The organism is Saccharomonospora sp., assembly GCF_027317685.1.
GTDB lineage: Bacteria > Actinomycetota > Actinomycetes > Mycobacteriales > Pseudonocardiaceae > Saccharomonospora.
This window is the reverse complement of sequence record NZ_DAHVQP010000101.1, coordinates 1-43,685: the sequence shown is the minus strand read 5'-3', so window position 1 is coordinate 43,685 and position 43,685 is coordinate 1. Positions and strand designations below refer to the sequence as shown.

The window sequence follows — 43,685 nt, the reverse complement described above, 5'->3', positions numbered from 1 at the left end:
CGGCGAAGGTCGCGGGTTCGAGTCCCGTCAGGGTCGCAACGGCGTTCCGGTGGTGGACCGGCGTCCTGGCCAGGTAGCTCAGTTGGTAGAGCGTCCGCCTGAAAAGCGGAAGGTCGCCGGTTCGACCCCGGCCCTGGCCACGGTCATAAAGTTTCAAAAAGACCTGCCCTTTCTGGGCAGGTCTTTTTCGTATGCCTGGGGGCGGTCGCGGGTTTCGTCGGACGAAACCGTAGTAGCCCTCCGGCCGTCGGGTCTCCGGTTGCTGTCGTCGGTCATTCGTTCGTGGTGATCGCTGCTGTCCTGGCAGCACTGGGTATGCGTGCTCAATCCGCGGCAGATCTGGCCGGTGGTGCGCGGACTGCTGGATGAGGCGGCCGCGTTCGCCGTCCGCAAGTACGACAACGCGAGGAGGCGGCGAATCCACTGATGAAGGCATGTCCGCGGACGTGACAGCACGTTCGCGAAAAGATCATCGGGTACGCGCCTTCGAGGTGTTGTCGACACGCGTCGAAAGCAAGGCCGAACCGGATGGATCGCGGCGGCCGAGACGGGTTCGTCGGTATCGCGGCCCCCGGAAACAGGTCACCTTCGTACGCAGCGCACGATCGAGGAGAAGAGAAGGTAGCGCCCGGCCATGCCGGGGGTCGCGGTCACTCCGAACTCGGTGCGGTCGACACGTGCCGCGGCGCGGACGGTGAAGGAATCGCCGTCCAGGGCGGTGCTCTCCATGAGGAGCGTGACGGGCTTGGTCACGCCGCGCACCGTCAACGCGCCCGTGATCGTCCCGCCGTCCCACCGCTGCGAAGTGAAGGTGATCGTCGGGTGCCGGTCGGTGTCGAGGTACATCGGCGAGCGCACGACCTTGTCCCGCATGGCGACCGGGGTGCGGAAGCTGGTCGCGTCGATCTCGACCCGGATGTCGGACTCGCCGACCGGCTCGGCGATGTCGACGGTCCCGCTGGAGATGGTGAAAGTCCCGCGTACCGGGAGCAGTCCGAACAGGTGTGTCGTGTTGAACGTGACTGTGGAGTGCGCGGTGTCGATCTCGTAGCGTCCGGGTCGGGGAGTCGTCGTGGTGATGTCCGCCTGGTCCGTTGTCATGATCACATTCAATCGCAGTTCGTGTGTTAAGCAACACATTCGACCACAACGAATCGGTCCGCGACTTCGCCGAAGATGACCTTTTGCGCTGTAGGCTGCGCGGATGGATATCGGTGCCCGGCTCGTCGCCGCCGCGACCGAGCTGCTCGACGACCGGTTTCCCGGGGAGTCCGAAGCCGGAGCCGCCGCGATGGTGCTGGACGACGGCACGGTCCTCACCAGCACCGCTCCACCGGCGTTGAACCCGGCCGTCGAACTGTGCCACGAGGTCGGTGCCCTGTGCGAGGCGTATCGGCTCGGCCGGACGGTCGTGGCCTCGGCCTGTGTCGTTCGCCCGGGCCGGGAAGCCGACGCCTGGGTCCTCACCCCATGCGGTGTGTGCCAGGAACGCCTCCGTGTCCACGGCCCCGAAGTACTGGTCGCCGTGCCCGAACCCGACGACCCGGCGCGGTGGCGAATGGTCCGACTGGGTGAACTCCAGCCGCATTGGTGGCGGGCCGTGTTCGACGAGTCGTGAGCCGACCCGAGCCCGGGTTCTCACACTTGGTCGGAAGGTGATCGCGACATTACGCTCGATGCGTGCTGTCCCAGGCAAGGAGAGAACCGACGCCCCCGTCGGACGACGAGGTGGGGAACCCGTGAGCACACCGCGCGTGGCGCTGTTCGCGACCTGCCTCACCGACACGCTGTACCCCGACACCGCCAAGGCCGTGCTCCGGCTGCTCGAACGGCTCGGCTGCGAGGTCGATTTCCCGCTGGGACAGACGTGCTGCGGGCAGATGCACTACAACACCGGCTACTACGACGAGGCCGAACCGCTCGCCCGCCGCTATGCGGAGGTGTTCGACGGCTACGACTACGTGGTGGCCCCTTCGGGTTCCTGTGCCGGAATGGTCCGAAAGCTCCATCCCGACGTGTGTGGCAACAGCCCCGCCGTCGAACGCACCTACGAACTCAGCGAGTTCATTGTGGATGTCCTCGGGGTCACCGACGTCGGCGCGTACTTCCCGCACCGGGTGACCTACCACCCCACGTGTCACTCGCTGCGCATGCTCGGGGTGGGTGACAAGCCGCTGCGCCTGCTGCGCGAGGTGAAGGGCCTCCAACTGGTCGAGTTGCCGCAGGCGGAACAGTGCTGCGGCTTCGGCGGCACGTTCGCGTTGAAGAACGCGGAGACGTCCACCGCCATGCTGGCCGACAAGATGCGGTGCGTGCAGGACACGGGCGCGCAGGTGCTCACCGCCGGCGACAACTCGTGTCTGATGCACATCGGCGGCGGCCTGTCCCGGCTGCGCACCGGCGTGCGAAGCGTGCACCTGGCGGAAATCCTGGCGAGTACGGAGGAACAGCCGTGGGTCGCAACCCCGTGACGTGGCTCGGCAGCCCGACGTTCCCTCGCGCGGCCCACACCGCGCTCGGTGACACACAACTGCGCACCAACCTGCGCAAGGCGACGACCTCCATCCGGGCCAAGCGTGCCGAGGCTGTCGCGGAGCTGTCCGACTGGGAAGAGCTGCGCAGGGCGGGCGAGGCTATCAAGGACGATGTGCTCGCCCACCTCGACACCTATCTGGTGCGGCTGGAGGAGGCCGTGACCGCTCGCGGCGGCGTGGTGCACTGGGCTCGCGACGCCGAGGAGGCCAACCGCATCGTGCTCGACCTCGTGCGGGCCAAAGACGCCGACGAGGTCGTCAAGGTCAAATCCATGGCCACCGCCGAGATCGGCCTGAACCCCTACCTGGAGGCGGCCGGTGTTCGGCCCGTCGAGACCGATCTCGCCGAGCTGATCGTGCAACTCGGAAACGACCGGCCCTCGCACATCCTCGTACCCGCGATCCACCGCAACCGCGCCGAGATCAAGGACATCTTCGTGCGTGGGATGTCGGAGGTGCCCGCCTCGGACGACCCGCGGGACCTGGCCGAAGCGGCGCGGAAGCACCTGCGACGCAAGTTCCTCTCCGCCAAGGTCGCGATCTCGGGAGCCAACTTCGCCGTCGCGGAGACCGGCTCCATCGCCGTCGTCGAGTCGGAGGGCAACGGGCGCATGTGCCTGACCCTGCCCGAAACACTGATCACCGTGATGGGGATCGAGAAACTCGTCCCGACGTGGCGCGACCTGGAGGTCTTCCTACAGTTGCTGCCGCGTTCGTCGACGGCCGAACGCATGAACCCGTACACGTCCGTCTGGTCAGGCGTGACACCGGGAGACGGTCCGAGCGAGTTCCACCTCGTGCTGTTGGACAACGGTCGCACCACCGCGCTGGCCGACGAGGTGGGCAGACAGGCGTTGCGGTGCATCCGCTGCTCGGCGTGCCTCAACGTGTGTCCCGTCTATGAGCGCACAGGCGGGCAGGCCTATGGCTCGGTGTATCCGGGGCCGATCGGTGCGATCCTCGCGCCGCAGCTCGTCGGGGACATGGACGATGAGCAGGCCGCGTCGTTGCCGTACGCGTCGTCGCTCTGCGGCGCCTGCTACGAGGTGTGTCCCGTGCGCATCGACATTCCCGAGGTGCTCACGCACCTGCGGTCGCAGGCTGTGCAGGCGAAGTCGAGACGTGACCCCGAGGCGTTGGCCATGGCGGGTGCCGCATGGATGTTCCGCGATCCCCGCCGATACGAAGCGGCACAACGGATCGGGGCACTGTCGCGTTTCCTCGCCGGCGACGACGGCCGGATCAAACGCCTGCCGTGGCCAGGTTCGAAGTGGACGGACAGTCGGGACGTCCCGGCGGTGCCGAAGGAGTCGTTCCGCATGTGGTGGAGGCGGAACCGTGGCTAGTGCGAGAGCGGAGATCCTGGCGCGGATCCGTGCCGTGTCCCGGCCCGAACCGCCCCCGGTGCCGAGAGACTACGAACAGACCCGCAGAGCCGACGACCCCGTGGGACTGTTCACCGAGCGGATAGAACACTACAAAGCCACCGTCCATCGAGTGACCGAGGACGAACTACCCGCGCGGATCAGGGCTTGCCTGGTCGATCGTGACGCAAGGACGATGGTGGCTCCCGCCGACCTGCCCGCGAGCTGGCGTGTGAGCGAAGTGCGCTGGGCGCTCGACGAACCGGCCTTGGAGCTCCCCGAAGTGGACTCGGCCGACGGGGTATTGACCGGTTGCGCGGTCGCGATCGCCGAGACCGGCACCGTCGTCCTCGACACCGGTGCAGCACAGGGCAGACGACTGCTCACACTCGTACCGGACTATCACCTGTGCGTGGTGCGTGCCGACCAGATCGAGGTGAGTGTGCCGGAGGCGCTGCGGAGACTGGACCCCGGACGTCCCCTGACGTTCGTGAGCGGACCCTCGGCCACCAGCGACATCGAACTCGACCGGGTGGAGGGCGTGCACGGCCCGAGAACACTCGAAGTGCTGGTGGTGGACGCGTCGTGAGATGACGGCTCGGGCGGACCTGCCGCTATTCGAACACCTCGTTCGCGGGGGCCGGCCTTCCGAGGTGGAAGCCCTGTGCCTGATCACAACCGAGTTCCCGCAGGATGGTGATCTGCCGTTCGTTCTCCGTGCCCTCGGCGATCACCGTGAGACCCATCGAGTGAGCCATCGTGATGATCCCCTTGATGATCGCCTCGGCGTCGGGGTGACTGGGTCCGTCGAGTCCCGCCACGAACGAGCGGTCGATCTTCAGCGTGTCCAGCGGAAGTTTCCACAGCTGCGCCAGCGACGAATAACCCGTGCCGAAGTCGTCGATCGCCAACCGCACCCCGAGTTCCCGCAACGCGGTGAGCACTTCGGCCGCGGCCTCCGGTTCCTGCATCAGGGCGCTCTCGGTGATCTCCAGGCACAGCTCGCCCGGCGGCAGTCCCGTCGTGCGAAGGGCGTCGTTCACGGCGGGCACCACCGAACCGTCGTCGAGTTGACGTGCCGACACGTTCACGGCGAGCCGGGTGGGCACACCGCTGCGCTTGCGCCGAAACGCCAGCTCCTGCGTCGCGGCGCGCAGCATGTGCCCGCCGATCAGGTTGATGAGGTCGCTCTCCTCGGCCAGTGGAATGAATTCGCCCGGAGAGATCTCCCCGTGCACGGGATGGTTCCAGCGCAACAGTCCCTCGACGGCCACCCGCCGGTGTGTGCGCAGATCCACCACGGGCTGATAGGCCACCCACAACTGACCGTCCCGGACGGACTCGCGCAGGTCCTGTTCCAACCGCAGTTGCCGCTGCACCCGCTCCCGCAGTTCGACATCGAAGAACTCGTGTCTGCCCCGCCCACGCATCTTCGCCTGATACATGGCCACGTCGGCGTCCCGTAGCAGGTCCTCGGCCGAGCGTTCGTCGTTCGCGCGCGCCGTCACCACACCGATGCTGGCGTCGATACGTAGCCTGCGGCCTTCCACGATGATGGGTTCGGCCAGTGCCCGCCGGATATGACCGATGAGGCCCTGGATCTGACCGCTCTGCTCTATACCGGACGCCACGATGGCGAACTCGTCGCCTCCGAGCCTGCCGACCAGGTCGTCGCGCCGCACACAGTTCTTCAGCCGCAGGCCCGCGATACGCAGCACCTTGTCGCCGATGCCGTGCCCCAGTGAGTCGTTGATGACCTTGAACTTGTCCAGGTCAATGAACAACACGCACACCGATCGCCCGTAAGGCTGCCGCAGCATGTCCTCCAACCGCTTCAACAGCAGCGTCCGGTTGGCCAGGTTGGTGAGCGGGTCGTGCGTGGCGTCGTGTTCGAGCCGCTCGCCGATGGCCCGACGTTCGGTGATGTCGGTGAACGACGCCACGACCTCGTGAGGGGGCGCCGTGTTCGGGGCCAACGGTCGACAACTCATCGACAACCACACCCACTGCCCGTCGGGACGCCGGGCCCGCAGCACACGGCCGTTCAACGCGTTGCCGGTGCTCCGCGTCAACGCCGACGGGTACTCACTCGGCGGGATGCGCGCGCCGGATTCGTCGTACAACGGAAACAGCGACGGTGAGCAACCGATCATGGCCTCGACGGGCAGACCGAGGATACGGCCCGCCGCAGGGTTCGCCGAACCGACGAGCCCGTTGCCGTCGATCACCACGACGCCCTCGTCGAGTGCCGTCACCACGGTGCGGTAGCGGCGTTCGACCGCTCTGCGCGCGGTCTCGTCCGCACACATCAGCACGTACCCGTCGTCCATGGGGGAGGCCGACACCCGCACCGTCAACGCGGAACCGTCGGCCTTCCGGTGTTCCACCTCGACGACCCCGCCGTCGGCCACGATGGCCTGCGGGTCGAGCGTCACCCCAACGAGTTCGCTCACGGGCCTGCCCAACGCCGCGTGCTCGCTGTGGCCGTAGACGGCTTCGGCCGCTGGATTCCAGCTGGTCACCATGCCGTCCGACGTCGTCGCGATGATGGCGTCACTGACATGTCGGACCAGCGCCGCCTGGAAGCGCAGCGCGGCCTGCGCGGACTTCTGGGCGGTGATGTCCCGCATGATCACCTGGTAGGCGGGTTCACCCTGCCAGGTGGTGCGCACCGACACCGACTCGACGAACAGCGAACTACCGTCGAGCCTGCACAGACGGACTTCGGTGGGCTCCGTGGCCTCGCCCGGCTCCCGCAACGACGAGACCCGGCGCAGCAACTCCGGTGCCGCGACGGGACGGACGAAGTCGATGATCGGACGGTTCAGCAGCTTCGCGGGATCGTCGGCCTTGACGAACCGGGCCGCTGCCGGGTTGACGTACACCAACTTGCCGTCCTGGTGCACGCAGATCCCTTCGGGACTGAGTTCCACCAGCAGGCGATAGCGATCGGCGAGATCATCCAGTGCCTGCGCGTTACTGAACCGCTCAGTCACGTCCGTGGCGATTCCCACGAGCCGTTCGACCGTTCCTGTCGCGGCATTGCCTTGAGCGCGAGCGAGAAAGCGCGTCCATCGGGTTTCACCGCCGGGCGTCGTGTGACATTGCTCAAGATCAAAATTGTGCCATACCGGGCAATTTCTCGCCGCGAAGGTCAACGGCTCGAGTAAATCCAGCAGACGCCGACGAACGACATCCGAGTTATCGGTGTCCACTCCGAGAATCCCGGCCAGCTCGGGGCTCCACGTGACATCGTGATCGGAGAGGTTCACGGACCACGCGCCTGCGGTGATCGCGGTGAGCGCAAGGTCGGTGACGTCCTCCCGGCTACGCGACGACCAGGTGGACAACTCGTCGTGGGTGTACGCCTCCATGCTCAGTCCATCCGCCGCACGTTCCCAGGTGTTGATTACAGCATGAAATCACCGCTGGGCGAATAGGAGGAATTGTCTCGCAGTTGCCGCTGCGTGCATCTTGAGCGCCCCTCGAAGTCCATCACTCGAGTAGGCGGTTGTTTCGGTCCACACCGTTCGGCGAACCGAGCCGCCTGTAGCAGGAAACCGGACGAAAGTGAGGAAGCATCTTGAGTCCACAAGGCGGAATTGAGATTTGTGGAGTCGGCGCCGTCACCGGCTACGGCTGGGGGCGGAAGGCATTGTGGGACGGGCTGCGGTCGGCGAAACCGGCGGCGACGCTGACCCACGGCTACGGCTCCGACCGCCCCGACAGTGACGGCGGCATCGGTACCACGTTCGGTGAGAACTGCGGTTGGGTCGCCAGAGTGCCGCAAGGGGGCGATTCCGCGGACGGCAGGGGGCGGTTCGCTCGAGCCATGCGGGCGGCGGCACGCGAAGCCATCGACGACGCCCTGCGACGTGGCTGGCGGCAAGGGCGCCGCGTGGGACTGCTGCACGCCGTCGTGCTCGGCGAGGTCGACCTGTGGAAGGACTTCTATCTGCTGGAACACGGCGACATCAGGGCAAGGGAGTACTTGGCACTGATGCCGTCGACACCGATGTCCACCCTCATGCAGGAGTACGGCTTCCACGGTCCCGCGATGAACGTCTCAGCCATGTGCGCATCGGGTAACGCCGGTCTGCTCACCGCCAAACTGTGGCTGGACGCGGGACTCGTCGACGACGTGGTGCTCGTGGCCACCGACCTGTCACTCACGCCGGAGAACGTCCGACACTTCGTGCGGCTCGGGGTCACGGTGGTCGACGCCGAACCCCTCGACGGATGCCGACCGTTCCAGGAGGGCAGTCGCGGGTTCGTGATGGGGGAGGCGTCCGTGGCGTTCGTACTGTCCCGGAAGACACGCACGCCGTACACCACGGTGCTGGGCGGTGCCATGTCGCACGACGCCTACCACGCCACGTCGATCGATCCGGAACTGTCGCAGGTGCGACGGTGCTTCACCGAGGCACTCGACAACGCGGGGGTACCGGCGAGCGCCGTCGGCTACCTCAACGCGCACGGGCCCGGCACCCGACAGTGCGACACGACGGAGTCGGTGCTGGCCGACGAATTGTTCGGAGACGACACGGGCGTGTATTCGGTCAAGCCGTTGGTGGGGCACTGCCAGGGCGCGGCGGCTGCCGTGGAGCTGGCGGTCACCGCGATGGGCTACGACTACGGCTATGTGCCCGCACCGCTTCGGGTGGCGCAGGCGCACCCGAAGCTGCGAAACGGCATTGTGGACATCGACGACCGGCTCACCATGAAGTCGTCACTGGGCATGGGCGGTCATAACTCGGCCGTCGTCCTCGCCCCGCCGAAATAAACCGGGTCAGGCCAAGGACGCGTCCATGGTGATCGTGGTGCCGGCCAGCGCGCGGCTCACCGGGCACGTGTCCTTGGCCTTCTGGGCGATCGTGTCGAAGCGTTCATCGTCGATGCCGTCCACCGAGGCGCGCAGGGTGATCGCGACGGTGCTGATGGCCAACCCGCCGTCGCTGGGTTCGACGGTCACCGACGCGCTGGAGTCGATGGAGTTCGGCGTCAGCCCCTCCTTCTCAAGGGTGCCCGCGAGGTTCATGGCCAGGCAGGAAGCCTGGGCCGCCGCGATCAACTCCTCGGGACTGGTGGTGCCCTCGGGCTCGCCGGTCCGGCGGGGGAACGTGACCGTGAACTGTGCCGAGTTGGACGAGTCGAGTGTCAGCGTGCCCGTGCCGGAGTTCAATCCACCGGTCCATTGAGTGGTCGCGTCGCGTGTGGCCATGTCTGCTCCTTCGACGGCTGGTCGTCCGTTCCTTCGTACCTCGATGGTCCCGCCGTCGCGGGGTGGTCGCCATTCGTGCGGGCCGCCACGAGGCCGAGGAAAACGGCTACTCGGTCGATCGTGTGATGAAAGAACGCGTCGACCCGTGGTGCGTGATGAGCGCGATGAGCAGGTTTTCGCGGCCGGGAAAGTATCGGTACGGCGCGGATGACACGGATGACACGGATAACACCGTGCTCGATCCCCGTGCGACCGTGCGCGGAGAGACAGCGGCCCCGCACGCCGACTCGCGACGGGAACGCTCCTGGTCGTGCGGCGGCGCTTGGTGTTCACTGAGTTCAATAGAGAGCGCTGCTCTCGAAACCGGAGAAGGTGGGTTCCATGGCCGCTTCCACGTGATACCTCGAACCTGGACGTCCGACGAAGGTGCTCAACCACATCGTGCGGGCCTTGGCCCGAATCGGGGTGAGTCTGTGGGGCAGTCGGGTGCTGTCGGTAAGAGGGCGGAAGTCCGGGGGAATGGAGAACCACACCCGTCAACGTGCTGACGCTCGACGACGTCCTGCGCCGGGCCGCGCTGAAACATCCCGTGTTCCGGATCGTCCCCGCCTCGGACGAGTAACCGCACCGGTCGATGGGACCGCCGATGAACCAGCGCGGAGTCGGTGAGGGTCAGTGCCGGGAGCCGTAGCCCTGAACAGCGGGCTGGGCGAGATCGAACAGATGCGGTGCCTCTTCCCGCACCACCTCGTTGAGCTCGTCCATACTCGGATTGACCAGCGCTCGCCGCCCGATGAAGACCGTGGGGACGGTCTCGTCGCCACCCGTGACCGAACGCACGCGTGCGGCGGCCTCGGAGTCCTCCCAAATGTTGATTTCCCGCACCGGCAGACCGCTTTCACGGAGCCGACCGCGCAGGATCGCGCAGAACGGGCAACCCGGTCGCCAGTAGAACTCGATCTGGTTAGTATCCAAGGTTTCTCCTCCCTCCCGACACCGTAACCATGCCGAAACGTGGCTCGATCGCCCGCCCTACGGGAAACCTGTGCCCATGCCTGCGAAGCCTGCGACCAAGCATTTCGAGGCCGTGGCCGACGAACTCTACGGGGCGAGCCCCGGCGAATTCATATCCATTCGGGAGCGACACGCGGCGCGAGCCCGCCGTGAGGGTGAGAAAGATCTCGCCGAACGCATCCATCGGCTACGCAAGCCCACCACCGCCGCCGCGCTGGTGAATCGATTGTCCCGGCGGCACGCCGACGAGGTCACGTCCCTCGTCCGACTCGGCGACCGACTGCGCCGGGCCCACCGTGACCTCGCCGGGGATCGGCTCCGGGAACTGACCCACGAGCGACACGAGCGGGTTCGTGCCCTGGCCGACCGGGCGCGGGCACTCGCCATGAGCACGCTCGGCGAGTCGGTGCGCCGTGAGATCGAGGCGACGCTGGAAGCCGCGGTGAGCGATGAGGAGTCCGCCCGCGCGCTGATCGAAGGGCGCCTTGCCACCGCGTTGTCGCCGAGGGACGTGTTCGGGTCCGCCCTGTCGACGGGCGAGCCCGGGGCGAAGTCGGCGCGGTCCGCACCTCGACGTGACGAACGACAGGAACAGGAACGCGCCCGCCGCGACGCGGAAGCGCGGGCCCGCCAGGCCCGCGACGACGCGCGCAGGGAACTACGCACCGCCGAGCGGGAGGAAGCCAAGGCACGTCGACGCACCGAAACGGCCAGGGCCGCGTTGGACGCGGCGGACCAGGAGGTACGGCGCCACACGCGGTGATCCGCCGCGTCACGACCGCAGAGTCAACGCCAGGTATTTCGTCTCCAGGTATTCCCCGATGCCCTCGTCGCCGCCTTCGCGCCCGAATCCGGACGCCTTCACCCCGCCGAACGGCGCCGAGGCGTTGGACACCAGTCCGGTGTTGACGCCGACCATGCCGGTGTCCAGTCCCTCGCCCACGCGCACCGCACGGTCCAGGTCGCGGGTGAACACGTAACCCACCAGCCCGTACTCGGTGCCGTTGGCTTCGCTCAACGCCTCTTCCTCGGTGTCGAACGTCGTCACCGGAGCCACCGGCCCGAACACCTCCTCCCGGAGGATGCGGGCGTCCTCGGGGACGTCGGCGAGCACCGTGGGGCGGTAGAAGTAGCCGTCCCCCTCGGCGGGACTCCCGCCCGTGGTCGCCCGCGCGCCGCGTTCGACCGCGTCCCCGACGAGCTCGGAGACCTTGCCGCGTTGGCCCTCGTTGACGAGTGGCCCGACGGCGACGTCCGACTCCGTGCCGTGCCCCATGCGCAGCCCCGCCATCCGATCGGTGAGACGACGGGTGAATTCCTCGGCGATCGAGGACTGGACGAGGAATCGGTTGGCGGCCACGCAGGATTCGCCGTTGTTGCGCATCTTCGCGGTCACCGCACCGTCCACCGCGACATCGAGATCGGCGTCGTCGAAGACGAGGAAAGCGGCGTTGCCGCCGAGCTCCATGGACATGCGCTGGAGGTTCGGCGCGCACTGCTCCACGAGCTTGCGACCGACCTCTGTGGACCCGGTGAACGACAGTTTCCGCACGCGGGGATCGGTGAGCACGGGACCCGTGACCCGGCTTGCCGACGTGCTCGGCACGACGTTCAGCACCCCGCCGGGCAGCCCTGCCTCGGTGAGCAGGTCGGCCAGGGCGAGCATCGACAACGGCGTCAGCTGTGCCGGTTTGACGATCATCGTGCAGCCCGCCGCGACAGCGGGGCCGATCTTGCGGGTGCCCATGGCCAGCGGAAAGTTCCACGGTGTGATCAACAGGCAGGGGCCGACGGGCCGGCGGGTGACGACCATGCGTCCACCGCCGTCCGGGTTGCGTTTGTAGTTGCCGTCGATACGTACCGCTTCCTCGGAGAACCACCGGAAGTACTCGGCGGCGTAGGTGACCTCGGCGCGGGACTCAGTGAGGCTTTTGCCCATCTCCAGCGTCATGAGCAGAGCGAGGTCGTCGGCACGGTCGGTCATGAGTCGCCAGGCGCGGCGCAGGATCTCACCGCGTTCCCTGGGAGGCGTGGCCGCCCAGGAGTCCTGTGCCCCGACAGCGGCCTCCACCGCAGCCTTCGCGTCGACCCCTTGCCCGTCGGCGACCTCGCACAGCCGCGAACCTCTGCCGGGATCGTCCACGCCGAACACGCTGCCGTCGTCGGAGCCACGCCAGGTGCCGCCGATGAACAACTGTTTCGGAACCCGCTCGATGATCTCGCGCTCGCTCATGCCGCGGGACTACCCGTGGTCGGCGAAGGCGACACCAATGCAACCCGGCGACGGGTTCGTCCCGTCGTAGCCGGTATGCGCACTCTTGCCGCCTTCACCTTGTTACTGCTCGCCGGATGTACGTCCTCGATCGGCCAGGAGGGCTCCGATCGGGGGACGGAGGAGGATGCCGCTCAGAGAACGGAGGCCTACGCGCCCGCGGGAGTGAGCGTGGACATCCCGCCCGGCATGGACGCCGAAGCCGCGGCACTCCAGGTGTGCTGGGAAGGAGACTGCCGCCCGGTCGATGTCGTCCTCGCGCCGGCCACGGAAGTGGACGAATCCTCGTGCGAGGACACCGTTCCGGAAGGGGCTTGCTCGGCACGCGTGCGCAAGACGGGTGGATTCTACGGTTTCGCCGGGATCTCTGACCTACCCGAAAGCCCGGTGCGGGTGACCCTCACCGTCGTCGACGGTGCGGGTAAGGAACTCGTACACCACACGTTGGAGGCCACGCCGCAGCCGGTGTATCCGAACGGACCCACAGGCGACGTGGCCGGGCCGCAACTCGGCTTGGAGGTCGCCGCCGACGGCAGCGTGACCACGCGCCGGTGAAGCACCCGAGACAGCGGTGACGGACCCCGGCGACTCCGCCGCCGCGACACCGCCGGGTGCGTCCGCGCCGGATTTTCGTGAACAGGCTGTGTCGGCGATGGTGCGTCAAGATGGGCCACGTGGACCCGTCCGGTAAACGTGCAGGTAGAGCCCTTCCGTGGTGGCTCGTGCACTTGTTGCGGGCCAACCCCGTACCGATCCGGTGGGCACAGATGGTGCGCGCTGCCGTGGTGTTGTCGGCACCGGTCGCGGTGGGTTACCTGCTCGGCAACATCGGTTACGGGGCGTTGGTGTCCGCGGGTGCTCTGCCGTCGGTCACAGCCGACGTCGTGGGCGCGTATCGTTCCCGCGCGAAACGGTTGTTCGGGGCACTGGGCGCCGCCGTGTTCGGCTTCGCGCTCGGAGTCCTCACCGGGGCGGAAGCGGCCCTGTCCGTGCCCACCGTCATCGTCGTCGCCGCTGTCTCGGCGCTGATCAGCGACGCGGGCAACAACGCCTCCATCGCCGCGCTCCAGCTTTTCGTCTTCACCGTGCTCGGCACCGGACAGGCGACCGTGGGAGTTCCCGTGGAGATCTCACTCGCGTGCTTCGCGGTGGGTGCCGCGTGGGGGCTGGCTGCCGCGTTGGTGGGCTGGACCGTGCGGGCCACGGCCCCGGAACGCAGCGCCGTGGCCCAGGTGTATCTCGAACTCGCGACGATGCTCTCGGCCGTGGCGGCGGGCGACGACGAGACCGCGCTCGTCACCCGACACCGACTCACACGGGCCCTCAACACCGCCTACGACCGTTTGCTGAGCGCGCGGTCGTGGCTGTCGGGACGGGATGACGCCTACCGCAAGCTGCTCAACCGGCTCGTCGCCAGCACATCCGCCATCGAGGCCACCGTGGCCGCCGTCAACGAGGGCATCCACCCACCACGTGAGCTGATCGCGTACCTCACCGACCTGGCGACGGCCGTCTCGGCCGGTGCCCCGTTGCCCTCGCCCCCGACACAGCAGGACGAACGCCCGCAGAACCCGCCCGCCGTCGAAGCGCTGTACGAGGCGTTGCGGGACATCGACACGGAGGAGGAGAAGCTGCGGCGGGCCCGTCCGGCGGCTCGACAGCGCGTGTGGGAATGGCTGCTGTCGTTGACGTCCGGGCCGTTGACCTGGCTGGCGGCCACCCGGCTCACCGTGTGTGTGGCTCTGGCTGAGTTGACCCGTTTCTTCGTGCCCACCGACCGGTCGTACTGGATCACGCTCACCGTCGGTCTGGTGCTCAAACCGGACTTCGGTTCCGTGTTCGGCAGGGCCATCCTGCGGGGGGTCGGCACCGTCGTCGGTGTGGGTATCGGGGCGGCCGCCCTGGCACTGGTGCCGAGCGGGGTGCTCCTCGTGCCTTTCCTCGCCCTGTTCGGCGCGGGCGTGGCCTTCGGCAAGGAACGGCACTACGGCTTGCTGAGCGCGTTCGCGACACCGCTGATCCTGCTGCAGATGGCCCTGTCCTCCGGCGAACACGAAGCCGCCCTGGAACGGCTGGGGGACACCGTGGTGGGGTGCGTGATCGTGCTCGTGTTCGGCTATCTGCTGTGGCCCGGTAGCCGCAGGCCCGTGCTCGGCGGGAACCTCGCCGACGCGGCGGAGGCGATCTCTCACTACAGCGAGTACGCACTACGTCCGCTGCCACGGGCGGAGGACCGCAACGAACGGTCCCGGAGACGGCGCAGGGCCTACAGGGAGCTGTCCGACGTGCGAACGGCGTTTCAGCAGCTCGTGGTGGAGCCTTCCGCGGTGGGACGGCAGGCGGTGGCGTGGTGGCCCGGAATCGTGGCTCTCGAACAGCTCGTCGACGCCATCACCGCGGTGGCCATCACCATCGACCGGAACGCGGCCGACGCACCCGAGGAAAGCGAGGTGCGCAAGGTCCGTACGGCGCTGGCGGAGTTCTCCCTCGCCGTCCGGACCGGCACCTACCCGAACCCTGTCGAGTTGCCCCGGGACGAGCGGCTTTCGGGCGTGAGAAGTCAACTCTCGATGACGTTGGAAGCCATCGTCGGGCCCGACCTGCGCACGTTTCGGCACGTGCGTTGAGCGGTTCGGGTCGACGCTCGCGTTGCGCGATCTCGTGGATGCTGGTGCATTGGAGATATGGCTATCAACCTCAACCAGCTCAAGAGCAAGGCTCAGGACGTACTGAGCAAGAACAGCGACAAGATCGAACAGGGCCTCGACAAGGCGAGCGGCATGGCCAAATCGCGGTTCGGCAAGCAGTCGGACAAGATCGACACGGCGACGCGGAAGGCGAAGTCGTTCCTGCAGAAGAACGCCGGAGGGGGAGACGGGCACGCCGGGCCGTCGGGACAGCAGCCGCCGCCCCAGCCGTGACCACGCGGCCGTAGTCCGCGGAGCCCGCGGACACGCCGCCAGGGGTCAGGGCATCTCGGCGAGTGCGGCGTCGTCGTCGAACGCGGTGATACGGCCTCCCCGCTCACCGACGGCGAGCAGGGACTCGCGGGCGTCGGATGCCGACAGCCGCACGCGCACGTTCGTTCCGCTCGTGCGGCGGTATTCGGCCATCTGCCGCGTGGCCTTGTGGCCCGCGTCGATGGTGGCGGCGAGGCCACCGGTCGAGGCGAGCGAGCCCCGTGCCGCGCCGAGCGCTCCCAGCGCCTCGTCGAGGACGGGCAGCAGTGCCGCCGCGTTCCCCTCGGTCATCGCGCGCACCAGTTCCGGCCTGGTGCCCGCCACGCGGGTGCCGTCGGTGAACGAACCGGCCGCGAGGGCCGCGGCGACAGGGCCTCCGGCCGCGCCGACCGAGGCGAGCACCGCCGCCAGCAGGTGCGGCAGGTGCGATATCCGGGCCACCGTCTCGTCGTGGGCCTCGGAACGCAGAGGCACCACGTGCGCCCCGCAGTCCAGGGCCAGCGTCGCCGCCTCACGCCAGGCGACGAGGTCGGTGTCGGACTCCACCGTGACCACCCACGCGGCCCCGTCGAACAACTCGGACTTGCCCGCCGACCAACCGGATTCGGCCGTTCCCGACATCGGGTGGCCACCCGCGAACCTCGCCGACGGCACCGTGGCCCGCACCGAGTCGTGCACCGGGGTCTTCACACTGGTGACGTCGGTCAGCAGGCAGTCGGGCGCGTGCTTCGCCACTTCGGCGAGCACCGTGTTCAAAGCGGTGAGCGGCACGGCGAGCACCACGACGGCGTCGGAGTCCGCCGCTTCGCGTAGTGCCGCGGCCACGTCGGTGGTCGCGGCGAAGCCGTCGGCCGCCGCCGTTTCGGCGTCCGATGTGGAGGTCGTCGCGCCCCACACCGTTCTGCCCGCATCGGCGGCGGCACGCAACACCGAGCCGCCGATCAGTCCGAGTCCGATCACGCACACGTTCCGCACGGCGCCCATCCTGCCCGATCCCCCCGCCTAGGCACGGAGTGTGTCCAGCGCGTAGGCGGCGTACATGGCGACGCCGTAGGCGAGGGCGTCCTCGTCGTAGCGCACGCGGTTGGAGTGGTTGGGGGCGGCCTCCGCCGGGTCGAGATCGGGTGGGCACGCGCCGAGGAAGGCGAACGCGCCCGGCACACGCTGCAGCACGTAGGAGAAGTCCTCCGCCCCCATGATCGGGTTGGCCATCCGCTGCGGGTAGGTCACACCCAACACCTCGGCGGCGAGGTCGAGCACCCGCTGGGTCTCGGTCTCGTCGGCGACGGTGGCGGGGAATCCGGGCCGAATGTCCGCGACGACCCGGCAGCCGTGGGCCTCGCCGATCCTCTCGCAGACGTTGGGCACCTCGGTGCGCAGGAAACCGCGGGTGCGCTCCGACAGGGTCCGGATGGTTCCTTCCAACTCGGCGGTCTCGGGGATCACGTTGTCGGTGGTGCCGCCCGCGATGCGCGTGACGGTGACGACCGCGGGGTCGAACACGTCCACCGTCCGCGTCACCCGGCTCTGCAGGGCGGTCACCATCTCGGCCGCGGCGGGGATCGGGTCCACAGCGGAGTGCGGCATGGAGCCGTGCCCGCCCTTGCCGATCACCTCGACGGCGAAACTGTCCTCCGAGGCGAGGACCGGGCCGGACTTCGTGGCGATGACGCCGGTGGGCAGGTTGGCGAACGTGTGGATGGCGAACGCGTTCTGCACACGTGTGCCGGCCGCGTCCAGCACACCCTCGTGGATCATGTGCCGGGCACCGTGATGCCCCTCCTCGCCGGGCTGGAACATGAACACGACCGACCCGGCGAGTTCGTCGATGTGGTCGGCGAGCAGCCTCGCCGCGCCCACGAGCATCGCCACGTGGGTGTCGTGGCCGCACGCGTGCATGGCCCCCGGCACCTCGGACGCGAACTCCAACCCGGTGTCCTCGGGCATCGGCAACGCGTCCATGTCGGCCCGCAGCAGCACGGCCGGTCCCGGCTCGGCACCCCGCAACACGGCGGTCACGGACGTCGTCGTGGTGCCGAGCGTGGTTTCGACGGGCAACCCGTCGAGCGCGTCGAGTACCGCCTGCTGGGTCTGGGGCAGTTGGAGACCCACCTCGGGGTGGCGGTGGATCGCGCGCCGCAGAGCGATGGTGGTCCGCTGCAGCGCTTTGGCCTCGTCGAGTAGCCCTGCGAACCGGGCGTCGGGCAGGGAAGGTAGTTCGGTGGGTCCCGTCATGGAATCGATAGTGGCATGTTCGACCGCCACATCTCGTCGGCCATCGGGGCCGCATCGGTATACGGTGGCCTTATGACGGTGAAGGGGCCGGTCGAGGGATTCGCGGTGGCCGTCGTTCGGGAGGACGGCCGGTGGCGTTGTGAGCGACTTGACGACGCTGTGCTCAGCGAGCTGGACACCGCCATCACCGAACTGCGAAGACTGCGTTCGACAGGCGCGGTGTTCGGGCTGCTCGCGGTGGACGACGAGTTCTTCGTCATCGTGCGCCCGGCACCGGGTGGCGTGGCGCTGTTCCTCTCCGACGCGTCGGCGGCGCTGGACTATGACATAGCCGCCGATGTGCTGGAGCTGCTGCGCGCCGAGGCACCCGATGACGACGACGATGTCATCTGGCCCGCCGGAGACCTGGAGATCCTGTCCGATCTCGGCATGCCGGCGCCGGAACTGGAGGTCATCGTCAACGAGGTCGAGCTCTACCCGGACGAGCAGCTGCAGATGATCGCCCAGCGGTGTGGATTCGACGATCAGTACACGGCGGTGCTCGACGAGCTGTGAAACCTCACCCGGGTGATGTGGAGGCGGTGCGCGCCGCCATCGACTTCGCTGAGCGTGCCGTCGGCACGGCCGACGTTCCCATCGGTGCCGTGGTGTTCTCGCCGGACGGGAGGTTGTTGGCCGGCGCGCACAACGCGCGAGAGAAGTCGGGTGACCCCACCGCGCACGCCGAGGTGCTGGCCCTGCGGGAGGCCGCGCGGGTGCACGGCGACGGTTGGCGGCTGGAGGGTTGCACGCTGGCGGTGACGGTGGAGCCGTGCACGATGTGCGCGGGCGCTCTCGTGCTGGCACGGGTGGCGCGTGTGGTGTTCGGGGCGTGGGAACCGAGGACGGGTGCGGTCGGCTCGCTCTGGGACGTGGTGCGGGACCGTAGGCTCAACCATCGCCCCGAGGTCGTCGGAGGAGTGCTGGCACCGGAGTGCTCGGCGCTGTTGAACAGTTTTTTCGCTGATCAGCGGTAGTGGGCCGGGAGGGCCGAGGTACTTCGGCGGACCCGTCGTCGGCGCGCTGAGGCGATGCAGTATCGTATCTGGCGGTAGCGTGTCCGAGCGGCCGAAGGAGCACGACTCGAAATCGTGTGACGGGAGACCGTCCGTGGGTTCAAATCCCACCGCTACCGCCACGGAAAACGCCGGGTGATCCACGACGGGTCGCCCGGCGTTTCGCATTGTCCCCCGTTGTTCTCTCCGGTCGGCCGGATAGCCGCCCGAACGTGCGTAACCTTTCCCTCGAAGAGGTCCGGAATTAGCTCGAACGGCGTGTCAACGGAAACGTCTTCGCCGTCGCCGCCGAATGTGACGGTATGTGGTCTGGTGAAAACCGTCTGTTCGCGCGCTCGGCGGCCCTCGTCACCTCGACGGTGCTGGCGGCCAGCCTCACCACCGTGCTGACGGCGACCGTGAGTGGTGGCACCGCTGTAGCCGAGGAACCGCGAATGCCAGAGGGTTTCGCATTGCGGGAATTGCCGAGTGGACAGTCCCCTGGGGACCTGACCGACTTCGCGTACCTGCCGGACGGCAGCGTCCTCACCACCGGCAAGGCGGGCACGGTCGCCTGGGTATCGGCCGACGGGCGCAGTAGCGTCCTGCGCAACCTGTCCGTGGAGTCGCAACAGGACATGGGACTCGTCGGCCTCGCGGTCGCTCCCGACTACGAGACTTCACGCCACATCTACCTCGCGCGGTCGGTACCCACGTTCGGCGACTCCTACGACCTGACCCTGGCGCGCTGGGAGGTCACGGGCTCCCCGGAGCCGACGGGACTGGCGAACGAGACGGAACTGCTGCGGTTGCCCGGAGACACCAACGTGCACGGCATCACCGGCATCGTGGCCGCCGCCGACGACACACTCTGGGTGTCGGTCGGTGACGTCGCGAGCTACACCGAGGTGGACTCGCTCGCTCTAAGGGCCCAGAAACCGCACGCGTTGCAGGGCAAGATCCTGCACCTCACCGCCGACGGGCAGGGCGTGCCGACGAACCCGTTCTACGATCCGGCAGACCCGGACTCCGCCCGCAGCAAGATCTTCGCGAGTGGGTTCCGAAGCCCGTTCCGACTGTCGCTCGACCCTCGCAGCGGACTGCCGATCCTCGGCGATGTCGGGTGGAACCGGTGGGAGGAGGTCAATCTCGTCCAGCCCGGCCGCGACTACGGCTGGCCGTGCTGGGAGGGAACCGAACGCACTCCCGGCTACCGCGAGTTGGCCGAATGCGAGGACGCGCCGAACACGACTCCACTGGTGCAGTTCCGCCACGGCCGAGGTGTCGACGCGGCCAACAGTGTCACGGGCGGTGTCGTCTACACGGGCACCAGTTACCCGGAGGAGTACCGGGGCGCGTATTTCTTCGGTGACTACACCCACCAGAAGCTGTGGTCGCTTCGCTACGACGAGCAAGGCAAGCTCACCCAGCCACCACAGAGTCCTCCGCTCGGCACGAACATCGGGCGGCCGGTGAAGTTCGACACCGCGGTAAACGGTGACATCGTGTTCGCCGACATCGGCTCGGGGAAGTTGAAACGGCTCACGTACGCGGCCGGTAACCAGCGACCCGTCGCGAAGGTGAGTCTGGAAACCGATCCGGAGACCCGCACGGTGACGTTCGACGGGTCCGACTCCTTCGACTTCGACGGCGACCGCCTGACCTACCACTGGGACTTCGGGGACGGGGCCTCCGACACGGGGAAGCGGGTCCAGCGCACCTACGCCGAGGCCGAGGAACGTTTCACCGCCACGCTCACGGTCACCGACTCGGACGGCGCGAGCGGGACGGCCGAGGCCACCGTGGTCCCGGGTAACCACACCCCGGTGCTGCATGTCCGAGCGGAGGAGGACCGCACCTACGCGGTGGGCGAAAGGGTGTCGGTGCGGGTGCGGGCCGAGGACGTCGAGGACGGAAGCCTCGACGTGAGTTGGCAGGCCACGGTGGTGCACTGCCCAGAGGACGCCACATGCCACTCCCATCCCTCGGAGTCGGGTGAGGGGGCGAGGTTCTCCGTGCCGTTCACCGACCATCCCGACTCGCACATGGAACTGACGGCCACGGCCACGGACAGCGAAGGCGTGTCCAGCTTCTACACCTACGAGGCGAGGCCGAGGGAGCATCGGCTGACGTTGTCGAGCAACGTCCCCGCCGCCGTGGAGATCGCGAGCGAAGGGGACGGCGACACCTCCGACAGGGGCAGCACCGCCATGGTCACCGCGGGCGCCACGGTGGGTGTGGGCGCCGCGGGCACGGCCACCGACGGGGAGTCGGTGTTCTCCGAATGGGAGAACGGTGCCGCGGAGCGGACGCACACGTTCACGATGCCAGACGAGGAGTTCACCTTCACCGCGGTGTACTCCACGCCCGTGGAACAGCGGTACGAGAACGAGCCGGAATTACGGGAGGTCCTGGGGGCCCCGGCCGGGCCGGTGGTGATCGACGCCGACGTGTACTACCGGGAACACGCCGACGGGTTGTTGTACTGGTCGCCGAGGACGGGCACGCACGAGGTCCACGGCCCGATCGCGGAGAAGTACCTGGAATCCGGTGGGCACGAGCGGTTCGGCCCGCCCACCACGGACCAGGTCGTGACTCCCGACGGCCGGGGGCGGTTCAACCATTTCCTCGGCGCCCCCTACACGCGGACCGCGTCCGTGTACTGGACGCCGGAGACCGGAGCGCACGCCGTGTACGGCGCGATCCGCCGGCACTGGGCGGCGCTGGGGTGGGAACGTTCGTATCTCGGATACCCCACGTCCAGCGAGTATTCCGTGGCCGGCGGGCGCAGGAACGACTTCCAGGGCGGCTACGTCGAATGGCGGGCGGCGAGCAACCGGGCTTTCGACCGGCGTGTCAACTAGTCGTGACGAGTGTGCGCAACCGGGCCAGCAGGTCGGGCCTGCTGGTGGCGCCGAGTCGCTGCCGCATGCGTGCCATGTGGTGTTCGACGGTTTTGGCGGAGATGAACAGCCGGTCGCCGACCTGCCGGTAGGTCAGACCGGAGACCACCAGTTCGGCCACCTGGCGTTCCCGTTCGCTGAGGACGTCCACGTCCGGTGAGGTGGTCGGTTGCGTGTCGTTGGGCGAGGAGGAGCCCTGCAACGTTCGTGCGCATTCCAACAACGCCACCATGGCGGCCCGGTCGGTGGTGCGGATAGCGGCTCGTCCCGCCAGGCGGGCCGCGTCCCAGCGCAGTCCGGTGGCGTGCAGGCGTCTGGCCACCGCTTCCACGTGCGCGGGGTGGACTTTCCCGCCGAGGAGGTCGAGCCAGCAGGTGGCCGTCTCGGCGAGTGCCTCGTGGAAGGTGCTGTGTCCTTCCCAGCGGGCCAGGGCTTTCGCGTGTTCGGCGGCCTCGTCCTTGCGGTCGGCCGTGACCGCGGCGTGTAGACCGGACCAATGCACCGAAGCCGACCACAGTGGAGGGTCGCCGAGAGAGTGCAACAGTGTTCGTGCCCGGCCGAGGTGATGGGTGACCCGGTCCCGTTCCCCCAGCCTCGCCGCTACGATCGCGAGTTCACCGAACGGCATGATCGTGAACAGGTCCACCCGGAATCGGATGACGGTTTCGCGGGCCTCGGTCCAGAGCGCGCGCAGGCCGGCCAGGTCACCGGCGCGGCGGGCCACCCCGGCCCGGAGAGCGACGGCGAATAGCCGATCGCGAGGACACAGCCGGTCACCCGCCGCCCGAAGTGTGCGTGTCGCCGTGTCGGTGTCGCCCTTCAACATGGCGATCCAGGCCGACAGCAGAAGGTGCCGGGTGCGCCCGGCGTGGCCTCCGACCTCGGCGGCGATGGCGCGTTCCAGCAGTGTCTGGGCAAGGGACAGTTCGCCACAGTGCATTCCGACCAGGGCACCGACAGCGGCGGGGGTGTCGGGGAGGAAGAGCGAGCGGCCCACGGGTTCCAGCATCTCGGCGGACTCGGCCAATGTGGACAAAGCAGTCGCCGGGTCTTCGGTCACCGACTGGGTCAGGCCACGGACCAACGCCGACATCGCCCCCGCGAACAGGGTGGGAGGAGCATCGGAGGACGGGGACTCCAGCAGGCTCTCGGCTTCGGTGAGCCTGCCCCGCTGAACCGCGAGCAGTGCGGCATGCATCCGGGCCTGCCGGGTGTCCGCCCACAGGTACAGCTCTCCGGCCCGCTCCAACTGGCCTTTGTGGACGCAAGCGGTGGCGGCGGTGTCGGCGGCACCGGAACGGTCGTCGGCGTCGGGATCGGTGATCACCTGGTCCGCCAGGCGCAAAGCGGTGTCCAGCTCTCCCGAGCGCGCGGCGGCCTCGGCCCAACGATGGCCTAATGCCCGTTCCGACCGCCCCGCGGCAGCCGCTGCCGAGTACAGCTTCGCGGCGAGCGCCGGGTCCGACTCGGCGGCTTCGTCGGCGGCTGCCTCGAACGCCTCGGCGGGTTCGGTGCCGCTGAGGCCGCTGTCCAATAGCGGGAGTACGAGGTTGAGCACGGGACCTTCCCGGTCGAGTTGCAACCGGACTAACCGTTGCGACACTTCCAGCCGTTGCTCGTTGGGCACCAGGGCTTTCACCGCGTGGGCCACCAGGGGCAGCGGGGTGCCGTCATGGGTCAACAGGCCGCAGGCCCTGGCCGCGTCGATGGCACGGGCGACACCGTGGCGGTCCGTGTCGAGCAGGCCGGCCAGCAGGTCGACGTCGGGACCGGCTCCCGACAGGGCCGCGAGCAGCAGCGACAGCGTCTCCGGAGCGAGCCCGTCGAGGTCGGGGCGGAACTCCGCGAGCACGGACTCGGGTAGGTTCGCCGAGTCCCGGCTCGGCGGGGTGTTGTCCCCGGTCTTGCCGAGCGCGGCCGCGAGCCGCACGGCGAATCCGGGTATTCCCAGTGTCTGGGCGTGCACGAACTCGGCCAGCGCGGCGCGTTCACGCCCCAGCAGAGCCGCGATCCTGCGGTGGTCGAGAGGCCGCAGCACCACTTGTCCGCGGAGGCGGGACAGCACGGTGTTCAACGTCGCGGGGCGAGGCCACGGCCGGGCGGCGACCACCAGTCCCGTGGCCTCGTTGTCGGCCAGCCTCCGCAGCTCGGCCAGGTCGGCGTCGGTGAGGTCGTGGGCGTCGTCGACCAACACGAGATCAGTGGTGTCGCCGTCGTGCCGACCGAACCACACCACGCCGGTCCCGTGCTGCTCACAGCGGCGCGCGAGGTGGTGTAGCACGGCGGTCTTGCCGTGCCCGCCGGGCGCGACGACGGCCAGTCGCGCGGGTGCGAGCGCGCCTTGGGCGATGTTCGTGCACAGCTCACGCGTTGGCTCGTCGAGAAGTGGTTTCGAGGTCGGGAAGGAGTGATGCGGCAGTCGCGGGACAGCGCGGGGTGGTATGGCGACGTCGGTGGCCGTACGCGGCATCAACGCTCCTCGTCTCGGTCGGTGGTCGAGTTGCTCCTGCGGGCCAACGAGAACCGGCGACGAGGCGGCTTCAGCGGCGTGATCCTCACGGGAGGTCGTTGTGGTGGGGGTTCCTCGTCCTCGCCCGCGGGCAGATCCGGACCGTAGCCCGCGGGCGTGTCGAGCGCGCGAGCGCCGGCCAGTGCGCCCACGGTTTCCGCCGGGATCACCGCGTCCACTGTGTCCGATACATCCACTGAGTCCATTTCGGGCACCGGGTTCCCGTTGTTCTGGGTGGGGCGGGGCCTCGGACGTGCCGACAGTGCCGCGCCTTTGCACAGAGCCGTGCCGGGATCGTCGTCGAGCACCACGGGGCACGGGAGCATGGTGCGGGCCAACGTGGCGGCGAGCGGAATGCGCGCGCTCCCTCCGGCCAACAGGGCGGCGACCAATTGCTCGGAAGGGGTTCTGGAGACCAGGCGTCGCAACTTCTCGATTGCGGTGCCCAGTACCGGTCTGGCCAGCCCTTCGAGTTCTTGGCGGGTCACCGACACGGTGTCGGTGACGAACACCTCCGTCATCGTCGACAGCCGCTCCTTCGCGGCGACACACGCCGCGCGCAGCCGACTCATCGTGAGCGGATCGCCGATGTCGGCCTCGGTGCGTTCCACGACGTGCTGCACCAACAGGTCGTCGAGTCGGCAGCCCGCTTCGTGCTCGTCGGACTCGTCGTGCGCCAGCAACTCGAACCCGGTCGCCGACCTGCGCAGCAGTGCGGTCTCGACATGCACGCCGCCGATGAGGCACACCGCCAGCAGTCGTCCCGGCTCGATGTCCTCGGTTCCCTCCCGCGCGAGGTGGGCCTCGGCCGCCGCGACCGGACTGGGCAGGGCCAACACACCGGGGAGTTCGGCGGCGTCGAGCGCCTGGTGCAACAGTCCTCTGCGATAGGCCGACCAGCCCGGCGGGTGTGTCACGACGATGCGTTCGGCGTGGGCGGCCTCGGCTTCGGCGACGCGGTCGACCACCCACCCGATCATTCCGGCCGCCAGGGTCTCGGCGGGGTAGGTGGCGTCCCCGAGCACGAACGGCACCGGATCGCCGGTGCGGTGCAACGGAGCCCTGGCCACCCGTTCGGGTTCTGTGGCGACGTGTCGCAGAGCGGCTCCCCCCACGAGAAGGTCACCCTGGGCGGACACGTGCAGTACGGATTCGGTCCAGGGGGCGGTGGCCCCGATGGGGACCACCTCGGCCTGCTCCCACCGGCCTCGGCGATATCGACACACGGCTGCACTCACACGGGTCGCGCCGAGATGTATCCCCAGGACATAGCGCATACGTAACGCTTCCTCACGATGGTCGCGGCGGTCTCGGCCGGCGGAACACCCCGGCCGAACACGGGTGCATCCTTTCGTATCAAAGTCATACGTCCGAATGACATCCCCGAATCGGCTGTTCGGTCGATCCCCTAAACCCCTAACGCGTGCTCCGTTCCGCGAGGGGAAGAACTCGGGCTCTTCCCCGATGCCCTCGTGGCGGTGTCGTCCCTAGCGTCGGGCTCGCCGTCGCGCGGCGATGAACTTTCGACAACGGACAGACGGGCGGAAGACGGGCGCACGCCCGGACGAACGCCCTTAGTGAGGAGAAAAAACCTTGATGCAGGAACAGGGGGAGACGGGACCTCAGCCTGAGTCCACCGTTTCCGATCTCGCGGATGCCGTTCCGCAGGAGCAGACGCTGTACGACTTCGTGATGAACCTGCTGACCGACGCGTCCGCCCGTGAGGCTTTCGCGCAGGACCCGGCCGGGGGGCTGCAGTCGGCGGGCCTGGGTGACATCACGGCCGAGGACGTGCAGGACGTGCTCCTGTTCGTCGCGGACTCCGGTGAGCTGCTGGGCCGGGGCGACCTCGCCAACCCCGAGTCGGCTCTCTCCGGTGACCTGGCGGGGCTGTCCAACGACCTGGCCGGCGCCATCGAACAGCTCAAGGGCGTGACCGAGTCCGTGGGCCTCGGCAGCATCGACGCCGGTAGGGCCGACGGCGGTGAGGACCTGGGCACGACCACCCTGTCCTCGGAGGCCGCAGGGCTCACCGTCGGCGGCAGCCTCGGCCAGGACGCCGTGTCGGGCCAGGGGTTCGTCGACTCCGAGCACCTGGACGTCGCACTGTTCGGCACGGGTGGTTCGGACGGGTTCGGCGGCGGCGTGGGCTTCCGCACCGACTCGTTCAGCGCCGAGACCACCACTGCCGTGTCCGACGGCGAGCTGGTCGTGGGGGGCTCGCAGGAGACGCAGTTCGGCGCCTACGGCTTCGAGTTCTCGGGCGCCCCGATCCTCAACGGTCTCGACATGGGCGCGGTGGACGTCCAGACCGACACCTTGGACACCGAAGCGCTCACGCGCGGCGCTGAGACCGCGGCCGGTACGGTCGCCACCTACGTGGCTTCCGGCGGCGCCGCTCTGCCCGACGACGCTCTCTCCGCCGTCGAGCGGCTGTCCACCGACACGCTGGGCCGGGACTCGGTCGATGTCTCCGTCGGGATGCCAGACCAGGTGCCGTCGGCCCCGGCCGGTGCTCCGGCCGTGGACGAACAGGTGTTGTCCGAAGAGCCGGGTTCCGTGCCCGAGGCTGACGAATCGGCGCGGATGACCGAGCTCGACACCGGCGCGTTGGACGTGGGCGGCACGGTGGAGGACCTGACCTCCGGGGTGCGCGACAACCTGGCTTCGGTGTCCGACCAGCTCGGCTCGACCCTGCCCGGCGAGTTGCCTGGAGAGCTGCCCGGAGAGCTGCCGGAGCTGCCGGTGGCGAACCCGCTGCCGCACACCACCGAAGGGATCGAGCGCGACCTGGAGACGGGTGTCGACCAGGTGGCCGACACGGTCAGTGGCAGCCCGCTGGGCAATGTCGCTGAGACGGGTGAGGACCTGCTCTCCGGGACCTCGAACCTCGGCGATTTGGACCTCGGGCACTGACTCCGAGTAATCTCGATCGAGTAACAGGCCGGGCTCGGTGATATTACGAGCCCGGCCTGTACTGCCTGGAGGGAACCAGGCACACTGTCCGATCGATGAAGGCAACGCCGTGGCTCGACGTGTTGGACGAGGCCATCCGGTCCTGCGCTGTGCAGGAGCGCACCGACCTCGGACGGCTCCTGCGTGCCCGCCGCACCGAACTGGCGGGGCCCAAAGTGCGTGTCGTCGTGCTCGGTGCGTCGGGGCAGGGCAAGAGCCAACTGCTCAACGGACTGCTCGGGTCCACTGTGTGCGCGGTGGGCGACGACGTCACCACGACCGTGCCCACCGTGTTGGAGTACGCGTCCTCGCCTGTGGCGCGACTCGTCCCCGGTGATCCCGCTCCGCTTCTGGAGTCGGCACCGAAAGGCAATCTGATGCTGGAAGGGCCCGTCCACGATGTCCCCGCGTTGACGGGTGCTGAGCGCGAGCCCGTTCCGGTCGAATCGGCGTCGGCGGAGGCCAACCGCCGCAGCGGGGTAGCTAGAGTCGAGATAGGACTCCCGCGGAAACTCCTCGAAAGTGGACTGACACTGATCGACACGCCGCCCTGCGGCACGGACGGCGACAGCTACGGCGACCACGCCCGGGCCGCGCTGTCGGTCATGTCCCAAGCGGACGCGGTGTTGCTCGCCAGCGATGTGACCCGCAGCTTCTCTCCCGCGGAACTGGACATCATGGAGCGGGCGCTGTCCGTGTGTCCGACGGTGGCCGTCGCTCTCACCAAGACCGACCTGGTCCCGGGGTGGCAGCGCGTCGTCGCGCACAACCGTGCCCGACTCGAACGTCGAGGTCTGCCCGTGACGGTGTTCCCGGTGTCGTCGACACTACGGTTGGCGGCCGCGCGAGCGAACGACTCCGAGTTGAACGCCGAATCCGGTTTTCCCGCCCTCATCTCCTACTTGCACCACGAACTGATGGGTAACGCCGACGTGCTGCGTCGACGGTGTGCGGGTGCGTTGACCCGGCTGACCGTGGACACCCTGATGGTGCCGCTGCGGGAGCGACTGGCCGACCTGAAGCAGGACGGCACCGGCGGACTCACCTTGCGATATCGGTCCCTGACCGCCAGTTTGGAGCGGTTGCAACGCGAATCGGCACGGTGGCAGACCGTGCTCTCCGACGAGGTCGCCGATCTCACCGCCGACCTCGACTACGACCTGCGGGATCGCACCCGTCGCATCATCCGCGAAGCGGACGAGTACTTCGAGGTCGCCGACCCCGCCAAGGACTGGCCGGAGTTCGAGGAGTGGTTGCGGGACAACCTGCGGGCCGCGGCCGAAGCCAATTCCGGCTGGCTGCTCGACCGATTCGAGTGGATCACGCGCAGGCTCGCCGGCGCCATCGCTCCTCGAAACGCCGACGTGTTCGCACCGGATTCGGTGCTGCTCGAACCACCCACGGGCGAGCTCGACGAGCTGGGCACACCGAACGTCGAGCGGTTCACGGTCGGGCAGAAGTTGTTCGTCGGCATGCGCGGGTCGTACAGCGGGCTGCTGATGTTCGGGCTCGCGACGACGCTGGCCGGGATGAGTCTCATCAACCCGATCTCGATCGGTGCGGGGGTGGCGTTCGGTGCCAAAAGCGTCCTCGACGAACGCAGCACCCGACTCAAACGGCGCCAGGCGGCGGCGCGTGCGGCCGCCCAACGTTACGTCGACGATTTCTTCCTCGCCTACGGCAAGAAGAGCAAGGACACCGTACGCCTGATCCACCGGGAGCTGCGCGACCGGTGCACAGCGGTGGCACACGAATTGCGCACGGAGATCAGCGACGCGGCCCGGCAGGTGAAGCAGGCCATCGACACCGAGACGGCCGAGAGGAACACGGCCGTGCGGAAGGTGGCGAACCGCATCGAGGAACTGGAGCTGTTGCGGCGCCGGGCCGACGCACTGGTTCCCCAGGCCGTCCCGCGAGGTCTGACGGCATGAGCCTGGCCGACCGAGCCTGGTCACTGCTGACCCGCGCGCAGCGGGTGTACGCGGACAGTCCCAGGGCCACGAACTGGTTGGGAAGGCACCTCGCCCGGATGAACGAGCCTTTACGCGTGGTGGTGGCGGGCGCGTCGGGGACGGGGAAAACGACGTTGGTCTCGGCGCTCGTGGGCGCGGCGGGCAGGGGGCGGCGGACGTCGTCGATGTCGTGGCACCACCTACCGGGCGACAACGTGTGGCCGGAGCTGCTCGTCCTCGACACCTCGCAGGCCCAACAGGACGGCACCGCACGCGTCGCCGACCTGATCTGCATGGAGGCCGACGCGGTGCTCTACCTCGCGGGGCACCCGCACGAGGCTGACCTAACGTTGTTGCGTGCGGCGCAGAACCGTGCCGCGTCCCACGTCGCCCCGGTGAACGCGCTCGTGGTGCTGGCGCGCGCGGACGAGCTGGGCGGGGGTCGGGTGGACGCTCTCATCTCGGCCCGCCGGGTCGCCCGCCGGTGGGCGAGGGACCCGGCGGCCGCGGAGCTGTGCCAGGACGTCGTCGCGGTCGCCGGTCTGACCGCGTGCGCGGCGCGGACGCTGCGGCGGGACGAGTTCGAGTCGTTGGCGGCGCTCGCGGCGGCCCCGAAGTCGGAACTCGACCCACTGTTGTTGTCGGCGGCCCGGTTCGGCGGGGAACCGGAGCGGGCGAGGCTGCTGGACCGGTTCGGGTTGTACGGCGTCCGCCTCGCCACCACGTTGCTCCGGGGCGGGATCACCACCCCGCAGGCGCTGGTCGCGGAGCTGTGCCGACGCAGCGGTTTGAACGTGCTGGGCGAGGCCGTGGCGGTGTATTTCGCCGACCGTGCCTCTGTGTTGAAAGCGCGGTCGGCGTTACTGGGCCTGGGAGTGGTGTTGAGCAGAGAGCCCCGGCCGTCCGCCGCTTCGTTGGCCGCCGAACTGGAACGCACTCTCACCGGGGCGCACGAGTTCGCGGAGTTGCGGCTGTTCGCCGCTCTGCGCACGGGCCGGGTGAACTTTCCCGGGGAACTCGGCGACGAGGCCATCCGTCTCGTCGGCGGCTACGGCGTCGCCCCACAGGCGCGACTCGGAGCGGGCATGGGCGAGCCGGGCTTACGACGAACCGCCGTGGACGCCCTGCGGCTGTGGCGATCGTACGCGGAGAATCCGGTACTGGACTCGGCGGAACGCCACGCCGCCGCGACGGTGGCCCGAACCTGCGAAGCACTCGTCACCGAACCGATGGCTTGACCGGACGGCGAACAACGTGGCGGTCAGCACAGCCCGTTTTCTTGCGTCACCAGCGCCGCGGACCAGCACCGCCGCGAATTGAGCGAAAGTCGCTATCTCCTCCGGTGTACGAAGTTCCCTGCGTTCGATCCAGGTTGCCTCGAGTGCTGCTTTGACCCTGTCGTCTCGTGCGGCACTTTCGGTCAACTCATCGACCACAACGTCGGGGATCAGTGCCTTACGGTCGCCAACCACCGCTTTTAATACCCCGAACCAGTTCTGGCGAGCGAAGTGGATCAACGGGCTGGTGTCGAAAACCAATAACTCGACTTCGGTGGCCGGTCTGGGAGAGAGTTCGACTCCGGACATCAGACGAAATGCCAGATAGCGCTTTCCGGGAGCTCTGCGAGTTCTGGCAGGTCGCTTTCGTCCCAGGTGTCGAATAAAAGATCGGTAGCGCGTGCGGCAGACACGAATTCTTGCCGATACAAGCGCAGTACGGCTTCTTCGTAGGGGCGAGGAAGGGATGGTGGAGCAAGCTCGTCGCTCGTTACCAGGTTGAGCTCCACTATGTCGGCGCGTTTCGTTCGGAACTGCCTTATTTGGGCTGACTCGGCTTCCCCGCCAACTTCAACTCCCGGACCCTTCGCGCGAGTGTGGCCATGTCGACCCGAAACCTGCTGGCCGTCTTGACCGCCGTCGTCCGCAAGGAGTCCCCGCTCAGTCGAAGACTCTTCCAAAAGCTATCCAAGCCCTCCACAGGGAGGAGCAGTGCGCGAGCGAAGCGGTCGATGCGCGATTCCCAGGCGTACCCGTCTTCTTTGTCGTCGATCCGCCAATCGACCGTGTACTCGTCGGCGAACAGGTAATGGCCGAATTCGTGAGCGAGGGCGAGTCGTCGGCGGCCGACCCGAAGACCGCCGTTGACGACGGCGACACCACCGGACGGCAAAAGAATGGAAGCCGCGTCCGCCGAATTCGCCCCCATGTCGAGAGAGAAGGAGAGGAGGCCGAATCGGGAGAACGTCTCCGACAGGTTGAACAAGGGGTCGGTCGTGTTCAGGCCGATCATTCTCCGCGCTGCGGCCGCGACCTGTTCCACTTCGGCGAAGTTGCCCGGGCGGTCGACGGGGTCGATGGAGGGAAGGGAGAACCTGTCGTCATGGCTGCCGACGAACTCCACGTTCCAAGCGATCTGCTTGCCTATGGAGGCGGTGTCGATAGCCACCTGTGCGGTTTTAGAAAACGCGGCCCGGTCTTGCCAGCTCTTGACGGGTGGGCGGTCTTCCTCGGTTCTGTCCTAGCGGCGAGCTCGCCAGCCGAGGCTTGCGATGGCCTCGGTCAGTTCCCGGTAGATACCGCGGAGTTCGTCGACGTAGCGGACCGCCCGGTCGCCTCTGGCCGAGCTGATCGGGGACGGCTGTTCGCCCGGCTCCAGCCACGGCAGCCGGTCCACGTTGTCGCAGGCCATGCGCCACCAGCGAAGAGCTCGCTCCTGGACGGCGGTCTCCTGTTCGGCCGCGGCGTCGAGCCGTCTGTCGGCCTCGGCGATCTCCGACTCCAACTCGACGATGCGTTTGCGTTCCCAGTCCCGCAGGTCGTCGGCGGCCTTGCGGGCTAGTCCCATGATCTCCTTGTAGCGGACGGCGGCCGTGGGCTCGTCAGACATGGTCGGTCTCCGGTCTGTGGAACGGGATGGTGACCTCCGGGCTCGCGTGCGTGCTGCGGTCGAAGAACAGTGCCCGGCCCGGCCTCGGCGACCAGTGCACCACCTGGCCCGCGCAGAATGGTGCGAGCTCGCTGCCCTGCACATCCAGCGCCACCCAGGCGCCGATGTCCTCCGTGCCGCCGAAACCGAGTGTGTCCTTGAGCCGGGCGACCCCACGCCACCAACCCAGTACGTGCACACCCTTGGGCGGACCTTGCTTGAGCAGCACGCGCAGGTGGTCGAGTCCGCTGGGTTTTCCGGGTTCCTTCTGTTCGAGCGCGGGCAGCACCGCGTCCACACCGTACAACACCACGAATATCCGTCCGTCCGAACGGGACATCCGTTCGACGAGATCGGCGAACAGGGAAGGCAATTCCGCCGGCTTCACCACTGTCGCCTTGTGTCCGTGCTCGGCCAGCCGGTCCGACAGCGTGTTCACCTCGTCGAGACAGGTGTCCACGGCGCAACCGAGAACGAACTCCACCGTGCCCGTCTCGAACTGTTTGGCCAGTGACCGGGCTCCCGCGTCGAGAACGGACAAGGCCTCGGTCCGGCTGCTGCCCAGCACCGCCAGGTTGCGTCCCGGCGCGGACGTCAACTCGATGCTGTGGGCGTTGTCGGCGACCTCGATCGACTGACCCACCAGAGCGCGAGGCCGATCGGTTCTCGGTGCGAGCGTGGTGAAGGCCGTCGAGTCGTCGAGGCGTGGTGCGACAGCACCGTCGAACAGGCGTGGACGGCCGTGCGAGGCATACCGTTGCCACAACTGTCGTTGCAGGGCGGGAAACGTTCCCTTGCCGCTGGCGTCGGGAATGTGGGCCAACTGGTTGCCGTGGGCCACGCCCGACTCGTGGTTGACGACGGCGTGCCAGCGCGGAGCCGCCACGGCGGCCTGGTTCGCCTCCGCCAACACCCTCCGCGCCTTGGGCATCGCGATCCGCAGCGTGCACTGCTCGAACACGGCGGGTTTGCCCCAGAAAGCTTCGATCCCCGCGATGTCCTGGCTGGCGAGGATGAGGTGGATGCCCTGCGACCGGCCTCGCCGGGCCAGGTCCTCCAACAGTGCCGTCGCCATCGACGTCACCGAGTCCCGCTCGGCGAACAGGTACTGGAACTCGTCGATCACGGCGACGATCCGCGGCCAGTGCCCGTCCGGATCCTGCTCGCGCAGCTCCGCGATGTTGGTGACCTCGAACTCCTTGGCCGCCGCGGACCGGCGGCGCATCTCGTCGGACAGAAACCGCAGCAGCGCCAACCCGAACTCCCTGTCGGTGTTGACGTTGACGCCGACGAGCCGGGCGTGTGGCAGCCAGCTCTCATCCTTCTTACCGGGCGCCAGTCCGGCGAAGGACACGCCCTCTTTGAAGTCCAGCAGGTACAGCGCCAGCTCGTCGGGGGAGTACCGGGCGGCGAGACTGCCGAGCAGCGCGTAGAGGAAGTTCGTCTTGCCCGACCCGCTCGGCCCACCGATCAGCGCGTGCGGAGTGGTGTCACCGATCACGACTTCCACGGGTTCGCCCTCATGGAAGCCGACGGGCGCACGTAACTCGCGGGCCGAGCACTCCTGCCCGAACTCCGTCGGCAGCAGGTCGGTGAACGACCGTGGACCTCCCTGCCTGGTGACGATGGCCTCGGCGATACGGGCCGCGGCGCTCGCCACCTGCCCCGCGGGCAGCGGTGGGTCAAGGTCGACGACGACGTCCGACCCGGTCATCGAGGTGATCGCGCGCCGGTCGTCGAGAAGACTGATGGTCTCCACCGAACCGCCCAACACCGTGGGCACGTCCACGAGGATCAGCGAGATCCCCGCCGCCAACGCGCCGCTGGCCACGCGCCTGAGGTCCCGCAGGTGTTCGGGCGCGAGGTCCTCGCCGTTGCCGTACAGCACCGCGACCCGCCACGGCTCCACGCGTTTGCCCGTGGCCTTCCGCATGGCGGGCAGCGACGGATATCCGGCCTGCAGCGTGTGGGAGTGGATGCGGCGGATGTGGCCCGCGAGCTCGTCGAGCAGGTCCACCAGCCGGGTGGGGTCGTGCACGGTGACCGCGCTGGTCCGGCTCAGCGCGTAGAAGTTCGGCAGCACGGCCGTGAGCTGCCCTATGTCCCACAGATGCACCTTCACCGCGCCGGGAGCGAACGTGCTGAGCACCCGCATCAACAGGCTCTCCACGAGCGCGTCCACGGTCGCTCGGCTCTTCGGCACCGAGGTGATCGACAGGTGGGACTCGTCCAGCAGCGGCATCGCGACATCGAAGGTCAGGGGAGTGCCCGAAGGGCGGCCGACACTGGCGCTGTCCACGGTGGCCGACCCGATGCGCCACAACTCGGGTGGTTTCGTGCCGTCGAACGTGCCGAGTCGGCCCAGCCATTCCCCGGCGGGCCGACCGGCTGGCCCCGGTGCGGCCGAGGCCACGAGTTGCCGCAGTCGTTCCGGACCGTCGGCCCAATCGGCGTAGAAGCGACTTTTCACGCTGTCCAGCCACGACAGCACCGCACCCAGAGCCGGCTCGTTGCGGTGTTCTGCGACTCTGGGGTCGGTGGCGGCGCGTTCCAGTCCCACCGACACCACGAGCTGTTCCAGTTGTAACCGGGCCAGTTCGTCCTCGGCGTCCTGGTGGGCGTTACGGGCGGCGCCGAGGGCCAGTCCGATCTGGTGGCGTAGTGCCTCCAGCGCGTTCGTCACCCGCGCGCGCTGCTGGACGACCTTGCGTCGCATCGCCAAGCTTCACAACCTCGACTCGTAGCTGGTGATTAGGCCGTGCACGGCGGCGAGCCGCGCGTCGTTGGCCTCGATCTGTTCCACGGCGCTGTCCAGTTCGCGGGGCAGCCACGGCTGTGCCTGTGCCTGTACCTCGGTGACCACGCGGCGGTAGTCCTCGAGTAACTTGCGCGCCTCGACGCCGTGCGCCTTGGCGGTGGATACGGCGCCGAGCGCCCCGGCGAGTAGGTGCCGTAACTGCTCCAGTGACATCTTCGATCGCGCGCCCGTCCGCTACAGCCGGGCCGAGTAGTTCTCGGCGGAGGAGATGCACGCCATGATGGTGCTCTGCGTTCCGGTCACTGCCTGGAGCGCCTCGGCGAGCAGGCCGTGTGCCTGGTTGATCTCCTCCTGGGTGCTTCCCGAGGTGGCTTGGGCCAGGGATTGTTGGGCTTCCTCAAGTGACTGGGCGGCCTGTTGCAGGGCCGCGATGCTGGCGGAAGCCTTTTCGTTCGCGAGGGCGATTCCCGCGCGGATCTCCTCCACACCGGGCATGGGCGAGCTCCTTGAGGAAGTCAGGGGGTTGTCACGCAGTACCAACTTAGCGTGATTGATCAACCCCAGACAGCAGGTAGGTGGGGTAACACCGTTGGTCCACGAGGAGTTCATATACGGGCGGGGGGTATATTGGACTGTGGGAACGGGACGAGGAGCGAAGATGCCGGGATACACCTCCGACAAGGACGCCTACCTCAAGCGGCTGCGCCGGATCGAGGGACAGATCCGAGGGCTTCAGCGGATGGTCGAAAACGACGAATACTGCATTGACGTACTCACGCAGATCGCTGCGGCGACCAAGGCATTGCAGGCCGTGTCACTCGGCTTGATGGAGGAACACCTCCGGCACTGCGTCGCCGAAGCGATCACCGAGGGCGGCGCGAAGGCCGACGAGAAGGTCCGCGAGGCCAGTGCCGCCATCGCTCGCCTGGTGCGTTCCTGACCTCGGACGTTCGCGGACGTCCGCGTCGAGCAGACCACGAAAGGACACCTGAGATGGTTCAGCAGACCTACACCGTGACCGGTATGACCTGTGACCACTGCGCTCGTTCGGTGCGCGAGGAGGTCGGTGAGCTCACCGGTGTCTCCGAGGTGGCCGTGGACGTGCCCACGGGGAAGGTCACCGTCACCAGTGACGTTGAGATCTCCGTCGACGACGTTCGTAAGGCAGTGGAAGAGGCCGGTTACACGTTGAACGCCTGAGCGCGATCCGGAAGGAGCAGGAATTGAGTTCTAATGTCGCCTCCTCGCCCGCGCAACGCGACATCGAGCTCGCGATCGGCGGGATGACGTGCGCTTCCTGCGCGAACCGCGTCGAACGCAAGCTCAACAAGCTCGCGGGCGTCAGCGCCACGGTGAACTACGCCACGGAGAAGGCGAAGGTCAGCTTTCCCGTCGAGTTGGATCCGGACGAGCTCGTCAGCACGGTGGAGGCCGCGGGCTACTCGGCCGAGCTGCCGAGACAGCGGGCCGAGGATGACGCCGACGAGTCGACCAGGGCGTTGCGTCGGCGTCTCATCACCGCGGCCGTGCTGTCGGCGCCAGTGATTCTGCTGGCCATGGTCCCGGCATTGCAGTTCGACTACTGGCAGTGGGTCTCCCTGGTCCTGGCGACGCCCGTGGCGACGTGGGCGGCGTGGCCGTTCCACCGGGCCGCGTGGACGAACCTGCGGCACCGGGCGGCCACGATGGACACGCTGGTCTCGATGGGTGTCGTGGCGGCTTTCGCGTGGTCGCTGTACGCCCTGTTGTTCGGCAGCGCGGGGACTCCGGGGATGACGCACGCGTTCGAGCTGACGATCGAACGCACCAGCGGGGACGGCAACATCTACCTCGAAGTCGCCGCGGGGGTGACGACGTTCATCCTGGCGGGCCGCTATTTCGAGGCCCGGTCCAAACGGCGCGCCGGTGCCGCCCTGCGGGCGTTGCTGGAGTTGGGCGCGAAGGACGTCGCCGTGCTCCGAGACGGGAAGGAACACCGTGTTCCCGTCGAGGAGTTGGCGGTGGGCGACGTGTTCGTCGTCCGGCCCGGCGACAAGATCGCCACCGACGGCGTCGTGGAGGAAGGCAACTCGGCCGTCGACGTCAGCATGCTCACGGGCGAGTCAGTTCCGGTCGAGGTCGGCCCGGGGGACTCGGTCGTCGGGGCCACGGTGAACTCGGGCGGGCGTCTTCTGGTGCGCGCGACCCGGGTGGGTTCGGACACCCAGCTCGCCCAGATGGCGAAGCTGGTGGAGCAGGCCCAGACGGGCAAGGCCGCCGTGCAGCGTCTGGCGGACCGGATCTCGGGCGTGTTCGTGCCGATCGTCATCGTCCTCGCGCTCGGAACGCTCGGGTTCTGGTTGCTCTCCGGCGCTGCCCCCTCGGCGGCGTTCACCGCGGCCGTCGCCGTGCTGATCATCGCCTGTCCGTGCGCGTTGGGGTTGGCCACACCCACGGCGCTGCTGGTGGGGACCGGCCGGGGAGCCCAGCTGGGCATTCTGATCAAGGGGCCCGAGGTGCTGGAGGCCACCCGCCGGGTGGACACGGTCGTACTGGACAAGACCGGAACGGTCACGACCGGCAGGATGGCTCTGGTCGATGTCCATGTGGCCGAGGGCGAGGACGTCGACGAGGTGCTGCGCCTGGCCGGGACGGTGGAGAACGCCTCCGAACATCCGATCGCGCAGGCGGTCGCGAAGGGCGCGGCCGAGCGGGTCGGTGCGCTCGGGGCGGTCGAGGACTTCACCAACGTCGAAGGGCTTGGCGTGCGTGGTGTCGTGGACGGGCACGTCGTGCTGGTCGGGCGCACCACGCTGCTGGAGGAGTGGGGGCAGCGCCTGCCTTCCGAGCTCGCCCGAGCCAAGGCCGATGCCGAGCAGGCGGGCAGGACCGCTGTCGCCGTCGGCTGGGACGACAGGGCCCGGGCGGTTCTCGTCGTGGCCGACACGGTGAAACCGACGTCGGCCGAGGGGATCGCGCGGTTGCGTGAGCTCGGGCTCGCCCCGGTGCTGTTGACCGGTGACAACGAGGCCGTCGCCAGGTCCGTCGCCGCCGAGGTCGGTATCACCGAGGTGATCGCCGAGGTGCTGCCCCAGGAGAAGGTGGACGTCGTCAAACGCCTCCAGGACGACGGCAAGGTCGTCGCGATGGTGGGGGACGGTGTCAACGACGCCGCCGCGCTGGCCCAGGCCGACCTGGGCCTGGCCATGGGCACGGGCACCGACGTGGCCATCGAGGCCGGCGACCTCACGCTCGTGCGGGGGGATCTCCGGGTCGCGGCCGACGCGATCCGGCTGTCGCGCCGCACACTCGCCACCATCAAGGGCAACCTGTTCTGGGCTTTCGCCTACAACGTGGCGGCGCTTCCGTTAGCGGCCGCGGGGTTGCTCAACCCGATGCTCGCCGGGGCGGCGATGGCGTTCAGCTCGGTGTTCGTGGTGAGCAACAGTCTCCGGCTCAAGGGCTTCCGGAGCCTGCGGGGCACAGGGACCGACATCCCCTCCGCGCCGGAGAGTTCGGCTCGGGCCGAGGAGAGGGCCTCTGTTTAGGGGCCTCTGTCCAGGGGCTGACCTTCCAGGGTGTGCGCCTCAGCTCGGCGGAAAGCGGGTCGAGGCGTCCCAGATGTGGGCGTCGGAGAGATCGATGATCACGTTCGGCGGGGCGTCCGCGTAGTCGAACCGGAACACCAGATCGTTGCTGGAGGCGAAGAACAACTGCCCCGTGACGCGGTAGATCTTGGTGCCACCCTCGGGGTCGAGAACGCTGTCGACCGAGACGAGGTGCGCCACGCGGCGGGCGAAGAGGACCATCGCCACCAGCACACCCACGATCACGCCGATGGCGAGGTTGTCGGTGGCGACGGTGACAGCCACTGTCGCGACCACCAGGATAAGCAGGAACACGCCTGCGAGGAAGGTCGATGCGCGGGTGCGGGCACCCGACTTCACGTTGATCATGGTCTGCCCGATCATCGCGCAGCCGCCCATCCCACCGAAGAAACCGGTCACGATGTTGGCGACGCCCTGGCCCCACGACTCCCGGGTCTTGTCGGAGTGGGTGTCGGTGATGTCGTCGACGAGCTTGGCCGTCATCAACGACTCCATGAGCCCGACTAGCGCCATGGCGAGGGCGTACGGCGCGATGATCGTGAACGTCTCCCACGTGAAGGGAACCGACGGGATGACCGGCACGGGCAGGCTGTTCGGCAACTCACCCTGGTCGCCGACGGTGGGCACGGCGACTCCCGCCGCCACCGTGAACACCGTGAGCACGATGATCGCCACCAGCGGTGCCGGAACGGCCTTGGTCAGCTTGGGCAGCCCGACCATGATGAGCAGACCCGCGCCGAGCAGCGGATACACCGCCCAGGGGACGTCGACGAGGTAGGGCAACTGGGCCAGGAAGATGAGGATGGCCAGCGCGTTCACGAAGCCCACCATCACGCTGCGAGGCAGGAACCGCATCAGCCGGGCCACCCCGGCGACGGCGAGCAGAACCTGGAACAGGCCGCCCAGGACGACAGCGGCGAGCAGGTAGTCCACCCCGTGTTCACGTACGAGCGGTGCGACGACCAGCGCGACAGCGCCCGTGGCCGCGGAGATCATGGCCGGGCGCCCGCCCGTGAACGCGATGGTCACCGCCATGGTGAACGAGGCGAACAGGCCGAGGCGGGGGTCCACCCCCGGCGATGATCAAGAACGAGATCGTCTCGGGGATCAGCGCGAGAGCGACGACGAGGCCGGACAGCGCCTCGGTGCGCAGCACGCGCGGGGCCAGCCAGGGAACACGGGACGCCGGCTTCTTCGGGCGTGAGGCAGCGGAAAGCGACATCGATTTCTTTCGTGGGGGAGCGGGGAGTACGCAAGACGTAGCCGGAAGGGAGCCGCTTCGCTGGGGCTCGCGTCCGGGCCGGCTAACCATAACCTCACACGAAGCGGCGGCGGACGGATGTGGGCACGGTCTCGAGCACCGGGTCACAGTGTGTTCGGCCGGGCGTTCGACGAGTCAATCCGCACGGCCGGGAGCCTGAAGAAACGACGACGCCGGGTGACCCGTGGGTCACCCGGCGTCATCCGACGAGCGGAGGATAGGGGATTCGAACCCCTGAGGGCTTTCACACCCAACACGATTTCCAATCGTGCGCCTTAGGCCGCTCGGCCAATCCTCCGCGGAAGAGGGTAGCAGGGCCCTCCGTGACCCTTCGTGGCGGCTGCCGCTCGACGCGGCCGAGCTCTTCACAGCGCTCTTTTCGGCCTTGTCCGAAGCCGATTAGTCCGCCCGGCCCCCGGGTATGTCCGAACGAAGTCCCGACGCACCGGAAGAGGTGGGGTCATGTCGGTAGCTGCGGTTGATCGCGACCTGTTCGTGGAGTTGGGCAGGCAGCTGCGGGTGGACGCGATCCGTGCCGCGGATTTCGCCAGTTCGGGCCATCCCACGTCGTCGATGTCGGCGGCCGACCTCATGGCCGTGCTACTGGCAGGCCACCTGCGCTACGACTTCGAGGCGTCCCGGAACCCGTCCAACGACCACGTGATCTTCTCCAAGGGGCACGCCTCTCCGCTGTTGTACGCCATGTATGTGGCGGCGGGCGTTCTGTCGCCGGAGGAGCTGCGCTGGTACCGCTCGTCGGGCAGCCGCCTACAGGGACATCCCACCCCGGCGCTGCCGTGGGTCGACGTGGCCACCGGGGCTCTCGGGCAAGGGCTGGGCGTCGGTGCCGGGATCGCGCTCGCAGGGCAGCGGCTCGACCGCCGCGACTTCCGTGTCTGGGTGCTCTGCGGGGACGGCGAACTCGCCGAGGGGTCGATGTGGGAGGCGTTCGAGCACGCGGGTCACGAACGGCTGCGCAACCTCACCGCTATCGTCGACGTCAACCGCCTCGGCCAGCGCGGTCCCACCCGCCACGGTTGGGACACCGCCGCCTACGCGCGGCGGATCGGGGCGTTCGGGTGGCACACCATCGAGATCGACGGCCACGACGTCGACCGGATCGACGCCGCCTACGCCGAGGCCGAGGACAGTGACGTCCCCACCGCGATCCTCGCCCGCACCCACAAGGGCAAGGGAGTGCGTGAGGTCGAGGACGCCGAGGGCGCGCACGGCAAGCCGGTGCCCAACGCGGACGAGGCGGTGGCCGAACTCGGTGGACCCAGCAGCATCCGGGTGCAGGTGGCGAGCCCCGAGTACGAAGCCCCTGCCCATCCCAAGCTGCACTCGCTGTCCATTCCCACGTACGAACGCGGTGGGAAGAAGGTGGCCACGCGGACGGCGTTCGGACAGGCTCTGGTCGCGATGGGGCACGCCCGGCACGATCTCGTGGTCCTCGACGCCGAGGTGAGCGATTCCACGCGGACCTCCTATTTCGCGGAAGAGCATCCCGAGCGGTTCTTCGAGTGCTACATCGCCGAACAGCAGATGACGGCCACGGCCGTGGGCATGTCGGTGCAGGGTTGGCTGCCGTTCGCGGCCACGTTCGCGGCGTTCTGGAGTCGGGCGTTCGATTTCGTGCGCATGGCTTCCATCAGCGGCACCGATCTGTGTCTCGTCGGTTCGCACGCCGGGGTGTCGATCGGCGCGGACGGCCCGTCCCAGATGGGGTTGGAGGACCTGGCCGCGTTCCGCGCCCTGTGGCGGAGCACGGTGCTCTACCCCTGCGACGCCAACCAGACCGCGCATCTGACCGCGGCGATGGCCGAGCACTCCGGTATCCGTTACCTCCGTACGACGCGGGAGGACCTGCCCGTGCTGTACGGCCCGGAGGAGACCTTCTCGGTGGGCGGCAGCAAGGTGTTGCGGCAGTCCGACGCCGACGACGTCACGATCGTGGCCGCGGGCATCACCGTGCACGAGGCGTTGGAGGCCGCCGACGCGCTCGCCGATTCCGGCATCCGGGCCAGGGTGGTGGATCTGTACTCGATCAAACCGGTCGATGTCGCCACCCTGCGCGCGGCGGCGGCCGACACCGGGCGCATCGTCACCGTGGAGGACCACTGGCCGCAGGGCGGGCTCGGCGACGCGGTGCTCGACGCGTTCACCGGAACCACCGCGATGCCGGCGGTGATCAAGCTCGGTGTGCTCGCCCTACCGGGTTCGGCCACGCCCACCGAGCAGTTGCAGCACGCCGGGATCGACGCCGATTCCGTGGTGGAGGCGGCGCAGGACCTCGTGGGGCGGTGAGACCGGATCGGGGTGGGGAAGTCCTGCCCCGGTTCGCGTCTTTCCGAGCTTCCGGGTCCCGCCGGTCTCACCGGGCTTACGCCGACCTCCCATCCCGCCGACGCAAGCCCGGCGAGGTCAGCGAGGAAGCGCTCGGGCCATGTTCTTGTTCTTGCCACGCAGTTTGCGGTTCAGTCGGGGCTTGCGGGAACGTCCGTTCTCCATCAGCCCGTACGTGGCGGCGGTGACGAGACCGTAGGCCAGGTGCGGCAGGACATCACTGAGCCAATCCGAGGCGCTCCACGAGCGCGGGTCGGTCACGCCCAGCACTGTCATGGGCGCGCTCGATCCCACCATCGCGGACACGGTCGCCACGGTGGCGCCCACGAGCATCGGGGGCCGCCAGCCGCACCCGTGTAGAGCGCCGTAACCCACCCCGACGGTCGTTCCGGTGACCATGCCGAGCAGCGCGCCGAGACCGGACTTGCGGTTCTCCTGCGTGTCCTTGTCGCCGGGGATGCTCGTGTCCGTGGTTTCGCTCAGCTTGTCGATCGTCTGCTGTGGGGTGCTACTGGACGGGCGTCCCCGCAACGTCATGTCCAGGTACGTGGCCGCGTGTAGTGCGGTGGTTCCCGCGGCGCCCGCCGCGGCGCCGCGCACGATTGAAGACAACATGGCCTGGGATTACCCGCGCGGGCGGTTGTGAATCGGGAAAAGCCGCCCGCGGGTAGGCGAGTGACGCCAATGGGTAACCGCCTGCCGTGGCTGAATCGGTGATCACGTGGGACAGGGGTGCCCGCCGCCCTGTGGTCGGGATACTCGCGTTCGCGGTGTTGGTCGTGGGTGCGTTGTTGGTGTTCGCCGTCGGCGCGGTTCGGGGCTGGTTGTTCCCTCTCGGCCAGGAGATCGCCGACACCGTTCACACCACCGTTTCGGGCACGGTCGTCATGCTCGTGATCGCGACGTTGTTCGGACTGCTCGTCGTGCTGCCCATGGGGGGCGAGATCCCCGTGCTGGCCGGGCTCCTGCCGACAGCCGCCGGACCACTGTGGTGACACGTCTTGTGGAAGCGGTGGTGGCGGGAATGCGGGGCGGCACACGCAGCCGGACCGGGTGTCGTGCATGGCGGTCAGCGGCGTGAACCGGGGTCCGAGTATGTGAGACGGTGTTGATCTACGTCACTCGGGCGTGTGAGTATCGCGGAATGAGCCAGCGTTCGATTCCGCCGTTTCGTGCCGATCACGTCGGAAGTCTTCTGCGCCCACCGGGACTGCACGCGGCCAGGGAGCGGGCCGCGCGCGGCGAGATCACGGCTGAGGAGTTGGAGGCGGTCGAGGACGACGCCATCCGCGAGGTCGTCGAACTGCAACGTGAGGTGGGGTTGTCCTCCGCCACCGACGGCGAGTTCCGGCGTTCCTCGTGGCACATGGACTTCATCTACCAGCTCGACGGGATCTCGCGAAGCGACGAACGACTGCGCGTCAAGTTCTCCAACGCCGCGGGCGATCTGGAGTTCAGCCCGCCGGGACTGCAGGTGGACGGCAAGGTCGGGCTCGGCGAACCGATCTTTGCCGAGCATTTCGAGTTCCTGAAGTCCGTGGTGGCCGACGGGGTGACTCCGAAACTGACGATCCCGTCGCCGAGCATGGTGTATTACCGAGGCGGCAGGGCGGCGGTGGACGAGGCCGTCTACCCCGACCTCGGGGAGTTCTTCACCGACCTCAGCGCCGCCTACGGTCGCCAGATCGAGGCCATGGGGGAGCGGGGCTGCACGTACCTGCAGTTGGACGACACGAGCTTGGCTTACCTCAACGACCCGAAGCAGCGGGAGCTGGTGTCGCGGATGGGGATCGACGCAGACACCCTGCATCTGCGCAACATCCGCACCATGAACGCGGCGATCGCGGCCAAACCC

Annotated in this window: 36 protein-coding genes, 3 tRNA genes and 2 pseudogenes; 24 read left to right on the top strand and 17 right to left on the bottom strand. The window is 68.3% G+C overall.

Features of this window, described 5'->3' with window-relative positions:
* Positions 1–67 precede the first annotated feature (67 nt).
* Both M7H19_RS11860 and M7H19_RS18635 read left to right on the top strand, forming a co-directional pair.
* A tRNA-Phe gene (locus M7H19_RS11860) sits at positions 68–140 on the top strand.
* A 152-nt stretch (positions 141–292) separates the two neighbouring features.
* A complete protein-coding gene (locus M7H19_RS18635; protein ID WP_363321370.1) occupies positions 293–427 on the top strand; it encodes a DUF6194 family protein in 135 nt (44 codons plus the stop codon).
* A 155-nt stretch (positions 428–582) separates the two neighbouring features.
* Here the strand turns inward: M7H19_RS18635 and M7H19_RS11855 are convergent, their stop codons facing one another.
* Positions 583–1,101, bottom strand: a complete 519-nt coding sequence (locus M7H19_RS11855) for a YceI family protein (protein ID WP_298180800.1) — start codon at positions 1,099–1,101, stop codon at positions 583–585.
* A gap of 103 nt (positions 1,102–1,204) precedes the next feature.
* On the opposite strand from M7H19_RS11855, the gene M7H19_RS11850 reads away from it, so the two are divergent.
* From M7H19_RS11850 to M7H19_RS11835, 4 genes are all read left to right on the top strand, one after another.
* Positions 1,205–1,618, top strand: a complete 414-nt coding sequence (locus M7H19_RS11850) for a cytidine deaminase (RefSeq protein WP_298180798.1) — start codon at positions 1,205–1,207, stop codon at positions 1,616–1,618.
* A 136-nt stretch (positions 1,619–1,754) separates the two neighbouring features.
* Positions 1,755–2,471, top strand: a complete 717-nt coding sequence (locus M7H19_RS11845) for a (Fe-S)-binding protein (protein WP_298180811.1) — start codon at positions 1,755–1,757, stop codon at positions 2,469–2,471.
* A complete protein-coding gene (locus M7H19_RS11840; RefSeq protein ID WP_298180796.1) occupies positions 2,453–3,880 on the top strand; it encodes a LutB/LldF family L-lactate oxidation iron-sulfur protein in 1,428 nt (475 codons plus the stop codon). Before M7H19_RS11845 ends, M7H19_RS11840 begins: the two co-directional genes overlap by 19 nt.
* Positions 3,873–4,487, top strand: a complete 615-nt coding sequence (locus M7H19_RS11835) for a lactate utilization protein C (RefSeq protein WP_298180794.1) — start codon at positions 3,873–3,875, stop codon at positions 4,485–4,487. The genes M7H19_RS11840 and M7H19_RS11835 overlap by 8 nt, the downstream gene beginning before the upstream one ends.
* Before the next feature lie 25 nt (positions 4,488–4,512).
* Here the strand turns inward: M7H19_RS11835 and M7H19_RS11830 are convergent, their stop codons facing one another.
* The gene (locus tag M7H19_RS11830; protein ID WP_298180792.1) at positions 4,513–7,272 is read right to left on the bottom strand and encodes an EAL domain-containing protein; all 2,760 of its coding nucleotides are present in this window, start codon (positions 7,270–7,272) and stop codon (positions 4,513–4,515) included.
* Positions 7,273–7,481: 209 nt separating this feature from the next.
* On the opposite strand from M7H19_RS11830, the gene M7H19_RS11825 reads away from it, so the two are divergent.
* The gene (locus tag M7H19_RS11825) at positions 7,482–8,681 is read left to right on the top strand and encodes a beta-ketoacyl synthase N-terminal-like domain-containing protein (protein WP_298180790.1); all 1,200 of its coding nucleotides are present in this window, start codon (positions 7,482–7,484) and stop codon (positions 8,679–8,681) included.
* A gap of 6 nt (positions 8,682–8,687) precedes the next feature.
* Here M7H19_RS11825 and M7H19_RS11820 read toward each other — a convergent pair whose 3' ends face one another.
* Together M7H19_RS11820 and M7H19_RS11815 are read right to left on the bottom strand one after the other, a co-directional pair.
* Positions 8,688–9,119, bottom strand: a complete 432-nt coding sequence (locus M7H19_RS11820) for an OsmC family peroxiredoxin (RefSeq protein ID WP_298180788.1) — start codon at positions 9,117–9,119, stop codon at positions 8,688–8,690.
* A 672-nt stretch (positions 9,120–9,791) separates the two neighbouring features.
* Entirely contained in the window at positions 9,792–10,094 is a 303-nt protein-coding gene (locus M7H19_RS11815; RefSeq protein ID WP_298180787.1) for a glutaredoxin domain-containing protein, read from the bottom strand.
* A 76-nt stretch (positions 10,095–10,170) separates the two neighbouring features.
* Between M7H19_RS11815 and M7H19_RS11810 the strand changes: the two genes are divergently transcribed.
* The gene (locus M7H19_RS11810; protein WP_298180786.1) at positions 10,171–10,896 is read left to right on the top strand and encodes a hypothetical protein; all 726 of its coding nucleotides are present in this window, start codon (positions 10,171–10,173) and stop codon (positions 10,894–10,896) included.
* Positions 10,897–10,905: 9 nt separating this feature from the next.
* Here the strand turns inward: M7H19_RS11810 and M7H19_RS11805 are convergent, their stop codons facing one another.
* Entirely contained in the window at positions 10,906–12,366 is a 1,461-nt protein-coding gene (locus M7H19_RS11805) for an NAD-dependent succinate-semialdehyde dehydrogenase (protein ID WP_298180784.1), read from the bottom strand.
* Positions 12,367–12,441: 75 nt separating this feature from the next.
* Here M7H19_RS11805 and M7H19_RS11800 point away from each other — a divergent pair, with 75 nt between their 5' ends.
* The 3 genes from M7H19_RS11800 (at position 12,442) to M7H19_RS11790 (ending at position 15,326) form a co-directional block, all read left to right on the top strand.
* Positions 12,442–12,960 (top strand): hypothetical protein, encoded by a 519-nt coding sequence (locus tag M7H19_RS11800; protein WP_298180782.1) that lies wholly within the window; start codon positions 12,442–12,444, stop codon positions 12,958–12,960.
* 110 nt (positions 12,961–13,070) lie between these two features.
* Complete coding sequence (locus M7H19_RS11795; RefSeq protein ID WP_298180780.1) at positions 13,071–15,032, top strand: FUSC family protein; 1,962 nt, start codon at positions 13,071–13,073, stop codon at positions 15,030–15,032.
* A 57-nt stretch (positions 15,033–15,089) separates the two neighbouring features.
* The gene (locus M7H19_RS11790; protein WP_298180778.1) at positions 15,090–15,326 is read left to right on the top strand and encodes an antitoxin; all 237 of its coding nucleotides are present in this window, start codon (positions 15,090–15,092) and stop codon (positions 15,324–15,326) included.
* Positions 15,327–15,371: 45 nt separating this feature from the next.
* Here M7H19_RS11790 and M7H19_RS11785 read toward each other — a convergent pair whose 3' ends face one another.
* Complete coding sequence (locus tag M7H19_RS11785) at positions 15,372–16,349, bottom strand: prephenate dehydrogenase (protein ID WP_298180776.1); 978 nt, start codon at positions 16,347–16,349, stop codon at positions 15,372–15,374.
* An 18-nt stretch (positions 16,350–16,367) separates the two neighbouring features.
* Entirely contained in the window at positions 16,368–17,600 is a 1,233-nt protein-coding gene (locus tag M7H19_RS11780; protein ID WP_298180774.1) for a M20 family metallopeptidase, read from the bottom strand.
* A gap of 72 nt (positions 17,601–17,672) precedes the next feature.
* Here M7H19_RS11780 and M7H19_RS11775 point away from each other — a divergent pair, with 72 nt between their 5' ends.
* From M7H19_RS11775 to M7H19_RS11760, 4 genes are all read left to right on the top strand, one after another.
* A complete protein-coding gene (locus M7H19_RS11775; RefSeq protein WP_298180808.1) occupies positions 17,673–18,155 on the top strand; it encodes a tRNA adenosine deaminase-associated protein in 483 nt (160 codons plus the stop codon).
* The gene (locus tag M7H19_RS11770; protein WP_298180772.1) at positions 18,152–18,616 is read left to right on the top strand and encodes a nucleoside deaminase; all 465 of its coding nucleotides are present in this window, start codon (positions 18,152–18,154) and stop codon (positions 18,614–18,616) included. The genes M7H19_RS11775 and M7H19_RS11770 overlap by 4 nt, the downstream gene beginning before the upstream one ends.
* Positions 18,617–18,689: 73 nt before the next feature.
* A tRNA-Ser gene (locus M7H19_RS11765) sits at positions 18,690–18,777 on the top strand.
* Between the two features lie 180 nt (positions 18,778–18,957).
* Positions 18,958–21,498: a PQQ-dependent sugar dehydrogenase gene (locus M7H19_RS11760; RefSeq protein WP_298180771.1), complete on the top strand. Its 2,541-nt coding sequence runs from the start codon at positions 18,958–18,960 to the stop codon at positions 21,496–21,498.
* On the opposite strand, the gene M7H19_RS11755 is transcribed toward M7H19_RS11760, so the two are convergent.
* Together M7H19_RS11755 and M7H19_RS11750 are read right to left on the bottom strand one after the other, a co-directional pair.
* The gene (locus M7H19_RS11755) at positions 21,491–24,007 is read right to left on the bottom strand and encodes a LuxR C-terminal-related transcriptional regulator (protein WP_298180769.1); all 2,517 of its coding nucleotides are present in this window, start codon (positions 24,005–24,007) and stop codon (positions 21,491–21,493) included. The two genes, M7H19_RS11760 and M7H19_RS11755, sit on opposite strands and share 8 nt — an antisense overlap.
* A complete protein-coding gene (locus tag M7H19_RS11750) occupies positions 24,007–25,323 on the bottom strand; it encodes an Hsp70 family protein (protein WP_298180767.1) in 1,317 nt (438 codons plus the stop codon). Before M7H19_RS11750 ends, M7H19_RS11755 begins: the two co-directional genes overlap by 1 nt.
* Positions 25,324–25,642: 319 nt before the next feature.
* Here M7H19_RS11750 and M7H19_RS11745 point away from each other — a divergent pair, with 319 nt between their 5' ends.
* The 3 genes from M7H19_RS11745 to M7H19_RS11735 all read left to right on the top strand — a co-directional run bounded on the left by M7H19_RS11745 (position 25,643) and on the right by M7H19_RS11735 (position 30,191).
* Complete coding sequence (locus M7H19_RS11745) at positions 25,643–26,962, top strand: IniB N-terminal domain-containing protein (protein ID WP_298180805.1); 1,320 nt, start codon at positions 25,643–25,645, stop codon at positions 26,960–26,962.
* A gap of 95 nt (positions 26,963–27,057) precedes the next feature.
* Positions 27,058–28,932 (top strand): dynamin family protein, encoded by a 1,875-nt coding sequence (locus M7H19_RS11740; protein ID WP_298180765.1) that lies wholly within the window; start codon positions 27,058–27,060, stop codon positions 28,930–28,932.
* Entirely contained in the window at positions 28,929–30,191 is a 1,263-nt protein-coding gene (locus tag M7H19_RS11735; RefSeq protein ID WP_298180763.1) for a hypothetical protein, read from the top strand. Before M7H19_RS11740 ends, M7H19_RS11735 begins: the two co-directional genes overlap by 4 nt.
* Positions 30,192–30,768: 577 nt before the next feature.
* Here M7H19_RS11735 and M7H19_RS11730 read toward each other — a convergent pair.
* The 5 genes from M7H19_RS11730 to M7H19_RS11710 form a co-directional block, all read right to left on the bottom strand.
* Positions 30,769–31,398 (bottom strand): ImmA/IrrE family metallo-endopeptidase, encoded by a 630-nt coding sequence (locus tag M7H19_RS11730; protein ID WP_298180761.1) that lies wholly within the window; start codon positions 31,396–31,398, stop codon positions 30,769–30,771.
* A gap of 72 nt (positions 31,399–31,470) precedes the next feature.
* The gene (locus tag M7H19_RS11725; RefSeq protein ID WP_298180759.1) at positions 31,471–31,839 is read right to left on the bottom strand and encodes a hypothetical protein; all 369 of its coding nucleotides are present in this window, start codon (positions 31,837–31,839) and stop codon (positions 31,471–31,473) included.
* Positions 31,832–34,594 (bottom strand): FtsK/SpoIIIE domain-containing protein, encoded by a 2,763-nt coding sequence (locus M7H19_RS11720; RefSeq protein ID WP_298180803.1) that lies wholly within the window; start codon positions 34,592–34,594, stop codon positions 31,832–31,834. Before M7H19_RS11720 ends, M7H19_RS11725 begins: the two co-directional genes overlap by 8 nt.
* 9 nt (positions 34,595–34,603) lie before the next feature.
* On the bottom strand, positions 34,604–34,849 hold the full coding sequence (locus M7H19_RS11715; RefSeq protein ID WP_298180757.1) for a hypothetical protein: 246 nt from the start codon (positions 34,847–34,849) through the stop codon (positions 34,604–34,606).
* A gap of 21 nt (positions 34,850–34,870) precedes the next feature.
* Positions 34,871–35,131, bottom strand: coding sequence for a hypothetical protein (locus M7H19_RS11710; RefSeq protein ID WP_298180755.1), 261 nt, complete (start codon positions 35,129–35,131; stop codon positions 34,871–34,873).
* A gap of 163 nt (positions 35,132–35,294) precedes the next feature.
* Here M7H19_RS11710 and M7H19_RS11705 point away from each other — a divergent pair, with 163 nt between their 5' ends.
* Genes M7H19_RS11705 through M7H19_RS11695 form a run of 3 tightly spaced genes read left to right on the top strand, consistent with a single transcriptional unit; the run spans position 35,295 to position 38,163 of the window.
* Entirely contained in the window at positions 35,295–35,576 is a 282-nt protein-coding gene (locus tag M7H19_RS11705; RefSeq protein ID WP_298180753.1) for a metal-sensitive transcriptional regulator, read from the top strand.
* A 53-nt stretch (positions 35,577–35,629) separates the two neighbouring features.
* The gene (locus M7H19_RS11700; RefSeq protein ID WP_298180751.1) at positions 35,630–35,836 is read left to right on the top strand and encodes a heavy metal-associated domain-containing protein; all 207 of its coding nucleotides are present in this window, start codon (positions 35,630–35,632) and stop codon (positions 35,834–35,836) included.
* Between the two features lie 23 nt (positions 35,837–35,859).
* Complete coding sequence (locus M7H19_RS11695) at positions 35,860–38,163, top strand: heavy metal translocating P-type ATPase (RefSeq protein WP_298180749.1); 2,304 nt, start codon at positions 35,860–35,862, stop codon at positions 38,161–38,163.
* A gap of 57 nt (positions 38,164–38,220) precedes the next feature.
* Here M7H19_RS11695 and M7H19_RS11690 read toward each other — a convergent pair.
* Positions 38,221–39,445, bottom strand: a pseudogene (locus M7H19_RS11690) (SulP family inorganic anion transporter); the annotation flags it as partial.
* Between the two features lie 250 nt (positions 39,446–39,695).
* Positions 39,696–39,782: transfer RNA gene (locus M7H19_RS11685), tRNA-Ser, on the bottom strand.
* A 164-nt stretch (positions 39,783–39,946) separates the two neighbouring features.
* Between M7H19_RS11685 and M7H19_RS11680 the strand changes: the two genes are divergently transcribed.
* On the top strand, positions 39,947–41,791 hold the full coding sequence (locus tag M7H19_RS11680) for a transketolase (RefSeq protein ID WP_298180746.1): 1,845 nt from the start codon (positions 39,947–39,949) through the stop codon (positions 41,789–41,791).
* Positions 41,792–41,908: 117 nt separating this feature from the next.
* Here the strand turns inward: M7H19_RS11680 and M7H19_RS11675 are convergent, their stop codons facing one another.
* Positions 41,909–42,445, bottom strand: coding sequence for a hypothetical protein (locus M7H19_RS11675; protein WP_298180744.1), 537 nt, complete (start codon positions 42,443–42,445; stop codon positions 41,909–41,911).
* Positions 42,446–42,531: 86 nt separating this feature from the next.
* Here M7H19_RS11675 and M7H19_RS11670 point away from each other — a divergent pair, with 86 nt between their 5' ends.
* Complete coding sequence (locus M7H19_RS11670) at positions 42,532–42,825, top strand: hypothetical protein (RefSeq protein WP_298180742.1); 294 nt, start codon at positions 42,532–42,534, stop codon at positions 42,823–42,825.
* 149 nt (positions 42,826–42,974) lie between these two features.
* Positions 42,975–43,685, top strand: a pseudogene (locus M7H19_RS11665) (5-methyltetrahydropteroyltriglutamate--homocysteine S-methyltransferase); the annotation flags it as partial.

Coding starts and splice junctions, on each gene's coding strand:
- M7H19_RS11805 (WP_298180784.1), bottom strand. CDS start 12,366: ATGAGCGAGCGCGAGATCATCGAGCGGGTTCCGAAACAGTTGTTCATC.
- M7H19_RS11800 (WP_298180782.1), top strand. CDS start 12,442: ATGCGCACTCTTGCCGCCTTCACCTTGTTACTGCTCGCCGGATGTACG.
- M7H19_RS11750 (WP_298180767.1), bottom strand. CDS start 25,323: ATGCGCTATGTCCTGGGGATACATCTCGGCGCGACCCGTGTGAGTGCA.
- M7H19_RS11745 (WP_298180805.1), top strand. CDS start 25,643: ATGCAGGAACAGGGGGAGACGGGACCTCAGCCTGAGTCCACCGTTTCC.
- M7H19_RS11710 (WP_298180755.1), bottom strand. CDS start 35,131: ATGCCCGGTGTGGAGGAGATCCGCGCGGGAATCGCCCTCGCGAACGAA.
- M7H19_RS11775 (WP_298180808.1), top strand. CDS start 17,673: ATGACGGTGAAGGGGCCGGTCGAGGGATTCGCGGTGGCCGTCGTTCGG.
- M7H19_RS11850 (WP_298180798.1), top strand. CDS start 1,205: ATGGATATCGGTGCCCGGCTCGTCGCCGCCGCGACCGAGCTGCTCGAC.
- M7H19_RS11705 (WP_298180753.1), top strand. CDS start 35,295: ATGCCGGGATACACCTCCGACAAGGACGCCTACCTCAAGCGGCTGCGC.
- M7H19_RS11755 (WP_298180769.1), bottom strand. CDS start 24,007: ATGCCGCGTACGGCCACCGACGTCGCCATACCACCCCGCGCTGTCCCG.
- M7H19_RS11700 (WP_298180751.1), top strand. CDS start 35,630: ATGGTTCAGCAGACCTACACCGTGACCGGTATGACCTGTGACCACTGC.
- M7H19_RS11735 (WP_298180763.1), top strand. CDS start 28,929: ATGAGCCTGGCCGACCGAGCCTGGTCACTGCTGACCCGCGCGCAGCGG.
- M7H19_RS11795 (WP_298180780.1), top strand. CDS start 13,071: ATGGGCCACGTGGACCCGTCCGGTAAACGTGCAGGTAGAGCCCTTCCG.
- M7H19_RS11715 (WP_298180757.1), bottom strand. CDS start 34,849: ATGTCACTGGAGCAGTTACGGCACCTACTCGCCGGGGCGCTCGGCGCC.
- M7H19_RS11780 (WP_298180774.1), bottom strand. CDS start 17,600: ATGACGGGACCCACCGAACTACCTTCCCTGCCCGACGCCCGGTTCGCA.
- M7H19_RS11855 (WP_298180800.1), bottom strand. CDS start 1,101: ATGACAACGGACCAGGCGGACATCACCACGACGACTCCCCGACCCGGA.
- M7H19_RS11810 (WP_298180786.1), top strand. CDS start 10,171: ATGCCTGCGAAGCCTGCGACCAAGCATTTCGAGGCCGTGGCCGACGAA.
- M7H19_RS11760 (WP_298180771.1), top strand. CDS start 18,958: ATGTGGTCTGGTGAAAACCGTCTGTTCGCGCGCTCGGCGGCCCTCGTC.
- M7H19_RS11785 (WP_298180776.1), bottom strand. CDS start 16,349: ATGGGCGCCGTGCGGAACGTGTGCGTGATCGGACTCGGACTGATCGGC.
- M7H19_RS11820 (WP_298180788.1), bottom strand. CDS start 9,119: ATGGCCACACGCGACGCGACCACTCAATGGACCGGTGGATTGAACTCC.
- M7H19_RS11790 (WP_298180778.1), top strand. CDS start 15,090: ATGGCTATCAACCTCAACCAGCTCAAGAGCAAGGCTCAGGACGTACTG.
- M7H19_RS11725 (WP_298180759.1), bottom strand. CDS start 31,839: ATGTCTGACGAGCCCACGGCCGCCGTCCGCTACAAGGAGATCATGGGA.
- M7H19_RS11675 (WP_298180744.1), bottom strand. CDS start 42,445: ATGTTGTCTTCAATCGTGCGCGGCGCCGCGGCGGGCGCCGCGGGAACC.
- M7H19_RS11740 (WP_298180765.1), top strand. CDS start 27,058: ATGAAGGCAACGCCGTGGCTCGACGTGTTGGACGAGGCCATCCGGTCC.
- M7H19_RS11720 (WP_298180803.1), bottom strand. CDS start 34,594: ATGCGACGCAAGGTCGTCCAGCAGCGCGCGCGGGTGACGAACGCGCTG.
- M7H19_RS11680 (WP_298180746.1), top strand. CDS start 39,947: ATGTCGGTAGCTGCGGTTGATCGCGACCTGTTCGTGGAGTTGGGCAGG.
- M7H19_RS11830 (WP_298180792.1), bottom strand. CDS start 7,272: ATGGAGGCGTACACCCACGACGAGTTGTCCACCTGGTCGTCGCGTAGC.